The organism is Streptomyces sp. NPDC037100 (assembly GCF_055606225.1).
In genome coordinates, this window is the sequence record NZ_JBVJSX010000008.1 from 344427 (window position 1) to 400187 (window position 55761).

Genomic DNA, 55761 nt, shown 5'->3' on the forward strand with positions numbered 1-55761 from the left:
GCGCTCGAACCGGTGCTGGAGTGGATCGAGGACAATCTCGCGCACGAGGTGACGCTGGGCGCACTGGCGGCGCGAGCGGGAATGAGCGAGCGGACCTTCAGCCGCCGCTTCCGCGAGCAGACCGGCACCACGCCACTGCAGTGGCTGCTGCGGGCGCGGGTCCGGCGCGCCCAGTACCTGCTGGAGAACTCCGACCACTCGGTCGAACGGATCGCGCGCCAGACGGGGTTCGGGTCGCCGACCGCGTTCCGGGAGCGGTTCCGCAAGGTGGCGGGCACCACGCCGCATGCGTACCGCTCGGCGTTCCACGGGCGGACGAACGCCTCGACGGCCCTTTCCCAGGCCGCCGAGGCGTGATGCCCGGTCCGTGCCGGGCCTTTCGTCAACCGACCAGCGTCAGCCCGTTCTCCCCGTCCGCGTCCGCGGCCTCCGGCCGTCCCTCGGTGAGCAGCAGGACATCCGCCTTGGCAATGGCGTCACTGATGTCGGACGTCCCCATCATCACGCACAGCGTGTAGCTGACGTCCTCCAGTTCGCGTGCCGCCGTCGGCACGTGCCTCTCCGACTGAGCGATCCTCAGCGACGCGTACCGCGTCAGCAACTCCCTGACGATCTTCCGGTCCGGTACAAGCACGTAGCGCCCCTCTCTGTGTTTTCGCTGCGTATGCCCGAACCACGCGTAAACATTCACACGATTTTCTCACCTGGGGTGGATTTGACGAGAAATGATCGGTTGCGACCGGTCTTAGGGCGTGTATCGGAAGTAGATCAGGTCGTAGTGGCCAGTTCGACGAGGTGCCGGGCTGTGCCAGCAGGATCGACGATCTGATGGAGGTGTGCGCCGGGCAGGTGTGCCACACGCCAGCCGCGTTCGCGCGCCTCCTCGGCAAGGTCGTCATACGGAGGGCCGAACAGCAAGTAGGAGCAGGGATGATCGTCCCATCCGCCGGGGACCGGGATGTGCTGCTCGTAGTAGGACAGCGGCAGGGTCGGCTGCTCCTCAATGACTGTCTGCCGCATCATCGGATCTGAGAACATGGGTGCGACGTCTGCCTCGTCCCACCAGTCTGTCCAGCGCGGCAGCCTGCCGTTCACGGCCATCGGGCGGAGGAACTTTAGCAACTCGGGTGAGGCGACAGGGGTGGGTCCGGTTCGGGCCGGCAGCGCGGCATCAACGAAGATGGAGCTGGTCACCGGATGGTCGAGGCCCGAGCGAATCGCCGGGAGAAACAGGCCAGCGTTGCTGTGTGCCACCAACGTGAGGGGGCTGTCGGCCGGGACCTGTCGGAGGTCGTCGCGGACGGCGTTGACCATGCGGGGCCAGAAGGGCGGAGCACCGGCGCCTACGTTCAGCAGGGACGGCACCCGTACCTGGTATCCCGCCGCCGTCAGGTGTTCGGCCACAGGGTGCCAGGTCGAGGGACCCACGGACGGACTGTGCACGAGAACGAAGATCGGCTGCATGTGACGATCCTGTCGCCCATGCCATCAAAGCGGCGACTGTCTTGGCTGACAGCAGAACGTGATATTGGATGGCGTCTTGAACCGCCGCTACGTACGGTCTGCCAGATGACGCTCTCTCATGACGTGGCCGGAGACGGCCCTGCGGTTGTGCTGTTGCATTCCGGGGTGTGTGACCGACGGATGTGGGACGCGCAGTGGCCGACCCTGATCGATGCCGGCTACCGGGTGGTGCGCTGTGATCTTCGGGGCTTCGGCGGGACTCCTGCTCCGGACCGGCCCCACAGCGATGCCGAGGACGTGCTGGAACTCCTGAACGGCCTCGGGATAGCGCGGGCGGCACTGGTGGGATCCTCGTACGGCGGGGAGGTCGCCTTGGAGATCGCCGCGCGCTGGCCGGATTGGGTGAGCGCCATGGCGTTGCTCTGTTCTGCTCTTCCCGGCCATGAACGTTCTGCCGAACTCAATGTGCTCGGAGAGCGCGAGGAGGCACTGCTCGATGCGGGGGACATCGCTGGTGCGACGGAACTGATGGTCAGCACCTGGCTGGGCCCGGACGCGGACGAGACCGCCCGCGAAGCGGTACGCCAGATGCAGCAGCACGCCTTTGAGGTGCAACTGGCCGCCGCTGAGGACTTCGAGCCGATCGAGGCCCAAATTGATTTGACAGCGATTGTGGCTCGTTGTCTCGCCGTCTCGGGTGCGCATGATGTGGCGGACTTCCGACACATCGCTGCCCGGCTGCCTGATCTGCTCGCGAATGCCGAACATGTGGAGTTGCCGTGGGCAGGTCACCTTCCCAGTCTGGAGCGGCCGTCTGACATCGCCGATCTACTGATCGATTTCCTGCGGCAGACAATGCCTGTTGGGTGAGCCCGCAGCCGCGACAGTCTTGGCTGATAGCAGAACGCTTCGTCTCGAAGAAGCCATGAACCACAGCATGGCTGTTCACAACCATTCTTGATGGCGGCAACAAGCACGGTGGCTTCGTAGCGGACTGCGAGCTTGTCATACCTCGTGGCCACGGCACGGTGCCGTTTGAGGCGATTGATGCCGCACTCGACCGCGTGCCGAGCCTTGTAGTCCTGCGGGTCGAACTTCGGCGGCCGGCCCCCGCGCGAGCTGCGTTTCTTGCGGTTACGGGCCTGGTCGGCCTTGTCGGGGATGGTGCAGCGGATCCCGCGCCGCCGCAGGTAGGAGCGTTTCTTGCGGGAGGCGTACGCCTTGTCGGCGCGCACACGATCGGGCCGGGTGCGCGGCCTGCCCGGCCCCAGACGGGGCACCCTTATACGGCCCAGGACAACCTCGAACTGCGGGGAGTCGCCGCGTTGCCCGGCCGTGATCACGATGGACATGGGCTTCTGGCCCTGTTCGACGGCCAGGTGCAGCTTGGTGGTCAGGCCGCCGCGCGAGCGCCCGAGCCCATGGTCGTCCGGCTCGACGGTGACGCCGCCGGGCGGCTCCTTCTGCAACTCCCCCTTTTGCGGGCCCCGGCGGCGTGCTGGTGGGCCCGGCATACCGTGGAGTCGACGTTAATGTCCCAGGTGATCAGCTCTTTCGCGTCAGCCTGGGCTTGGAGCTCGGTGAAGATCCGATGCCGGGTGCCGTCCCGCTGCCAGCGGCGGAACAGGTCGTACGCCCGGCCCCACGGTCCATACTCGGCGGGGAGGTCCCGCCACGGGATGCCGGTGCGGACCCGGAACCGTATGCCGTTGATCAGCTGCCGCCTGGCCCACGTCGGCGGCCGTCCGGGCTTCTTGCCTTTCGGCAACAGCGGTTCCAGCACCGCCCATTGCGCATCCGTCAGATCTCCACGTGCCACGAACCAAGATCATCTCACGTTTAAGATCCACTTTCGATACACGCCCTAGGCGAGGCGGCCGCTCAGGCGGCGTCCAGCTCCGCCAGATCCTCGGCCGTCAGGGTGAGGTCGGTGGCGGCGAGCGAGTCGCGGATGGTCTCGGGCCGGCTCGCGCCCGGGATCGGCACGACCACCGGCGACTTGGCGAGCATCCACGCCAGACACACGCGCTGCGGGCTCACCCCGTGCGCTTCGGCGATGCGGGCGAAGGGGGCGTGGCCCGAGCCGAGTTCACCGGCCTTCGAGATCCCGCCGAGGGGACTCCAGGGCAGGAACGCGATCCCGAGCTCGTCGCACAGGCGCAGTTCCGGCTCGCTGGAGCGGAAGGCCAGGGAGAACTGGTTCTGCACGGAGACCAGACGCCCGCCGAGGATCTCACCGGCCTGCCGGATCTGCTCGGGGTTCGCGTTGGAGATGCCGGCCATGCGGATCTTGCCCTCGTCCAGCAGGTCCCGGATCGCGCCGACGGACTCGGCGTAGGGGACGCGCGGGTCGGGGCGGTGGAACTGGTAGAGGCCGATGGCGTCGACGCCGAGCCGGCGCAGCGACTCCTCGCAGGCCGCCTTGAGGTGGCGGGGGCTGCCGTCGAGCGTCCAGCTGCCGTCGCCGGGGCGCAGGTGGCCGCCCTTGGTGGCGACCAGGACGTCGCCGCCGCGGTCGTGGGAGGCGAGGGCTTTGGCGATCAGCGTTTCGTTGTGGCCGACCTCGTCGGCGTCGAGGTGATAGGCGTCCGCGGTGTCGATCAGGGTCACCCCGGCGTCGAGGGCGGCGTGCAGGGTGGCGAGGGAGCGTTCCTCGTCCGGTCGTCCCTCGATGGACATGGGCATCGCGCCCAGGCCGATCGCGCTGACCTCGACGTCACCGATGCGGCGGGTGTGCATGGGTCGTGACCTCTTCCGGCTGTCGGGCGATGGTGCACACCAGCCTGGACGCCGTACGGCCGGGGGTCCAATAGAAGAAGGAGAACGCATTCAGCACTCGGGCCACTGAATCGCGCCCGACCCTCGAAGGCCTCCTTGTCACACCAGGATGAAACCCCGCGCCCGAGGACTCATCTCCCCCACACAGACCGGCGATCCGTAGGGCATTCCTCCGCCTCGCTGCCATATTCGAGGACCACTTCGGAGGTGGTTGTGAGCACAGAGGTGACAGCATCCGGTCCGGGGGAGACGGCGACGCACACGCCCGGGGGCACCGCGGAGCGCGTCGCCGGCCTGGAGCACCGCAGGGAGCGGGCGGTGGCCCCGGGCGGGCCGCGCAGACGCGGGGAGTTCTCGGCCCGGGAACGGATCGAACGGCTCGTGGACAAGGACTCCTTCACCGAGACCGGCCTGTTCGTCCGAGCCCGGCCCGCCGGGCACGACGCCCGCCGTCCCCACGGCGACGGCGTGGTCACCGGGTACGGCATGGTCGACGGCCGCCAGGTGTGCGTCTTCGCCCAGGACTCCACCGTGTTCGGCGGCAGCATGGGCGAGGCCTTCGGTGAGAAGACCGTCGCCCTGATGGAGCTGGCCCTGAAGACCGGCTGCCCGGTGATCGGCCTGAACGACTCCGGCGGGGCACGCATCCAGGAAGGTGTCGCCGCCCTCGCTCTCTACGCCGAACTGGTGCGGCGCAACGTCAAGGCGTCCGGGGTGATCCCGCAGATCTCGGTCGTCCTGGGCCCGTGCGCGGGCGGCGCCGCGTATTCGCCGGCGATCACCGACTTCACAGTGATGGTGGACGGCGCCTCGCACATGTTCGTCACCGGCCCCGACGTCATCGAGACGGTCACGGGCGAGCGCACCACCGCCGAGGAACTGGGTGGCGCCCGCACCAGCAACACCGTCAACGGCAACGCCCACTTCCTGGCCGCCGACGAGGGGGACGCCCTCGACACCGTGCGCGACCTGCTGTCGTACCTGCCCGCCAACAACCTGGAACGGCCCCCGGAGTACGCCCCCGGGCACGCCCCGGCCGGTGACGGGCTCGACGCGATCGTCCCGGACCGGCTCGGCGAGGCCTACGACATGCGGGACATCCTGCACGCGGTCGTCGACGACGGTGAACTGCTCTTGGTGCAGGAGCTGTTCGCGCCGAACATCATCTGTGCCCTGGCCCGGATCGAGGGCCGCTCGGTGGGGGTCGTCGCCAACCAGCCGCTGCACGCCGCCGGGGTCCTCGACATCGACGCGTCCGAGAAGGCCGCGCGGTTCGTGCGGTTCTGCGACGCGTTCGGCATCCCGCTGCTGACCTTCGCCGACGTGCCCGGATATCTCTCCGGGGTACAGCAGGAGCAGGCCGGGATCATCCGGCGCGGCGCGAAGCTCCTGTACGCCTACGCCGAGGCCACCGTCCCCAAGGTCACGGTCGTGGTGCGCAAGGCCTACGGCGGCGGGTACGCGGTGATGGGCTCCAAGCACCTGGGCGCCGACGTCAACCTCGCCTGGCCCACCGCCCGGATCGCCGTCATGGGCGCCGAGGGGGCCGTGGGCGTCCTGCACCGGCGCGAACTCGCCGCGTCCGACGACCCGGAGGCGCTGCGGGCAAGCCTTCTCGCCGCGTACGAGCGCACCCATGGCACCCCGTATCCCGCCGCCGAACGCGGCTATGTCGACGCGGTCATCGCTCCGCGTGAGACCCGGGAGCAGGTCTGCCGCGCCCTGCGCGCGCTGCGCGGCAAACGCGCCCCGATGCCGGAACGCCGGCACGGCAACATCCCCCTCTAGCCCTCCCCCTTCTCCCCCCCTTTGTGACTCTCCCCCTTTGCGACCCGTAGGCCGATCCGCGCCGTGAGGAGCCCGCCCCGATGGACAGCCGCCGCCCCCCGCTCGCGCCCGATTGCCCCACACTGCCGGAGTACGTGCGGCACTGGGCCGAGACCACTCCCGACCGCCGGGCCTTCACCTTCGTCGAACACCCGGCACCGCACTCGCGCGGCGTCCACCGCACCTTGACCTGGCGGCGCCTGGACGCGCGGGCGCGGGCGATCGCCGCACGTCTCGCGGACGAGACGAGCCCAGGGGACCGGGTCGCACTGCTGTGTCCGCAAGGAACGGAGTACGTGACCGCCTTCCTCGCGGCCCTGGCCGCCGGCCTGGTCGCCGTGCCGCTGTACACGCCGGGCCTGCCCGGGCACGCCGACCGGCTCGCGGGCGTCCTGGCCGATGCGCGTCCCTCGGTGGTGGTGACCACGAGCCGGGTCCGTGACGAGGTGCGGGAGTTCCTCGGGGCCGGCGGCCCGCGGATCGTCGTGGCGGACGAGGTGCCCGACGACGACGGCCGGGACCGGCAGCCGGTCGCCCCGGACCCCGGGGCGCCCGCCTACCTCCAGTACACGTCCGGCTCGACCCGCGCCCCGGCCGGCGTGGAGATCAGCCACGGCAACGTCGTCGCCAACGCCCGCCAGGCCCTGGCCGCCTACGGCCTCGGCACCCGTCCGATGACCAGTGTGGGCTGGCTGCCGCTCTACCACGACATGGGGCTGGTGCTCAGCGTCGCGGCCCCGGTGGTGCGCGGGGCGCTGTCGGTGCTGATGGACCCGGCGGCGTTCCTGCACGAGCCGGTGCGCTGGCTGCGCCTGCTCGCCGCGCATCCGAACGCCGTGAGCGCCGCACCCAACTTCGCCTACGACTACTGCGTCGCGACCGTCACCGCCGACCAGAAGGCCGGTCTGCGGCTGGACAAGGTGACGGCCCTGATCAACGGCAGTGAGCCGGTCCGCCCGGGCACGGCCGACCGGTTCCACGCGGCGTTCGCGGGCCAGGGCCTGGCGCCGAGGACGCACTGCCCTTCGTACGGGCTGGCCGAGGCCACGGTGTTCGTGTGCGCGGCCCGGCCGGGTGAGCCGCTGAGCCGGTTCGCGCTCGACCGCGACGCCCTGACGGCCGGAAAGGCCCTGCCCGCCCGGCCCGACGATCCCCGGGCGGTGCTGCTGGCGGGCTGTGGCACTCCGGCGGGTCAGCGGGTCCGGGTCGCCGACCCGGTGTCACGGGCCCTGCTGTCGGAGGGCGAGGTCGGGGAGATCTGGGTGCAGGGGCCGAACGTGGGCCGCGGCTACTGGAACCGGGACTCGCAGGACGTCTTCGGCGCGCAGTTCGCGGACGCCGCGGCCGGTCCGGGACGCTGGCTGCGCACGGGTGATCTGGGAACGGTGCTGGAGGGGCAGCTGGTCGTCACGGGACGGCTGAAGGACCTGATCATCGTCGACGGGCGCAACCACTATCCGCAGGACGTCGAGGCGACGGTGCAGGAGGCACACGAGGCGGTCCGCCGGGACCGGCTCGCCGCCTTCGCCGTGCCGGGGGGTGCCGGTGGCGAGTGCGCGGTCGTCGTGGCGGAGCACACGCGGACCGCACACCTCGCGGAGCTCGACGTGACCGCCCTGGTGCGTGCCGTGCGCGGCGCCGTGTCCGCCCGGCACGGGTTGCGGCTGGCCGATGTCGTCGTGGTACCGCCGGGGACGGTGCCGCGCACCTCCAGCGGCAAGGTGTCGCGGGCACTGACCCGCACCCGGTATCTGGAGGGTGCGTACGGCGGGCAGGCCCGGGCGGCGGGTGCCGCGGAATGAGGCCCGTCGACGAGGCCGCGCTGCGCCGGCTGATCGCCGAGCGGGTGGCCGCCTGGAACGGCACGTCCCCGGACGACGTCCCGATGGGCCGGCCGCTCGCGGATCTCGGCATGGCCTCGCGGGATGCCGTCGCCCTCGCCGGTGAGCTGTCCCGCGCCACCGGCCGGGAGCTGCCGACGACGCTGCTGTGGGAGGCGCCCACCGGCGAGGCCCTGGTGGCGCGGCTGTGCGGCGCGGGGGCCCCGGGGGCCGAGGCGGCGTCGGTGCCGCCTCCCTCGGTGCCGGGAGGGGCGGCCGAGCCGGTCGCGGTCGTCGGGGTCGGCTGCCGCCTGCCCGGCGGCGTGCACGGCCCGGACGACTACTGGCGGCTGCTCAGCGAGGGGGCCGACGCGATCCGGCGCGTCCCGGAGGACCGCTGGCGCGACTTCACCGCGTTCCCGCCCGCCGACGCCCATCCCTACGGCGGCTATCTGGACGACATCGCCGGGTTCGACGCGGACTTCTTCCGCATCACCCCGCGCGAGGCCGCGGTGACGGACCCCCAGCAGCGGATCCTGCTGGAGGTCGTCCACGAGGCGCTCGACCACGCCGCCGTGCCGGCCGGGTCCCTGGCGGGCACGGCCACCGGCGTGTTCGTCGGCGTCTCCGCACCGGAGTACGGGCAGTTGACGGGCGCCGACCCGGCCGCCGTCGACCCCTGGGCGCCGGCCGGGGGCGCGCTCAGCGTCGCCGCGGGACGGCTCGCCTACGTCCTGGACACCCGGGGACCGAGCCTGGCCGTCGACACGGCCTGCTCCTCCTCTCTGGTCGCCGTCCACCACGCCTGCGTCAGCCTGCGCACCGGCGAGAGCGACACGGCGATCGCGGCCGGGGTCAACCTGCTGCTGTCGCCGACCGTCACGGTCGCCTTCCACCGGGCGGGCGCCCTGGCACCGGACGGGCGCTGCAAGCCGTTCTCCGCCGCGGCCGACGGCATCGGGCGCGGTGAGGGCTGCGCGGCCGTGATCCTGAAGCGGCTGTCCGACGCCGAGCGGGACGGCGACCGGGTGCTGGCCGTCATCCGCGCCTCCGCCGTCAACTCCGACGGCCGCTCGAACGGCCTGATGGCGCCCAACCCGGCCGCACAGCAGGCATTGCTGGAGCGGGCCTACGCGCAGGCCGGGCTCGCCGCGGAGCACGTCGACTACGTGGAGGCGCACGGCACGGGCACACCGCTGGGCGACCCGATCGAGGCGGGTGCGCTCGGCGCGGTGCTCGGCGCGGGCCGGGACCCCGACCAGCCTCTGCTGCTGGGGTCCGCCAAGGGCAACCTCGGCCATCTGGAGTCCGCGGCGGGCATCGCGGGCCTGGTGAAGACCGTGCTGGCCCTGCACCACGACGGCATCCCGCCGTCCCTGCACTGCGAGCGGGGCAGTTCCCTCACCGATCCCCGGCTGCGGGTGGTGACCGAGCCGGAGCCCTGGCCCCGTTACGGCGGCACGGCCGTCGCGGGCGTCTCCGGGTTCGGCTTCGGCGGCACCAACGCCCATGTGGTGCTGGAGGAAGGACCGCCCGGCCTGGCCCCGGTACGACCGGCCGAGGAACCGGCCGCCCGCCTGCACCTGCTCTCCGACCTCGACACCGAGCGGCTGCGCGACACGGCGGGCAGGCTCGCCGGCCGGCTGCGGGAGCGCCCCGCGCACCCTGCCGACGTGGCCCGGACCCTGGCCGGACGCACGGGCCGAGGGCCCGTGCGTGCCGCCGTGGTCGCCCGTGAGCAGGGCGAACTGGCCGACGCGCTGGACGCGTTCGCGTCCGGGCGCCCGGATCCACGGGTGACGACCGGCGACCGCGACCGCGTGGGACGCGGCCCCGTGTGGGTGTTCTCCGGATACGGCAGTCAGTGGCCCGGCATGGGGCGCCGGCTGCTGGCCGAGGAACCCGCGTTCGCCGCCGCCGTCGAGAAACTCGACCCGCAGCTCGCCCCCGAGTGCGGCCTGTCCCTGTACGACCACCTGTCCTCGGGAGAGGGTCTCGACCGTCTGGAGGTCGCCCAACCGGTGCTGTTCGGCCTTCAGCTGGCACTCGCCGAGCTGTGGCGGTCCCACGGTGTCGAACCCGCCGGTGTCATCGGCCACTCCATGGGCGAGGTGGCGGCGGCCGTGTGCGCGGGCGCGCTGGACGTGGCGGACGGGGCGCGAGTCATCGCCGTACGGGCCCGGCTGCTGAGCGGGCTGCGGGGCGGCGCGATGGCCGTGGTGGACCTGGACGACGCCGAACTGGACGCGCTGGCACGGGACTTCCCTGAGGTGCATGTCGCCGTGCACTCCTCCCCGCGGCAGAAGGTCGTCACGGGTGAGGAGGCGGCGGTGGCCGGGCTCGTGCGCCGGCTGGAGGGGCAGGGCCGGGCGGCGCGGGCCATGCGGGTCGTCGGCGCCGGGCACTCGCCGCAGGTGGACGGACTGTTGCCGGAGCTGGTGGACGCGCTCTCCGGCGTCCGGGGGCGACGGCCGCGCGTCGCTGTCTACTCCACGGTCCTCGACGACCCGCGCGGAGACTGCCTCTTCGACGCCGCACACTGGGCGGCCAACCTGCGCAGGCCCGTGCGGCTGGACCGGGCGCTCGCGGCGGCAGCCGCCGACGGCCGCACGGCCTTCGTCGAGATCTCCCCCCACCCCGTGCTGACGGGAGCCGTCGCCGACACCGTGCCCGGCGCCCTCGCCCTGGCCACGCTGCGCCGGGACGCCGACGGGTCGGAGGCGTTCGCCGGGCGACTGGGCGCCCTGTACGCGGCGGGGCAGCGACTGCCCGTGCCGCAGGGGCGGGTCATCGACCTGCCGCTGCCGCGGTGGCGGCACGTACGGCACTGGTGGACGGACGGCCGGGCCGCTCGTGTGGAGCCGCTGCCGGAGGAGCCTGCTGCCGCGGTGACCGAGCGGCACGTACGGCACTGGTGGACGGACGGCCGGGCCGCTCGTGTGGAGTCGCTGCCGGAGGAGCCTGCTGCCGCGGTGACCGAGCCCTCCTCGGTCCTGGCCCGGTTGACCCACCACATCGCCGCCGTCACCGGCCACTCCCCCGCCCGGATCACGCCGGGCACCGCGTGGGCCGACCTCGGCCTGGACTCGCTGATGGCGGTCCGGGTGCGCACGGCGGTGGAGCGCGAGTTCGGCATCGAACTGCCCCTGCGCGAGCTGTTCGCCGCCGTCACCGTCGGGGACGCCGCCACCCGGGTCGAACGCACCCTCCCCCGGGACGACACCCCGGTGCGGCCATTGCGCGCCACCGGCTCGCGGCCCCCGCTGTTCCTCGTCCACGCCGCCGGCGGCCCGGTCGGCGTCTACCGGACGCTGACCGAACTCCTCGGCGACGAGCAGCCGGTGTACGGGCTGGAGCGGATCGAGGAAGCCGGGACCGTGCCCGAGAAGGCGCGGCGCTACGCCGAGGCGATCGACGTCGTCCACCCCGACGGCCCGTTGCTGCTGGGCGGTTGGTCCTTCGGCGGCTTCGTCGCCCAGGAGACCGCACGGCAACTGACCGCCGTCGGGCGGGAGGTGCGGCTGGTCGTCCTCATCGACTCCGTACGGCCTCTCCCCCGCCCGGGGTCGACGCGATCCGACCGGATCCGGGCGCACTTCGAGGGCTTCGCCCGCCATGTCGCCGACGCCTACGGCGTGCGGCTGGAGTTGCCGTACGACGAGCTCGTGGCGATGGACGACGACGCGGCCCGTATCGACGCGGTGCTGAGCGCCCTGCGCGAGGCCGCCGACGTGCCGTCGGCGGCACTGGAGCACCAGCGGTCCTCGTACCTGGACATGGGCATCGGCGAGTCGCACAGCCCCGCACCCCACGACGGGCCGGTGGTCCTCTACCGCGCCACCGAACCCGCGCCGCACACCGTGCGCGACCCCGCCTACGAGCGGGACGACCCGGCGCTGGGCTGGGAGGAGGTGTGCCCACGTCTGCAGGTGGTGCCGGTGGCCGGTCACCATCTGTCGCTGCTCGATCCGCCGCACGTCGGCGAGATCGCCGCCCATCTGAGCCGGACACTCGCCGAGCCGGCCCCCTGACATGGAACCCGAGGAGCCGTCATGTCCCACCTGCCGCAGCAGCCCGCCGCCGGAGCGTCCCGGCGCACCGTTGCCAGAGCGACAGCCGCCGCCGGTCTCGCCGCCCTGTTCGGGGCCGCGGCCGGCACGGCGCCGGCCCGGGCGGCCACCCGGCTGGGGCCGCGCACGCTGGACGTGTCCGTGCCCTCCGCGGCGCTCGGCCGCAGCGCGCCGGTCCGGCTGATCCTGCCGTCGGACTTCGCTGCGCGCCCGGACAAGAAGTACCCGGTGCTGTACCTGCTGCACGGCGCGCACGACGACTACACCTCGTGGACCCGTGAGACGGACATCGAGGCGTTCACCGCCGGCCGCGACCTGATCGTGGCGATGCCGGACGCGGGCCCCACCGGCATCCCGAGCGTCTGGCGCGGCGGCCCCGATTACGAGACGTTCCAGGTGAAGGAGGTGCCGGCGCTGCTCGCCCGGGACTACCGGGCCTCCGGCACACGGGCGGTCGCGGGGGTGTCGACCGGCGGTTACGGGGCCATGGCCCACGCGGCCCGCCAGCCCGGGGCGTTCACCGCGGCGGCCTCCTACAGCGGCGTCCTCGACACCACGGCCCCCGGTGTTCCCGCCATCATGGACGCCATCGTGGCCCGCGAGAACCTGCCGGCCGCGTCCCTCTGGGGAAATCCCGTGTTCAACCTCCTGACCTGGCGGGACTTCAACCCGCGTGCCCGCGCCACCGGGCTGCGCGGCACGGCCCTGTACGTGTCGCAGGGCAGCGGGGTGGGCGGCGGCGGGGATCCGCTGCCCGGGATCCTGGAGAGCGCCCTGTGGCCCTCTGCCCAGGGCTTCGCCCGCACGCTGGCCCTGATGGGGATTCCGGCCACCACCCACTTCTACGGGGGCGGCGGGCACGACTGGGCCCACTGGAAGCCGGAGTTCACAGCCTCGTGGCCTGTCCTCGCCCGTGGGCTGGGAGTGCCCGAGTGACGGGGGTTCCGTCGGGGCACGGAACGGAGCGGAGGGGTCGTCCGTCCAACACAGGACTTCCCACTCGTCTCACGGGCGACAGCCCGCGGGTGAGCCGCTTCCGGCCGAAAGGAGTGTCCGTGATGGCTGTGCCCACCCCGCACGGCGTGCCGGACCGTCACACCGCGCCGCAGGTCCCGCCCGAGCTGGCGGAGCTGCTGCGGGCCAACCTGGCGGCCGTCGCCGACGAGGTGGAGGAGGAGGTCCGCCGCCAGGTACCCGAGTACGCCCGGCCCTCCGACGGCACGTACCGCCAGAACCTGCGGTCCGGGGTGGTGCAGGCGCTGACCCTGTTCGTCGACCACATCGCCGACCCGCGGGACGACGGGGGCGCGATCGCGGCGACGTACTACGAACTCGGGCGGGGTGAGGCCCTGGAGGGCCGCAGTCTGGACGCCCTGCAGTCCGCGTTGCGGGTCGGCGGTATGCGCGCCTGGCGGCTGATGGGCCGCACCGCGGAGGAACTCGGGCTGGACTCCACGGTCGTGGCCGGGCTCGGGGAGCTGGCGTTCCGGACCGTGCACGAGGTCGCGCAGGCGGCCGCGTCCGGGTACGCCGAGGCCCAGCTGCGCAGCTCCGACGAGCTGGAGCGGCGCCGCAAGCGCCTGCTGGACCTGCTCCTGGAGGACGGGCCGGTGGCGCTGGAGGCCGTGCAGGATCTGGCGCACAGCGCTCGCTGGCCCGTGCCGCGGACGGTTGCCGTCGTGGCGCTCGCGGCGGCGCCGGACCGGCGGGAGGAGGACCGGCCGCTGGCCACGGCGGGTGCGCTGGTGGACATGGGGTCCCGGCCACCGCGCATGCTGCTGCCCGACCCGGACGGCTCCGGCGGCATCGGCGGCCGGGCGTTCACCCTCGCGCTGCGCGGCCGGCCCGCCGCGATCGGCCCGACGGTCGCGGTCACCGGGGCCGCGCAGTCGCTGCGCCTGGCCACCCGGGCGCTCGGGCTGATGGGCCGTGGGGTGCTGCCCCGGCAGGGCGTGGTGCGCTGCTCCGAACATCTGTCGACGCTGCTGCTGCACGGAGACGAGCCGCTGCTGGAGCGGCTCCAGGCCCTGGTCCTGGCGCCCCTCGACACGGTCTCGGCGGGGCAGCGCGACCGGCTCGCCGAGACGCTGCTGGCCTGGCTGCTCAGCGGCAGCAACGTGCCGGACGTGGCCGTGCGGCTGCACGTCCACCCCCAGACGGTCCGCTACCGCCTGCGTCAGCTGGAGAAGCTCTTCGGGGACGCCCTGCACGACCCGGAGACCCGTCTCGACCTCATTCTCGCGTTGCGCGCGGAATCCTTGCACACACGAGAGAAATGACGTCCGCATTCAGGCGCCCACTCAATCGGCGACAAAAATCTGCGGGGTTTCCATAATCCCGTCCATAACAACAGACGAGAGAAAGCCCATACGTTCGGGGCGTCCTTTTTCGCAGGCGCTTCACGCGCCTTTCCACGCGGAGGATCCCCCATGCGCATCCGTATGTGTCTCGCGGCGCTCTCACTGGCCGGCGGGGCCGGACTCGCCACCCTCTCGGCTCCCCCGGCCATGGCCGCGGCCTGCTCGGACGTCGAGGTCGTCGCGGCCCGCGGCACCTTCGAGCCGGGCACGCTCGGCTTCATCGTCGGCGACCCGGTGTATTCCGCCCTGCAGAAGAAAGCGGTGGGCAAGAACCTGACCAGCTACAAGGTGAACTACCCCGCCGACCTCTCCCCCACGTCCGCGGCACAGGGAAATCTGGATCTGGTGAACCACGTGAAGAGCCAGGCCGCCGCCTGCCCGGGCCAGAAGTTCGTTCTCGTCGGCTATTCGCAGGGTGCGAACGTCGTCGACAACTCGATCGGCATCAGCAGCGCCGGTGCGGTGGTCGGCAGCCCCATCGTGGCCACCCTGCCCGCCGCGGTCGAGCCGAAGGTCGCCGCGGTGCTGCTGTTCGGCAACCCGATCCGGGCGCTCGGCAAGAGCGTCACCGGCACCTACCAGAGCCGCACGCTCGACCTCTGCGCCAAGGGCGACCCCGTCTGCGAGAACGGCGGGGGCGACGTCGGGGCGCACCTGAGCTACCGGGACGACGCCGATCAGGCGGCCACGTTCGCCGCGGGCCGGCTCTGATCCCTTCCTGCACGAAAGGGGCCCGGGAGGATGTCCTCCCGGGCCCCGGGCGTGCGCACCGGCCGGGACTAGCGCGGTGTCCGCGCGAAGCCGGCGAGGCTGGTGGAGACGGGCTCGGGCCGTCCGTTGTTCTGTACGGGCGCTGCGGTCAGGACGTCGAGGTGCTGGTAGCCGTCGGCGACGACCGGGTGCAGGTCGGCCGGGACCCGGCCGGCCAGCAGGCCCTCACCGGCGAGCACGGTGAGCACCGGGTTGGCCTTGAGCCCCTCGGGGTGGACGACGAGCTTCTTCACCTGCGGTGAGGTGGCCAGCTCGATGTCCGTGACCAGCTTGGTCGGGAAGTACTGCTCGGTGAAGTCCAGCGGCTGCTCGGCCAGGCTGCGGGCCAGTTGCCGCACGTCGGTGACCTCTTCGCCGGCGCCGGTGAACGGGGTGCCGTCGGCCGACCGGTAGCCGGGGTCGTCCGCTTCGCCGACCCGGTCGTAGTTGCGCCAGGTGTACAGCGGACCCTCCGGCCGGTCCGGGATGGCCTTGTACGCGGTGCCGTACAGCCCCGGTCGGGCGTCGCCGCCGTTGGCGGCGGGGAAGCTCTTGTCGGCGATCGGTCCGCCGTCGAAGAAGCCGACACTGGTCTGCAGGAACGCCAGCGGGACGGAGTTGTCGTCCAGGAGCGCCCCGAGCACCGCGCCGTTGGTGAGCCGGAAGTCCTTCACCGCTGGTGAGCCGCTGAGGAAGGCGGCGGTGTCCTTGGCGAACAGGAAGCGGTTGGTGGCCTTGATGTTGAGGTTGCGGGGCAGATGGCTCAGCAGGTCCGCCTCACCGTCCAGGTCCGTCAGGGCGCCCAGGCCCGCGATGCCGAGGAGGGTCATGGTCTCGGGGTTGAGCAGCACCGGCGCGGACAGGGTGCGCGGCAGCACCCCGCTGTCCAGCCCGGCCTGCACGACGCCGTAACCGAGTCCGATGTCGGGCAGGTTGGTGTCGCCGGGGATGCTGCCGCTGAGGTCGCCCAGCGTGGTGGAGACGGTTGTGTCGAGGGCGAAGTAGCCGGCGCACTGGTTGTACCCGGCGTCCGCCGTGGTGGCGCGGTTGCCGTCGAAGTCGGCGGTGGCGAAGTAGCCGGTGATGACACCGCCCAGCGAGTGCCCGCCGCACAGCACCTTCCGCTTGCGCAGCGCCTGGGAGGGCAACTCGGCGGTGAGCAGGTCGTACTGGTCGCGTACGGTCTGCTCGACCCCCAGCTTCGCCATCCAGCCCAGCTGTGCGTTGCCGGCGTAGCCGCCGAAGGTCCGGCCGCCGACCTGCTTGCCGCGGTAGTAGTAGTCGACGGCGGTGTGCTGGTCGCCGGAGGCGATGCCGGTGCGGTCCTCCAGGCAGTTGGAGCGCCGGTCCAGCGCCCAGAACTCGATGTGCTGCCCCTGGTCGGCGGCCCGCGTGACCGTGTTGCGGGCGACGCTGTCGAACGCCCCCGCCCCTTCCAGGATGCCGGGCTGGGCGATGAGGATCCGGTCCGCGTCGGTGGACGCGGCCGGACCGCCGGCGGAGCGGTAGCGCAGATACGACAGCCAGTCGCAGGCCGCCGGACGGGGCCCGGCCGATTCCGGCAGCGGCACCTTCACCCGCACCATCGACTCCGTCACCCCGGTCACCGGCGAGGTCGACGTCACCGGCGTCTCGGTGCGCGCTCCCTCGGCGCGGGCGCCCGGGGCGGCGGCCGTGAGTGTCCCGGCGGTCAGCAGTACCGCGAGTACGGCACTGCGCCACTTCCCTCTGTGCGTACGGTTCATGTCCATGCCACGGACGCTAGGGCGGTGGCACGACCGCTCTCAGGGAGTGCTGATGACAACTCAGCTTCCGGATGGCGGCTTGTCACAGGCGAACAGCGCGCCCGGGCCCCGGCGCGAGAGGAGGTCCGTAGCGCTTCTGGACGTCACCGAGCTGCGGACCGGCCGTTTCGGGAGCATGGTGGGGTTATGGACGGTCAACCCCCTGTGGTCGTGCAGCCGCCCGCGACGGACGGCGGACGGCTGGTGACCATCCACGGCGAGCGCATGGGCGTCGCGTACAGCCTCTTCGACGTACTGGATCTGCTGCACCGCGAGGGCCTGCCCACCACCGACACGGCCGTCGACGACACCGAGCTGATCGAGTGGCAGGGCGGCGGCCCGTACGACTGGAACAACGGGGCGTCCGACGAGGCGTGAGCCGGCTTACGCCCACCCCGGATCCTTGTCCGATCCGGTCTCGGCCGATCCGTCGAGGCGGTCGCGATGCGCGGGCGTCGGCCTCAGGTCGGCCGCGGCGAGGTTCTCCTCCAGGTGCTCGATCCGGGCCGTGCCCGGGATCGGCAGGACGACCGGGGCGCGGCCCTGGAGCCAGGCGAGCGCGACCTGCGTGGACGTGGCGCCGAGCTCGGCCGCGACGGCGGCGGTTCCGGCATCGGCCCCCGTCTTCCCCCAGGCCACCGCCTCGCCACGGCAGGAAGGCGATCCCGGCCGCAGCGCACGCGTCCAGCACCGCCTCGTGCTCCCGGTCGAGCAGGTTGTAGCGGCTCTGCCCCGGCGGCGCCCCACCCGGCCCGGGGCGCGGCACGCTCGACGAGCCGTTGTCGGCGCCTGGCGATACGCTGCGCGAAAACGGACCTTTGTCCCTTTCTGGGAGGTTCCTATGGCCTCACGTCTCAACCCGTATCTCACCTTCAACGGCGACGCCCGGCAGGCGATGGAGTTCTACAAGGAGGTCTTCGGCGGCACTCTCGACCTCAACAGCTACGGAGAGTTCGGGCAGGCGGACGCCCCGAACGCCGACAAGATCATGCACGGCATGCTGGAGACGGCCGGCGGCTTCACCCTGATGGGCGCCGACAACCCGCCGGGCACGCAGTCCGAGCAGGGCAGCCCCATCTCCGTGAGCCTGAGCGGCGACGACGAAGCCGAGTTGCGCGGTTACTGGGAGAAGCTGTCCGAGGGCGGTTCGGTGTCGGTGCCGCTGGAGAAGCAGATGTGGGGCGACGTGTTCGGCATGTGCACGGACCGCTTCGGCGTCCCGTGGATGGTCAACATCAGCACGGAGAGCTGAGCGGCCCGCGGGGTCACCCACGTCGGGCCGGCCCCGGCTCCTTCGGCGAGCGCGGGGGGACACGTCCGCTTCGGCGGCGACGGCCTCGGCGAGCACGGCCGCGGCCTTTCCTCGTGGGTCGCTGCCTGCCTGGATCGCGTTCGGTGAGACCGCGCAGCGCGGGGTAGGCGAGTCGCACCCGCCGGGGTGCCGCTGCAAAGTGCGGTCGGTACCCGAGCGCACCCGGCCGGCGCGGTCGGCCGGGGCCCGGCGGGCCGGACTTCGACCGACAAGGAGCGGCCATGGACGTCAGGGTCGAGACGACACCGACCCCCACCCCCGCCGGCGGCGTCGCGGACCGGACGCCGCCGGCGGTCTCGCGGCGGCTGCGGGTCATCACGATCATCGCCACGTTCGGCGGTCTGCTCTTCGGCTACGACACGGGCGTCATCAACGGCGCCCTGCCCTATATGACCGAGGACCTCGGCCTGACCCCGGTCACCGAGGGCATGGTCACCGGCTCGCTCCTGCTGGGGGCCGCGCTGGGCGCGGTGACCGGCGGCCGGCTGTCGGACGCGCGCGGCAGGCGGCGCGCCGTCCTGCTGCTGGCCGTGCTGTTCTTCTTCGGCGCCCTGGGCTGCACGCTCGCCCCGACGACCGCCGTGATGGTCGTGGCCCGGTTCGTGCTCGGTCTCGCGGTCGGCGGTGCCTCGGTGACCGTGCCGGTGTACCTCGCCGAGGTGTCACCCGCCGAGCGGCGCGGCGCCCTCGTCACCCGCAACGAGCTGATGATCGTCACCGGTCAGCTGCTGGCGTTCACGTTCAACGCGATCATCGCCCGGCTGGGTGGCGAGTCCGGCGGTGTGTGGCGCTGGATGCTGGTCGTGGCCACACTGCCGGCCGTGGTGCTGTGGTTGGGCATGCTGGTGATGCCGGAGAGTCCGCGCTGGCTGGCCTCGCAGAGCCGTTTCGCCGAGGCTCTCGAAGTCCTCGGGCAGGTGCGCTCCCGGGCCCGGGCCGAGGCCGAGCTGAAGGAGGTCTCGGCGCTCGCCGTCAAGGACGAACAGGCGAAGCCCGGCGGCTGGCAGGACATCAAGAGCACACCGTGGGTGCGCAAGCTGATGTTCGTCGGCTTCGGCATCGCCGTCGTGCAGCAGATCACCGGCGTGAACACGATCATGTACTACGGCACGCAGATCCTCACCGACGCCGGTTTCGCCGCCGACAGCGCGCTCACGGCGAACATCGCCAACGGCGTGATCTCGGTGCTGGCCACCTTCGTCGGCATCTGGCTGCTGGGCCGGGTCCCGCGCCGCCCGATGCTGATGACCGGTCAGGCGGGAACGACCACCGCGCTGTTGCTGATCGGCGTCTTCTCGCTGGTGCTGCCCTCCGGTGACCTGCGGGCGTTCGCGGTGCTCGCGATGACGGTCACCTTCCTCGCCTTCCAGCAGGGCGCGATCTCGCCAGTGACCTGGCTGATGCTGTCGGAGATCTTCCCGATGCGGATGCGCGGCTTCGGGATGGGGGCGGCGGCCGTGGTGCTGTGGCTGACCAACTTCGTGATCGGGTCGGTCTTCCCGTCCCTGGTCTCGGGGATCGGGATCTCCCCCACCTTCTTCCTGTTCGTGGCGGCGGGCGTGCTGTCCCTCCTCTTCGTGAAGCGATACGTCCCCGAGACCCAGGGCCGCACACTGGAAACCCTCGAGGCCGAGCTCCGGGCACGCTTTTCCTGACCGCCTTTCGAGAAGGGTGCCCCGGCCGGGCGGAGCGTCAGGAGCTTGTGAGGATCACGAGTTCCCGCGTCGCCCTGGTCATCGCCACATAGTGGTCGACGGCGCCCTCGACGCCGTCGCCGAAGTCCTCCGGGTCGACCAGGACCACCAGGTCGAACTCCAGTCCCTTCGACAGCTCCGGGGTCAGCGACCGGACGCGGGACGAGGACGGCCGGAACGCCAGATCGCCGATCACGCAGGCGATCCCGTCGGCGTGCCCGGCCAGCCACGTGTCGAGGATCGACGTCAGCTCCGCGGCGGACCCGTGGCGGACGGGGATGCCCACGCTGCGGATCGATGTCGGCACGTTGGCGTCCGGCAGCACCGCCCGGATGACCGGCTCGGCCTCCGCCATGATCTCCTCCGGAGTCCGGTAGTTGATGCTGAGGGAGGTCATCTCGACCCGGTCCAGCCCGACCCGCTCCAGGCGTTCCTGCCACGACTCCGTGAACCCGTGCCGGGCCTGGGCGCGGTCGCCGACGACGGTGAAGCTCCGGGACGGGCAGCGCTGCAGCAGCATCTGCCATTGCGCGTCGGTGAGTTCCTGCGCCTCGTCCACCACGATGTGCACGAACGGCCCGGCGAGCCGGTCCGGGTCGGCGGTGGGCAGGGCGCTGTCGTCGACCAGGGAGTTGCGCATGTCCTGCCCGTGCAGCATGACCAGCACGCCTTCGCCGTCGTCGAAGCCGTGGGCCTCCAGCAGGTTGTCGATGACGTCGGCCATGCCCTCCTGCTGGGCGGCGAGAGCGGCCTCCTGCCGGCGCCTGCGCCGTGCGGCGTCCGGGTCGCCGAGCCGATGGCGTGCCGCGTCCAGCAGCGGCAGGTCGGAATCGGTCCAGGCGTGCGGCTGCGCGCGTTGCAGGGTGCGCACCTCGTCGCGGTCGAGCCAGGGCGCGCACATGCGCAGGTAGGCGGGCACGGACCAGAGGTCCCCGACGAGGTCGGTCGCCTCCAGCAGCGGCCAGGCGCGGTTGAAGACCGTGAGCAGCTCCCGGTCCCGCGCCAGCGCCTTGCGGAGCAGTTCCTCCGGGGCGTCGCCCTCGTGCCTGTCCACGAGGATCGTGAGCAGTTCCTCCCAGACCTGGTCGCGTGCCTCGTTGTGCGGTGTGCCGGGTTCGGCCGCGTCGAAGGCCGCCGCCCAGTCGTGGGCGCCCAGGCGGATGTCGGACCAGTGGGTCGTGACCGTCATCGCCTCGGTGGGCGGCTGCTCGTAGAACCGGACGGCCTTCTCGATCGCCCGCACCATGTCAGCGGACGACTTCAGGCGGGCCACCTCCGGGTCGGTCTCGGCCGCCGCGGTGGCTCCCTCGTCGACGAGGTCCGCCAGGACGCAGGTCTGCACGCCCTCTTCGCCGAGGCTGGGCAGGACGTCGGACACGTAGGACAGGTAGGGCCGGTGCGGGCCGACGAACAGCACCCCACCCCGGCGGTGCTGCCCGAGGCGCGGGTCGGAGTGGAGGAGGTAGGCGGAGCGGTGCAGGGCGACGACGGTCTTGCCGGTGCCCGGGCCGCCGTCGACGACCAGGGCGCCGCGGGAACCGGCGCGGACGATGGCGTCCTGGTCGGCCTGGATGGTGCCGAGCACGTCCCGCATGCGGGGCGAGCGGTGGGTGCCGAGGCCGGCGATGAAGGCGGACTGGTCGTCGAGCGCGGTGTGCCCGGCGAACCCGTCGGCGGTGAACACCTCGTCCCAGTAGTCGCTGACCCTGCCGTCGGTCCAGCGGTAGCGGCGGCGGCTGGTCAGACCCATCGGGTTGCCATGGGTGGCTCCGAAGAACGGCTCTGCGGCCGGGGAACGCCAGTCGACCAGGAGCCGGCGCCCCTCGCTGTCCGTGAGGCCGAGCCGTCCCACGTACACGGGCTCGGAGCCGTCCGCGGCGACCATGTGCCCGAGGCACAGGTCCAGTCCGAAGCGGCGCAGGGCGCGCAGGCGCGTGGTCAGCCGGTGGATCTCGGCGTCGCGGTCCATGGCCTGCCTGCCCTTGCCGCCGGGGGCCCTGCGCTCGGCCTCCAGACGGTCGGACAGTTCCGCGATGGACTGCTCCAGGCAGTCGGCGACGGCGGCGAAGTGCCGCTCGTCCCCGGCGATCGACGCCGGGGCGGCCTTGTGCGCGAGGCGGCCGGGAAGATCGAACGCGCTCGTTGTCGCAGGGATCACGTCATGCTCCCGTTTCCGCAGGTCCTGGGCCTAGGCCGGATATCTTGCGGCAGACGGGGGGCCTTGCCGCAAGGCCCCCCGTGGGCTATAACTTGAGACAGGCAAGGAGAGCACTCCTTGCCTTTCTTGTTGCCCGCCCTTGTCGTCCACGGGCCGTTTCCGTGTGGCACGCTCTTCGTCCTGGCAGCGTGGAGAGGCGGCGGCATGCGCATAGGACTGCTCGGCACCGGGCCCTGGGCACGGATGGCCCACGCCCCCGCGTTGAGCGGGCACGAGGAGCTGGACTTCACGGGTGTGTGGGGCCGTCGGCCCGAGGCCGCGAAGGAACTGGCGGAGCGGCACGGCGTCCGCGCCTACGACGATGTCGAGGAACTGTTCGCCGATGTGGACGCGGTGGCCGTGGCGCTGCCGCCGCAGGTGCAGGCCACGCTCGCCGCGCGGGCGGCGCGGGCCGGGTGCCATCTGCTGCTCGACAAGCCGCTCGCGCCGACGCCGGCGCAGGGGCAGGCCGTGGTCGAGGCCGCCGCGGAGGCCGGTGTCGCCTCGGTCGTGTTCTTCACGACCCGTTTCCAGCCCGAGCCGGCGGCGTGGATCGCCGAACAGGCCGCGGTACCGGGCTGGTTCACGGCCCGGGCCGAGTGGCTCGGGGCGGTGTTCACCAGCGAGAGCCCCTTCGCGACGCCGTGGCGGCGGGAGAAGGGCGCCCTGTGGGACGTCGGCCCGCATGCCCTGTCCGTCCTGCTGCCGGTCCTCGGCGACGTGCGGCGCGTGACCGCGGCGGCGTACGGTCCCGGCGACACGGCGCACGTCGTCCTCGACCACACCGGTGGCGCTTCGAGCACCCTCACCCTGAGCCTGACGGCACCGCCCGCCGCGGCCGGTGCCGTCGTGGAGCTGCGCGGTGAGGCGGGGGTCGCGGCGCTGCCGGACGGCTCCGGCGGAGCGGTGCCCGCGCTGATGCGGGCCGCGGACGCGCTGCTCGACGCCGCACGGACCGGCCGCCCGCACGCCTGCGACGCGGCGTTCGGCCTGAGGGTGACGGAAATCCTCACGGCGGCCCAGGAGTTGCTGACCCCCTGAGTGCGCGGGCGGCCCTGCTTCCTACGCCGGTTCGAAGTTGAGCCGCTCCTTCACCACGGGGTAGCCGGCCTTGGCGAAGGTCGCCGCCATGGGGAAGTTGCCCTGGTCCGTGGCGGCGGCGACGAACTCCGCCCCCTGCTCGGCGAGGAAGTGCGTGCACTCGGCCAGCAGGTCGTAGGCGTAGCCGTGGCCGCGGTGCTCCGGAAGGACGCCGATGAACCCGATGCAGGGCCCCGCCGGGTTGTGGGCCGGGATGTGGATGCCGGCCAGGCCGCCCTGCGGCGTGTACGCCGCCTGCCACCACTCGCGCGGTGACGGGCACCAGTGGAAGAAGTCGAGTTCCTCCTGGGCCGCTTGGTCGAGCCCGCCCTGCTCGATGGCCTTGAGCGCGTGCGCGTCAAGAGTGGCGGAATGGATGCGGTGCAGTGCGTCGAAGAACACGGCGTCGTCGGGTTCGGCGCGGAACTCCAGGCGCCCGGGTCGCTCGGGCAGGCCGCGGTCGGGGGTCCAGCGGTACAGCAGGCGTTCGACCAGGAGGTCGTAGCCGGCGGTCCGGGCGGCGGTGAAGCGGGTCTCGGCGGCAGCGCGCAGGGCCGGGTCGTCCCGCCAGCCGGTGGGCAGGTTCAGTTCCAGTTCGACCTGCCAGGGGGCGGAACGCAGGAGGGCGGCGCCCGCCTCCTCCTCGCCCTCGGCCACGTCGAACCAGTTGAGGTTGACGGGCTCGCTGTCGTCGGGGCCGCCCCACCAGGCGCCGCGGGCGACCACACGGCCCTCGCGCAGGGCCACGCGCTTCCAGTCGGGGCGGTGCCGGGTCAGCCGGTGGCCCTCACGGGCTCCCAGCGGGTCGGGCAGGGTGTCGAAGAGTTCGGCGTCGCTCGTGTCGAGCGCGCGGATGACCACGTCGGCCATGGGATGTCCTCCGGGACGCATACTGCTCGGAGCGCTCCCGGTCGGTCAGTCGCAGCACGCCGGGACTACGGGGAGGGAGCGCGGGAACGGTGTGAACTGCACGGCTCCGCCCTCCTTTCCGCGGGTCTCGGGGCGTGGCGCGGCACACGCTACGGGATCTTCGGGCGGGTCGTCCATCGATTTCCGGAACGGTTCAACAGCCCCTCGAGAGGCGGTCGGGCGTCGCCTGTCACCCCCGGTGGCCGGCATCCCAGCGGCCCGCGGCGGTGCGGGCCCGGGTGCGGCGGCCGGCCGACCGTAGCAGCGTGGTGGTGTGAGCAGTGTGCGCAGCCGGCCGGCACGCCGGGACTCCGACCGGCGTGGCTGGCTGCGTGGCGCACCCCCGCCCGGCTGGGCCCGGGTGCGGCGGGCGGCCGACCGTAGCAGCGTGGTGGTGTGAGCAGTGTGCGCGGCCGGCCGGCAGGCCGGGACTCCGACCGGCGTGGCTGGCTGCGTGGCGCACCCCCGCCCGGCTGGGCCCGGGTGCTGCCGTCTGCGCTGCTGGCGGGCGTCTGCCTGGCGGAGCTGATCGCCCCGGAGCCGCTCGACATCGGTTTTCTGCTCGGCGCCATCCCGCCGCTGGCCGTATTGGCGCACGGTCCGGTGGCGACGGCGGTGCTCGGCGCGCTGGTGGTGGTCGTGCTGACCGTGCCCGTCTTCCGGCTCAACGATCCCGGCAGTACCGACCTGCTGACCGTGTGCTTCGTCTCGGTGCTGAGCGTGCTGCTGTCGTACGTCCGCTCCCGGCGGGACGCGCAGCTGGTCACCGAGCGGGCCGTCGCCGAGGTCGCGCAGCGGGCCGTGGTGCCGCCGCTGCCGGATCGGGTCGGACCGGTGCGGTGCGCGGGTCTGTACCGGACCGCGCAGCGCGGGACCCTGGTCGGCGGCGACTTCTTCGACGTACGGGCGGGCCCCTACGGCGTACGGGCCGTCATGGGCGATGTGCAGGGGCACGGGCTGTCGGCCGTGGCCACGGTCGCGTCGCTGCTCGGCGCGTTCCGGGAGGCGGTGCTGGACCAGCCGGACCCGGAGGCGGTGGCGGCCCGGCTCGACCGGAGGCTGGCGGTGGACTCCGCGGACGACCCGCACGCCGAGCTGTTCGCGACGGCGGTGCTGCTCGACTTCTCCGCCGACGCCCGGGTGGTGCGGATCGTGGCGTGCGGGCAGGCCGGACCGCTGCTGCTGCGGGACGGCCGGGCCGTCGAGCTGGACGTCGAGCCGTGCACACCGCTGGGTCTCGGTCTGGCCGAGGCGGCCCCGCCCCGGGTCGTCTCGGTGCCGCTGAGGGCCGGTGACCGGCTCTTCCTCGCCTCCGACGGGGTGACCGAGGCCAGGGACACGCACGGGGTCTTCTACCCCCTGGCCGAACGGCTGCCGGGCCTCGCCGCCGAGGATCCGGTCGCGCTGGCGGAGCGGGTCTGGACCGACCTCGTCCGGCACTGTCCGGATGTGCGGGACGACGTCACGATGCTGGTGCTCGCGCCGCGTCCGCGGGACGGGGCCGACGGCTCACGCGGGGCCTGACATCGGTGGCCGGCGGCGGCCCGCGGTGCATCGCGGGCCGCCGCCGGCGGGGACGTCACGACCGGTACGTCAGTCCTTGATCGTGCACTTGTTGCCGATCGCCGGGTTGAACAGCCCGATCACGTTGACCGAGTTGCCGCAGACGTTGGCGTTGATGTCGATCGGGATCTGGACGACGTTTCCGGAGAGAACGCCGGGGCTGCCGGTGGCTATACCGACGGGGCCGTCCTTCGCGCTCGCCGTACCGGCGAAGGCGAGCAGGGCGGCGCAGGCCAGACCGGCTGCGGCGGTCACACGCGTACGCATGGAAAAGCTCCTGTCAGTCGCAGGGACATGTGATTCCACCGTCACCCGGAGGAAGACCCCGCGACATCCATGGTCGTCCGAACGGGGTGCCCGGGCCGGGACCGCGCTCTCCGGATGCACGCCGCGCTCCCGCGGGGAATGGTGATAGCGGACCGGTTTTTCAGCACCGGGGCCGCCCCAGCGATCCGGACCCTAGGAGCAGAGAACATGTCGACGTCAGAGCCTGCCGCATCCCGGCCGCCCGAGGACCGCGCCACCCCGGACCGCCTGCTCCACGCCCGCACCGGCACCGACGTGTCGCCGGAGGACCTCGTCCTCGCCTCGGGCAAGGACCTCAACCCGCACACCCTCGAGTGGGCCAAGCGCAAGCTGGCGGCGGAGGGACCTGCCGCCCTGGAGAAGCTGCTGCCCTAGCCGTCCCCCCAACGGCACCCTCGGCACGTGTGAGGCCACCGGGCCCGTGCGGTTGCGCACGGGCCCGGTGGCCTCACACGTGCCGGCGCGACCGCACGCCGGCGGACGGGTCACACTCTGCCGTCGTCCTCCGGCAGTGCGCTGTCGTCCTCCACCACGTGCACGGCGGCCTCCTCCGCGCCGGCCGCTCCGCCGTCGATGCCGACGTCGGAGGCGACGGTCTCCTTCGTGGTGTCGGCGTGGGCGCCCTCGTCGGGGGCGACCAGGCGGCCGGCGCGGGTCGTGCCCGCCTCGGGGTCCACCGGTTCGCCGTCGCTGTCGGGGGTGTCCCCCACGCCGTCCCCGACGGGCTCGGCGGACACGTCGGGGACCTCCTGGGCCAGCCGTTCGTCGAGGCTCTCGCCCTCGTGCTGCTCGGCCGCGGTGGTGCCGCGCTTGGTGACGCCCAAGGGCTTTTCCGGCGGGGAGTAGCCCTCGTCGAGCGTGTCGTCGTACGTGCGTTCGTCGACGGCGTCCTGCAGGTCCAGCGGCGCGGCGTCCTCCTGCTCCTCGTTGGTACCGGTGGGCTGGTACGCGTCGTCCGCCATCGGTTCGGGGCGCATCGGTTCCGTGCCCATCACTCCTGCCTTCCTGGCCGCTGCTCGGCTCGTTGGTCTCGCCTGTCCGTTCCGCGTTTCCCGTTACGCGGGCTCTAACCTCGGCGGACGTCCCCCGAAACCGGGAAGGTGCATGAACGTCGGGTGGGCCAACAGGAGTTAAAACCCTGGGCCGGCCCGGACATTACTTACCGGTCAATCTTGAAAGCTCAACCAGTAGGACTATCATCACTCGCACACACGGTGTGACCGGCTGTCGACGCGGCGGCAGCACGGTATCCACCACCCCTTCTCACGCCACCGAGACCGAGGCCACCCTTTCCTCCGTCCGGCGGTGAGCTCCACCCCCACCCCCCAGCGCCACCGGGACGGCCTGCCCGCCTCCGATCGCGCACAAGTGAAAGCAGCGCATCCATGAGCTACAGCAGGGGCAGAGGGCTGCAGGCCAATGTCCTCAGCACGTTCGACACCGTGGTGATGGCGGTCGCGGGCAGCGCCCCGGGGTATTCGCTGGCGGCGACCAGCGCCGTGCTGGTCGGCGCGGTGGGGCTGGCGAGCCCGGCGGCCCTGCTGTACTGCGCGATACCCATGCTGGGCATCGCGCTGGCGTTCAGCTACCTCGGCCGGATCGACGTCAACGCGGGTGCCAGCTACTCGTGGGTGGGGCGCACGCTCCACCCCTTCCTCGGCTTCATCAGCGGCTGGGCGCTGGTGATCTCGGCGACGATCTTCATGGTGGCCGGGTCGCTGCCCGCCGGTTCGATGACGCTGGCGCTCTTCGACGACGGCCTCGCGGACAACACCGCGCTGTCCACGGTGGTCGGCGCGGCCTGGTTCCTCGTCATGCTGGGCGTGGTCCTCGGCGGCGCCCGGCTCACGGTGCGGGCCCAGCTGATCATGTCCGGTGTGGAGCTGGTCATCCTGGCGCTGTTCGCGGTGCTCGCCTTCTTCCACACGGACAACGCCCGCGCCTTCGACTGGTCCTGGCTCGGCTTCTCCCACTTCGACGGCATGGCCGGCTTCGCCTCGGGCGCGCTCATCGCCGCGTTCTACTACTGGGGCTGGGACGTCACCAGCAACCTCAGCGAGGAGACCCGCAACAGCCGCCGCACGACAGGCCTCGCGGGACTGATCGGGGTGGGCATCGTCTTCCTGCTGTTCGAGGTGTTCACCATCGCGGTGAACGTGATCCTTTCCTCGAAGCAGATCGAGGAGAACGACGCGAACGTGCTGGCGGTGCTCGGCGAGGAGGTCTGGCCGGGCTGGGGCGGCAAGCTGCTCATCGTGGCCGTGATGCTGTCCACCATCGCCACCCTGGAGACGACACTGATCCAGGTCACGCGCTCGCTGTTCGCGATGGGCCGGGACCGTACGATGCCGTCGGCGCTGGGCCGGGTGCACCGCCGGTGGAACACGCCCTGGGTGGCGATCGTGGTCGTCGGCTCGGTGGCGCTGGTGATGTTCATCGCCTCCAACGCCCTGGGCTCCGTGGGCGACATCCTCTCCGACGCCATCTCGGCGATCGGCCTGCAGATCGCCGTCTACTACGGCCTCGCGGGACTCGCGGTGGTCGTCGCGTACCGGAAGATGCTGCTCAGGTCCCCGGCCAACTTCCTCTTCGGCGGCCTGTGGCCGCTGTGCGGCGCCCTGTTCATGTTCTGGGTGTTCGTGGAGTCGCTGGGCGAGCTGAGCAACGCCGCGATCTCGATCGGTATCGGCGGGCTCGCGGTCGGGCTCATCCCGATGCTCTGGTACTGGAGGCAGGGCAGCGACTACTACCGGCCCGCCAAGCTGGACGCCTCGCGCGCGGTCGAGACGGACTACGTTCCCGACGAACAGAACGTGCACGCCCGGGTCCACGAGGGTCTGTCCACCGACTTCTGAGGGGGCCCCGATGGCACGCGGTCTGAGACGCGGTTTCACTCCCGACTTCGACCCCGACTGCGGGGACACCGACCTCACCTCCGCCCGCCAGGACGTCGTGATCGGCCGCTGGCAGGGGCTGCGGGACCTGCTGGGCGCCACCGGCCGGGACTGGACTGCCCGGGGGCACCGGATCCGGCAGCTCGCGCAGGTGTGCGCGGGCAGTTCGGCGGTGGAGTCCTGGCTCTCGGCCGACCCCCACAGCGCCGACGCGCTGGTACTGCGGGCGGCGACGGAGACCGCCCGCACCTTCAACGTGGCCATCGCGGCGGGGCGGGGCGTGCCGATCGACCAGCACCGCGTGGACGCGGCGGTGCTGGCCTGCCTGACGGCGGCTGAGGCGCACCCGGAGGACCCGACGCCGTGGGTGTCGCTGATCTCGGTGGCCCGCCTGTACCCGACGGGCGTGCGCCGACAGGAACTGGGGCGTTGGTGGGACGAGTTGCACGGCCGGGATCCCTACAGCGTCGAGGGGCACCTTCAGGTGCTCCACTACTACTCGGCGCGCTGGCACGGCACGCACGGCCTGATGTACGACTTCGCCCGGGACGCGGCCGGAGTGGCCCCGCCCGGGTGTCCGCTGCCGGTGCTGGTGCAGTACGCCCGGGTCGAGGAGTACCGCTTCGCCCTGGACGCGGCACAGGGCAGGCACTCCGCCGTGGGCCTCTCGCAGCACTGGAACCACGACGGTGCGGCGAGCGACCTGCGCCGCACCTGGCAGCGCTGGGTCATGGGCCGGACGCAGAGCGGCGTCGCGCCCGGTGAACTGCGCGACTTCAACTACCTGGCCCACGCGGCCTGCTCCGCAGGCGCCACGGACATCGCGGGCGTCCTGCTGGGCATGCTGGGTCCCCGGGCGACGCGCACGCCTTGGTCGTACACGGGTGATGCGGAGAAACAGATCACGAAGTGGCGCAAGGAGCTGCGGCTGGGGGCGTGAGCGGCCGGCTGTAGTCTCCCCTCCGGGAGGGTGTGATGACTGAAGACGGCTGGTACGAGGACGGCGACGTGGTCCGGGAGGCCGCACGCGCACGTCGGGTCGCCCGGATCGGGGTGTCCGTGGTGGCGGGGCTGTTCGGGACGGTCGTGATCGCGGGGGCCGTCCTCGTCATCGTCCTCGTGATGGCTCTCGCCCTCGCCCACGCCATGGCGGTCATGGGCTGACGCCGCGCCGCGGCCCTGCCGGGTCCCCCGACCACTTCTGCTCGATGCGTCCGACCCTCCACACCACCAGCGCCACCAGCCAGGTGGCGAAGAACAGGGCGACGACGACATAGCCGAGGATGTTGAGGTCGAGGCCGGAGATCCGATCCCAGAAGGGACCGTGCAGGCCGAGCCGTTCGGCGATGAGGCCGAGGAGTTCGACCGTCCCGATGAGGAGGGCCACGGCGACGGAAAGGCCGGTGACGGTGAGGTTGTAGTAGACCTTGCGGACCGGGTTGGAGAAGGCCCAGCCGTAGGCGAAGTTCATGAACGAGCCGTCGATGGTGTCGAGGAGGCACATCCCCGCGGCGAACAGGACGGGCAGGCAGAGAATCGCGTACCAGGGCAGTCCGGAGGCGGCGCCGGAGCCGGCCAGGACGAGCAGGGCGATCTCGGTGGCGGTGTCGAAGCCGAGGCCGAACAGCAGGCCCAGCGGGTACATGTGCCAGGGCTTGGACACCGACTTCATGACGCGGCCCAGCAGACGGTTCATGAACCCGCGGTTGTTCAGCTGCTCCTCCAGGGCGGCCTCGTCGTAGCGGCCCGAGCGCATGGCGCGGAACACCTTCCAGATGCCGCCCAGGACGACGAGGTTGACGGCCGCGATGAGGTAGAGGAACGCGCCGGAGACGGTCGTGCCGATCAGGCCGGTGAGGTCGTGCAGGGCGGAGCCGTCGTCACGGACCGGCCCGGCCAGGGTCTTCACGCCGAGGGTGAGCAGGAAGGCCAGGGCGAAGACGACGCTGGAGTGGCCGAGGGAGAACCAGAAGCCCACGGACAGCGGCCGCTGCCCCTCCCCCATCAGCTTGCGGGTGGTGTTGTCGATGGCGGCGATGTGGTCGGCGTCGAAGGCGTGTCGCATGCCGAGCGTGTACGCGGTGACGCCGATACCGATGCCGAAGGTCTGCGCGCCGATGGCGTGGTGCTCCGGGGCGACGATCGCGACGAGGGTGAACCAGCCGATCACGTGCAGGGCCAGGATGAAGGCGGCCATCCCCCCGACCCTGGTCCACTCCCGCCGCGTCATGGAGGTGCGGACGCGGTGCCAGGCCGTGCGCTGGGCGGGGGCCGGGGCGGGGAGGGGCGGAGTGGACTCAGGGGCGGCCGTCATCGGGGGAAGGTCTTTCTGTCGGACGGACGGCTGCGGTGAACAGCCTCGTGCCATCCTGCGGCACCTGCAAGTGATGTGCAGTAAAGCCCGTGACAGGTCTTGCCCATGGAACCGAAAACTCCGCCGGGCCGGCGTCGGGCCGTGGGGCCGGCCGGATGTCAGACCTCGGCGTTCGGTCCGTCCGGCCGGCTGTGACGCTGCTCGACCATCTCTCGGCTCAGCCCCTCCGTCTCCGTCTCGGCCAGCCGCTCGAAGCCGTCCTCGGTGATGACCGAGAGGATCGGGTAGATGCGGCGGGTGAGGTCGGGGCCGCCGGTCGCCGAATCGTCGTCCGCCGCGTCGTACAGCGCCTGCAGGGCCGCCAGAGCCGCCTCGCGGCGGGACATGCCCGGGCGGTACAGCTTCTTCAACGCGCCCCGGGCGTACGGCGATCCGGAACCCTCGGCGTGGAAGCCGGACTTCTCGTAGCGACCGCCGACGACGTCGAAGGAGAAGATGCGGCCCTGCTCCCCCTCGGGAGCCGTGGGGTCGTAGCCGGCGAGCAGCGGAACGACTGCGAGGCCCTGCATGGCCTGACCCAGGTTGTCGCGGATCATGGTGGCGAGCCGGGTCGCCTTCGCGGCGAGGGTCATCGGGATTCCCTCGATCTTCTCGAAGTGCGCCAGCTCGACCTGGTAGAGCTTCACCATGTCCACCGCGAGCCCGACGGTGCCCGCGAAGGCGACCGCGCAGTGGTCGTCCGCGGGGTGGACCTTCTCCAGGTCGCGCTGGGCGATCAGGTTGCCCATCGTCGCCCGCCGGTCGCCCGCGATCAGGACGCCGTCCCGGTAGGTGAGGGCCAGCACGGTGGTGCCGTGCGGGGCGCCCTCGGCGCGGACGCCTTCCGGCAGGACGCGACGGGTGCTCAGCAGCTCGGGGCGGTGGGCCGCCAGGAAGTCGGTGAAGGACGGAGAGCCCGGGGTGAAGAACTCCTCGCCCAGCCTGCCCTCGTGGTCGCTCGCCACCATGCCGTTCCCCCTCGATCGTGACCGTCAACCCGACTCCTACCTGAGCCGGACGGGTGGGAAACGCGATCGGAGGTGTCAGCGGCCCGGTGCCACGCGGACGTCCAGGTCCGAGATCCGGTGGAGGGGCCAGGACCGCGCGTAGCGGGGCGGCGTGCCGCCGGCCGGTGCCAGGTGGGCGACCGGGTGACGCGCCGCGGTGCGCAGGATGTCCGCCGCGGTGGTGTTCTCGTTGTTTCCGGAGGTCGCCCCCGAGGCGCAGCCGGTGTAGTAGCCGATCGGGATGGCCTCGTGACCGGTGAGCAGACAAGGGGTGCGGACACCGAGCCGGTGCAGCGCGTCGGCGGTGCGGCTCCAGTCACGGCGGCTCTCGGTGTTGCGGGAGACGGCACCGTTCAGCACGGCGAGCTGCGCCGCGAGATGCCCGGCCAGGGCGAGCGCGACGAGCGGGGCGGCCACCCGGCGCCATGCCCCACCAGGGGTCCTGACCAGGTGCCACAGGGCGTCGGCGACCGGGATCGCGAGCAGCGCGTAGGCGGGCTGGAGGAAGCGCGGCGCCGCGTAGCCGATCATGAAGAGGTACGGCAGGGCGGCCGTGGTGGCGCAGGCCAGGGGGACCGCGGTCCGTACCGCGCGCCGGGCCCGGGCCGCGACGACCAGCCCGATGCCGGCCAGGAGGGGCAGGGCGAACCACCAGAGGGTGACCAGGTGGTTGGGCATCGACCCGGTGCACGGCCGGCACAGGGCCCGTCCGCCCAGGCTGCGCAGTTGGTCGTCGACGGCGATCTGCCAGCCCAGTCCGCCCTGGATGCGGGAGGCCTCCGCCAGCCGCTCACCCAGGCCGCCGTACGCGGTGTACGCCTCGATCACCCAGGGCACGGCGCCCGCCGCGAGCCCCGCCACGAGCACGAGGAGGAGTCGCCAGTGGCGGCGCGCCAGGGCGAGGACGAGCAACGGCAGGGCCACGTGGGCCGCGTCGGTGGGACGCATCCACGCCATGAGCGCGGCGCCGGCCGCGAGACCCCACAGGGCCACGGGGGCGGAAGGCTGCTCCCGGGCCCGCAGGAAGCAGCCGACGCCGGTCAGGGCGCCGATCGCGACCCAGTAGTTGGGCATGGCCTGCGGGCCGTAGAAGAGGGTCAGCCACAGCGAGGCGAAGAGGGCACCGCCGACGACAAGGACGCGGGTCGGGAACAGACCCCGCCAGGCACGCAGGGCCAGGTAGAGGGCGAGGCCGGACAGCAGGGCGAGATAGACGCGCAGCAGCGGGACGGACGACGACCAGGACGCGACGGGCGCGACCAGCAGCGAGACGCCGCGGGAGCGGGGGGCGCTGAAGAAGGCCGCGGGGTGGTGGGAGGTGACCTGGCTGACGTAGACGATCTCGTCCCAGCCGAGGCCCAGGACGGGCCGGACGAGGCCGAGCTGCGCGAGGACGAAGACGGCGGCCAGGACGGTGAGCGGCCGGTTGCCGCGCGCCCCGAAGGCGGCGCGCGGCCCGGCCGCCTGTTCGCGTCTTCGCCTGCGGACGAGGACGGCGTTCGGGCCATCAGGCATGTTCCGCCCCTTACCCCGATGATCGGAAAACACGATCAAGCTAACCCGCGGGGCGGGGAGGTGCAGGGCGGAAATGGGCCAAGTGCCTGACCCGTGGCCAGGGTCAGCGGGCGTGCGGGGCGCGGTGCGGGGGCTGACTCGGGGCCGGGCGGTGGGTCAGCTCGGGAATCGGCCGGGAGACGGGGGCGTCCTCGCTCACCGTGAGCTCGGTGCCGTGGTGCCGGATGGTCAGGGGCAGGCCGGATTTCAGGGTGTAGGTGGCCTGGTCGGCGGTCAGTTCCACGCGCAGGCACCGGTCGAGGAAGCCCACCGTGAAGGCGAGCCGGCTGTACCGCTCGGGCAGGCGGGGCGCGAACCGCAGGGCGCCGTCGCTGCACCGCATGCCGCCGAACCCGGCGACCAGCGCCATCCAGGTGCCGGCCAGCGAGGCGATGTGCAGTCCGTCGCGCGTGTTGTGCTCCAGGTTGCCGAGGTCCATCAGCGCGGCCTCGGCCGTGTAGTGGCTCGCCAGGTCGAGGTGGCCGGACCGGGCGGCCATGACGGCCTGGACGCACGCGGACAGGGAGGAGTCGCGGACGGTCAGCGGCTCGTAGTAGGCGAAGTTGCGGGCGATCTGCTCCTCGTCGAAGTACTCCTCGAAGAACGCGCCGCAGGTGTACATCGCCAGCACCAGGTCGGCCTGCTTGATGACCTGCTTGCGGTACAGGTCGAAGTAGGGGAAGTGCAGCATCAGGGGGTACTGGTCCGGGCCGGTGCGCTCGAAGTCCCAGCGCTGGTAGCGGGTGAAGCCGGAGTGCTGCTCGTGCACGCCGAGTTCGTCGTTGTAGGGGACGTTCATGGCCTCGGCGGCGTCCCGCCAGGCGGCCCGCTCCTCCTCGTCGGCGCCGAGCCGCGCGGCCTCCTCGGGATGGCGCTTGCACGCGTCGGCGGCGGCCAGCAGGTTCGCCCGGGCCATGAGGTTGGTGTACGTGTTGTCGTCGGCGATGGCGCTGTACTCGTCCGGTCCGGTGACGCCGTCGATGTGGAAGACGCCCCGGTCGTCGTGGTGGCCGAGGGAGCGCCACAGGCGGGCGGTCTCCACCAGCAGCTCCACGCCGACCTCGCGTTCGAACGTCTCGTCGCCGGTGACGGCCACGTACCGCACCACGGCATCGGCGATGTCGGCGCCCACGTGGAAGGCCGCCGTGCCGGCCGGCCAGTACGCGGAGCCCTCCGAACCGTCGATGGTGCGCCAGGGGAACGCGGCACCGTGCAGGCCGAGTTGGGCGGCGCGTTCCCGGGCGGCGGGCAGCGTGTCGAGGCGCCAGCGCAGGGCCTCGGCGGCGGACTTCGGCGCGGTGTAGGTCAGCAGCGGGAGCACGAACGCCTCGGTGTCCCAGAAGGCGTGGCCGTCGTAGCCGGAGCCGGTGAGTCCCTTGGCGGGGATGGCCCGCTGTTCGGCCCGGGCACCTGCCTGGAGGACGTGGAAGAGGGCGAAGCGGACGGCCTGCTGGATCTCCTCGTCGCCGTCGATCTCGACGTCGGCACGCGCCCAGAAGTCGTCGAGGTAGGCCCGCTGCTCCTCCAGCAGCCCCTGCCAGCCGCTGTGCCCGGCGGCTGCCAGAGCCGCCTCCACCTGGTCGCTCATCGCCGGCCGGGAGCGGACGCCGGACCAGCCGTGCGCGACCAGCTTCTCCACGCGCAGCCGTTCCCCCGGCTCCAGCACGGAGGTGACGGTCAGCCGGGCCACGTCCACGTTGCTCTCGCTGCTCGTGGTGGTCTGTTCGGGTCCGGTGACGGTGTGGTCGGCGGCCACGGCGACCCTCAGGCCGCTGCGGCGGGTGCGGTGGACCAGCCGCAGCCTGCTGCCCTCGGCGAGGTCCTCCTCCGGCTCCAGCGGCGACTTCAGCGCCTTGGCCGCACGCGGGTCGCCGTCCGGCTCGGGCAGGCTCTCGTTGGCGACGAGTTCCGACTGGACGACCACGCGGGTCCGGCTGTCGACGGGCTCCACCTCGTACGCCACGGCGGCTATCGCCCGTTGGGTGAGGGACACCAGGCGGGTGGAGCGCACCCGGACGGTCGAGCCGGCCGGTGAGGTCCATTCGCAGACCCGCTCCAGGACGCCCCGCCGCAGGTCGAGGGTCCGCTCGTGGGTGACGAGCCGCCCGTAGCGCAGGTCGAACGGCTCGTCGTCGACGAGAAGCCGCAGCACCTTGCCGTTGGTGACGTTGATGGACGTCTGACCGGACTCGGGGTAGCCGTAACCGGCCTCGGCGTACGGCAGCGGGTGCAGTTCGTGGACGCCGTTGAGATAGGAGCCGGGCAGTCCGTGGGGTTCGCCCTCGTCGAGGTTGCCGCGCCAGCCGATGTGCCCGTTGGACAGGGCGAAGACGGACTCGCTCTGCGCCAGGACGTCGAGGTCGAGGTCCGTCTCGCGTACGGTCCAGGGCTCGACGTTGTACGCCCGCTGTGTGATCACTCGGTCTCCCCCAGTTCGGCGAGGTCCGTCACCACGATGTCGGCGCCGTGGCGGTACAGCGCGTCGGTCTGCCCGACCCGGTCGACTCCGACGACGTACCCGAAGCGGCCCGCTCGGCCCGCGTCCATGCCGGCCAGGGCGTCCTCGAAGACGGCCGCTTCGGAGGGCTGGACGCCGAGGTCCTCGGCGGCGGCCAGGAACGTGTCGGGGTGCGGCTTGCCGGGCAGCTTGCGCTCGGCGGCGACGACGCCGTCGATGCGGACGTCGAAGAAGTGCTCGGCGCCGATCGAGCGCAGCACGTCACGGCAGTTCGCGCTGGAGGAGACGATCGCGGTGCCGAGCCCGTGGGCGCGGACGGCCTCCAGATAGCGCAGGGTGCCGTCGTAGGCCTCGACGCCGTCGGTGCGGATCTTCTCGAGGACCAGCTCGTTCTTGCGGTTGCCGAGTCCGTGCACGGTCTCGGCTCCGGGTGGGTCGTCGGGGCCGCCGTCGGGCAGGTCGATGCCGCGTGAGGCGAGGAAGGTGCGCACCCCGTCGGCGCGTGGTCGCCCGTCGACGTACTCGTCGTAGTCCGCCGCGTCGAACGGCCGGAAGTCCGCGCCGTCGCGCTCGCGCAGGAAGGCGTCGAACATCTCCTTCCAGGCGGCCGCGTGCACGACGGCCGTCTTGGTGACGACGCCGTCGAGGTCGAACAGACAGGCATGGATGCTTTCGGGAAGTCCGAGCTGCGTCATACAGGACCGGTTCCCCCTGCGGAGTCGTTCCAGTGAGTGGCGCACGCCACACGCCGGGGGCGGCAGGAGTGCGCAGCTGTGGGCGCCGAGCCGGACTCGGATGCCGGGTCCCGACCCGGGGTGACACACTTTCCCGCGTGCCCCTCACCTTCGACGACCTCGTCCACCGCGCCCGTGCCCTCCCCCGGGGCGGCCGGCGCGCGCTCCTCGGCATCGCGGGCAGCCCCGGCGCGGGCAAGTCGACGCTCGCCGAGCACCTGGTGCGGGAGTTGAACGGCACCGGTGACCCCTGGGTCGCGCACGTCCCCATGGACGGCTTCCACCTCGCCGACGCCGAACTGGAGCGACTCGGCCGCCGGGACCGCAAGGGAGCGCCCGACACGTTCGACGCGGCCGGGTACGCGGCCCTGCTGCGGCGGCTGCGCGACGAGCCCGACGACGACGTCGTCTACGCGCCCGGCTTCGAACGCGTCCTGGAACAGCCGGTCGCGGGCGCGATCCCGGTTCCCCCGACGGCCCGGCTCGTCGTCACCGAGGGCAACTACCTGCTCCTGAACACCGGTTCCTGGCCCCGGGTGCGCCCGCTCCTCGACGAGGTGTGGTTCTGCGAGCTGCCCGAGCGGGAGCGCCTCCGCCGGTTGGTGGCTCGCCACGAGCGGTTCGGCAAGACGCACGAGGAGGCGGTGGCCTGGGTGGCATGCTCGGACGAGCGCAACGCCGAGCTGGTCGCGACGACCCGGGGGCGGGCGGACCTGGTGGTGCCGCAGTCGGCACTGCCGCGTGCGCAGGCCTGAACACGCTTCAGGCGTCCAGGCGTCGGCTCGGGTCCGCTTGGGCGTCGCCCGCCCCGGCCGAGGGGATGCGCGCGAGGATGCGCCGACGTCCTCGCCCATGACATGCACGGCGGGGTCGGCGGCCATGGCGCAGCGCGCGCGTGACGGCCGACGGCGCCGACGTCCCCCGCCGGCCCTCCGAGCGACGCCACCGCCCCACCGGGGGTACGGCGGACACGCGTCGCGGACGCGGTGGTCCGGGTATCCGGGGTTGTCCTCCGTGTACACCCGCCCGCCCGGGGACGGCCCTGGCGTGGGTCACCGGAGTCACCCGGCGGGTGCGGTCCGACGGGCGCGCAGTGCGACGGTCAGTGTGTGCGGGCCGAGTCCACCGATGTAGACACGGTTCCCGGTCGTCGCGTCGGTGCCGCCCACCACGGTGTAATCCTGCCCCGGGTCGTATTGGAGTACCTCGCTCCGGTCCGGCCCGGCCAGCGGTTCACCTGCCTGGACGTCGGCCTGGATCCGGATCTCGTCGGCACCGGCCCGGTAGGTCATCGGCCCGGTCGTCAGACACCAGCGGCTGTCGCCGATCGGTACGGCGCCCTCCGGCACGCCACCCGGCCGGAAGGTCAGTTCGAGGGCCCAGGGCACCCGTGGTCCGCTGATGTCGATGAGCAGATCGGCACCGTCCTCCCGCAGGTCGACCTCGACGCGGGTCGTGTGGGAGACCTCGTCCCGAGGCCGGTCGGGGAAGGCCATCGCGGCCGAGAAGCGTCCCTCGTCCGCCATCCGGTAGGCACCGTCGTCCCGGCGCCGGTCCGGCGGCAGCGGCCGGTAGTAGGCGGCCGTGAGGGTTTCGGTGAGCCGGTACCGGTGGTCGGCGGGCTGGTGCATGTCGGCGGCGCGGAACGGGCCCAGGTCGAAGAAGCCCCGCGAGAGGCGGACCGCGTCCAGGACCGCGTCACCGGCGAACAGGCGCAGGAAGGTGGGGTTGCAGGCGAGGCCCGAGCGGATACGCCGGTGCTCGGGCACGTCGGAGCCGCCGTACAGCACCGTGTGCGCGGTGGCCGAGGCGCGTGCGGCCAGGCGCGCGGTGGTGAGGTACCGGCCGCGTGGCAGGGTCTCCGCGGCCGGTGCCGGCAGCACGCGGCACAGGTCCGGGGTGAGGAGGGTCTGGGCGAGCAGGTCGGGGTCTTCGATGCCGCCGGCGGCCGCCAGCGTCGCCGCCCGGCTGAAGTCGCCCCGGCCGGTGCGGATCGCGAGCAGCCGGTAGTGCGGCAGGTAGGGCGCCAGCGGGAACGGGTGCTTCTGGTCCTGGCGACGCGAGTGGACCGTCTCCACCGTGCCGTCCGGCCTGATGAGGTCCAGGGTGGTGGTGAGATTGCGTTCGACGGCGTCCAGCAGGTCGGCGCGGCCGAGCACGTCGGCCAGCAGGAGCAGCGAAGGGTTGGAGACGTGAGCCGCGTAGTTGGCGCTCCGCTCCGAGTACAGGCCCTCCGCGTCGATGTCGACGCCCTCGGAGAGCCACTCCTCGACGCGGTCGAGGAGCCGGTCGTCGGGGAACGACCGGTGCAGCCGGGCCAGCGCGGCGCACAGCTCCCAGCGGTGGTTCGGGGTGTGCACCCCACCGGTCAGGAGACTGCCGGAGGCGGCGCGGGCGATCTCGGCGAGCGCGGCCGTGACGTCGCGCAGTTCCGGCCCTCCGTCGGCGGCCAGCACGTGCGCGTCGCAGACGTCGTTGACCGTGAACGCGGAGTCCGGCGGGGACTGCACGTTGTCGCCGCCGGCGAAGAGGCCGGTGGCCGTCTGCGCGGCCCGCAGTGAGCGGAGGTGGGTGGTCGCGGCGGCGATGGCCTGCCCGCTGCCGTGCAGTGCCGAGTCCGGGGACCGGTAGGCCGCGATCAGCGTTTTCACCCGGCGTGCCAGAGCGCGGTGGGCCACGCCGGCGGGTTCCTCGTCGGGGGCGGCCGCCAGCGGGGCGGCCGGCCGGTCGGCGGCGCCGGCCACCGCACGGACGAACTCGTGGTCGAGCGGCGTGGGCAAGGTCAGTCCTTCAGTCCGGCGTTGATGTCGGCGCCCATGACGTAGCGCTGGAAGACCAGGAAGATGGCGATCAGGGGGATCATGGAGATGACCGATGCGCCGAGCAGGACCGACCAGTTGATGTTCTGCGCGCCGACGATGCTCTGGATGCCGATCTGCACGGTGAACTTGTCGGGGTCGTTGAGCATCAGCAGCGGCCAGATGTAGTCGTTCCACCGCCACTGGAAGGACAGGATGGCGAGGGTCAGCATGATGGGCCGGGAGATCGGCACCATGATCCGCAGGAAGATCGACAGCTCGCGGGCGCCGTCGATGCGGGCGGCCTCCACGAGTTCGTCGGGAACCGTCAGGAAGAACTGACGGAACATGAAGCATCCGGTCGCGGTGAGCACGGCCGGGAGGATGATGCCGGCGAACGAGTTGTAGAGGCCGAGGTTGCGCACCACCAGGAACTCCGGGGCGAGCATGACCTCGGACGGCAGCATCGTGGTGGCCAGGATGCAGAGGAAGAAGACCTTGAGCCACTTGTTGTCGTACTTGGCCAGCGCGTACCCGGTGCAGCAGCTGACTCCCACCGTGAGGATCGTCGTGATCACGCACACGATGGCCGTGTTGATGAAGTACTGGGAGAAGTTGGCGCTGTCCCACGCCGCCTTGAATCCCGACAGGGTGGGGTTGTGCGGGACCAGCGTCAGCGGATAGGAGAACAGGTCACTGGACGGCTTGAGGGAACTGAGGATGAACCACAGCACCGGCAGACCGTACAGGCACGCCAGGATCCACAGCAGTGTCGTCGCGGGCACCGCCCGCCGGAGCCCGCCGCCGACCGCGTTGCGGGGCCGCTTCCTGGACACCGGCTGTTTGGCATCGGCATCGAGCGGGCGTGGCATGTCTGTGGTTGTCATCGGTTCTCCACCCGCCGGTTGACGATCAGCTGGACGATCGCGACGGCCATCAGGATGAGCATGAGCACGAACGACGCGGCGCTCGCGTAGCCGATCTGGCCCCGTTTGAAGCCGGTCTCGTAGATGTACTGGACCAGCAGGTTGTTCGAGGTTCCGGGTCCGCCGTTGTTGAGGGCGACGAACACCGGGTATTCCTTCATCGCGTTGATCGTGTTGAGCAGGATGACGATGAAGGAGGTGGGCGCGATGCTCGGCAGCGTGATGCTGACGAACTTGCGCCACGAACCGGCGCCGTCGAGCTCGGCCGCCTCGTAGTACGACACCGGGACGTTCTTGATCGCCGCGATGAACAGCAGCATCGTGAAACCCGTCCACGCCCAGGCTGCCGCCATCACCACCACCAGCAGCGACAGGTCCGCGTTCGACTGCCACGGAACGGCGTCGCCGCCGAGCTTCTCGATGACGTAGTTGACCAGTCCGAAGTTCTCACCGAACAGCCACCGCCACAGGACGCCGACGACGATGGGCGACAGCAGCCACGGGATGAAGAAGATGACGCGGGCGACCGACGAGCCCTTGGCGTGTTTGTTCACCACCAGGTGGGCGGCGAGCAGCGAGAGCGCGAAGTTCAGCGGGACGAAGAGGACGGTGTACAGCAGCGTCCGGGTGAGCGCGTCGTAGAACGTGGAGTCCCCGAACAGGTTGGAGTAGTTGTCCAGTCCGATGAACTGGAACACTCCCACTCCGGTGTAGTTCGTGAAGGAGTAGAGGAGCCCGATCACCGCCGGCCAGACGAAGAACAGCGCGAAGAGCACGACGTTGGCCGCGATGAGGACGAGCGGCGCAAGGGTGTACTTACTGCGTCTCCTGGGCGGGCTCGCGGACACGTCCGAGGCGCGTTTTGTCATCTTCCTGACTCCGTGCTGGTGGAAGGGATAGCAGGTGGGCTCACGCCATGAGCCCGGCAACAAGGGGCGCGTCCAGGGCCGGGCGGCGGTGTCTCACCCCACGCCGCCCGGCCCCCCAGGCCTACGATCCGCCGCCGACCTGCTGGTTGTAGCCGGCCACGATGTTCTCGAGAGCCTTGTCGGACGACTGCTGGCCGTTGATCGCCTTGCCGAGCTCCGTCTTGGTCGGGTCCTCGGTGAGGCTCTTGCCCTTCAGCACCCACTGCGTCTGCGCGTTGTTGAAGTAGCCGGAGATCGGGGCGTAGAGCGGGATCGACTCGTTGTACAGCTTGAACGCCGCCTGCGCCGCCTCGGAGGAGAAGGGGTACTTCGGGTTCAGACCGTTCTCGACCGGCAGGAATCCGGAGGACTCGCACAGCACGCGGTAGTGGTCCGGCTCGTAGACCCAGGACAGGAACTTCTGCGCGGCGGTGGCCGCGTCACCGTTGTTGTTGAAGCCGACCATCATGCCGCCGCTGTTGACGTCGCTGGCCTGCACCGGCTGGGCGGGAGTCGGGACGCTGGCCCAGTCGAACTTCTTGATGCTCTCGGAGAAGGCGGCGACCTGCCACACGCCGGACCAGTAGGCGACCACGTCACCGCTCTGGAACATGGCGGACGGGTCGGCGCCGCTGGTCCACACCGACTTCGGCATGGTCTTGTTGTCGTTCCACCCGACGAAGGTGTTCACGGCCTTCTTGGTCGCCGCGTCCACCGAGAACTTGCCGGAGGAGTCCGCGTGGACGTACTTCCCGCCCATCTCGTACACCATGGCGCGCAGCCGGGACGGCGACTGGTCGAAGGTCAGGGAGTACTTGGCGCCGGTCTTCTCGCGGACCTTGTTCGCCGCGGCGATGAATTCGGTCCAGCTCCAGGTCTTCTGGGGCGAGGTCGGGAAGGAGACGCCGGCCTTCTTGAACAGCGACTTGTTGATGAACAGCCCGGACGCGGTGACGTCCGAGGGGATGGACAGCACCTTCCCGGAGGAGTCCTTCGCCAGGAAGTTGGCGTTGATCTTGTTGCTCTTCTTGTTGGCGATGGAGCTGAGGTCGATCAGCTTGCTCGACCAGATCGGGTCCAGCGCCGGCACGGCCGCCACGTCGGGCAGGGAGTTCGCCTGGGCGGCGTTGTGCAGCTTCGTCGTGTAGCCGTCGTAGGGGATGTTGACGAGCTTGACGGTGACGCCGGTGTCCTTCTTGTACTGCGACACCATCTTCTTCCAGCCCGCGTCCTGCCCCGGAACCGTGGAGACCCAGAACGTCAGCGACTTGGACGTCCCGCCCGAGCCGGAATCCGACCCGCAGGCGGAGAGCAGAAGAGCACCTGCCGTGGCCACGGCAGCGAGGGGAACCACGCGGCGTATGCCGCCGCGGCCGAGTCGGCGGGAGCGCCGCACACCCACACTGATCATCTTCGATCCCTTTTCTTCGTAGCGGAAGAAGCACGGCGCCAGCCGAGGCGGCACGGGTGCATTTGCAGGAAATTTTCGCTTTCCGGGGGCACGGCCTCGCCCGGCCGCGTCGCCTTGACGGGTGGGGTCCCCGGCCATGACGGCCGGCGTCGCACAAGCACGCCCTCGTGCGGCTGCCGTACTTCGCGTACGGGCGGGAGGCTCACCCGGAGTCGGCGTCCCGGCCGACTCAGAAAGCGCTTGTCCGGACATTGGCACGACGAGTCGGAAGCCGTCAATCCTTCGCCCCGGCGACCTCGGTCACGGTTTGGACTCCTCGGGAAACCGCGAGCCTGGCGGCACCCACGACGGTACCGAGATCGCCGACCGTGCTGCTGACGACTTCGGTGGGCCAGCTCAGCCGGGCGAGTTCGGCCCGGACACCGTGCAGGAGCTGCGGGTACGCGCCGGTGCTGCCCCCCAGTACGACCAGCCCCGGGTCCAGCACCGCGGTCACGGCGGCGGCCAGCCGGCCCACGTCCACGGCATGGCGGTCGACCACGGCGCGGGCGGCGGCGCGGCCCTGTCCGGCGAGGGCGAAGAGCTCCTCGGCGGTGCGGGGGCACGGTCCGTCGCTGTCCGGCCAGGCCTCGGCAGCGCGCCGCAGCAGCGAGCGCGAACCGATGTACTCCTCCAGGGCTTCGTGGCGGGGCTCGCGGCCGTCGTCCCACGGGTAGGGAATCCGGGCCAGCTCACCGGCGGCGCCGTTCGCCCCGCGCAGCACCTGGCCGCCGATGACGACGCCGAGGCCGATACCGACGCCGATCCGCAGGTAGCCGAAGATGTTCCGGCCCCGGGCGGCGCCTTCGTGCAGCTCGGCGAGGGCGGCGCAGTTGACGTTGTTCTCCAGGTGGACGGGGACGCCCGGCGGCAGCGCGACGGCCACGGCGTCGAAGAGGGGACCGGCCTTGGCGGTCGCCGGACGCATACCGGTGCCCTCCTTGCGCGGCGCGGTGACGTCACCGACGGCGACGACGATGGTCCTCAGCGGGGCGTCGGCGGGCAGCGCGTCGAGCGCCTCGCGCACGACGCCGGCGGCGCCCTCCCGGGGCCCGGTGGCCTCGGCGAGCAGTGTGCCGTCCAGGGCGCAGCCGCGGACCCTGGTGAGGGCGGGGCCGAGGTCGATGGCGAGCACGGCCCCCGCGGCCGGCCCGAGACGGTAGACGGCGGCGTTGCGCCCGGTGCCGCTGGAGGCGGTGCCGGAGTGGGCGGCGAGCCGGACGCTCTCCAGTTCCGCGACGGCGGAGGACACCGTCGGTTTGGACAGGCCCGCGAGGCTCGCGAGCTGGGGCCGGGTCGCACGGCCGGCCCCGGCCAGCACGGCGAACACCGCGCCCGCGCTCTCGGTCAGGCGGGGGGCTCTTGCCAGGTCTTGTTCCAACAGTTACCCCACACAGGTCATGGGCCGCTCTCCCCGGGGCGGTCGGCTTCGCGAACGGCTCCCTGGATGCGGCGATGGGATTCCTCTTGACGCACTGTACTTCGTTAGTTAACTTCCTAACGAACGTCACGGTACTCGCCTGCCATGACTCCGCCAGAGGCCCGTCCCGGGGCTTCCAGAGTTCTCGACTGCCCTTCTCTCAGGCACGGTTCGCCCGCCGTCGCAGCACTGCGCACCGACGAAAGAGGATCCGTGCAGGACTCCGACCTCGCCAGCTCTCTCGTGCTCGGCATCGACGTGGGCGGCACCAAGACGCACCTCCGAGCCCTAGCGGGGGGCCACCGCGTCGTCGATCACGTCCGTTCGAGCGCCGGCTGGCGGCCGCACGACCCCGCGGCCGCGGCCGGCTGGCTGACCGGCCTGGTCCGCGAGACCCTGCCGGCCGACGCCCGGCCCTCGGCTCTCGCCGTGGGCGCGCACGCCTGCGAGACGCCCCGCCAGTGCGCGCGGATCCGCGCCGCTCTGGAGCGTGCCTTCGGCGTGCCGGCGCTGGTCGTGGGCGACGCGGAGCTCCTCGTCCCCGCCGCCGGTCTGGACAAGGGTGTCGGCTTGGTCGCCGGCACCGGGTCCGTCGCCGTCGGGCGGCTGCCCGACGGCACCACGGTGCAGGTGGGCGGCTGGGGCGCCGTGCTCGGCGACGAGGGCGGCGCCGCCGGTCTCGTCCGGGAGGCAGCCCGTGCCGCCTGGGCGGCGCACGACCGGGGCGAGGAACCCGACGAGCTGGCGCTGGGCCTCGTGGCCTCGCTGGGCGTGCCGGAGGTACCGGCGCTGGGCGCGGCCCTGGAGAGTGCCACCGACGTGTCCGCCGAGTGGGGCCGGCACGCTCCCGTCGTCTTCACGGCCGCCGAGGCGGGCTCGACGCTCGCCCGTGCCGTGATCGCCGAGGCGGGCCGCTCCCTCGCCGCACTCGTCGCCCGTCTCGCCGCGCGCGGGGCCGTCGTCGACGACGTGGTGGTCGCGGGCGGCACCGTGCTGTCCCAGCCCGCGCTCTACGACGCCTTCACCGTGGCCCTCGCCGACACCGTGCCGGCGGCCCGTACCAGGCCGCTGCGAGAGCCGCCGGTCGAGGGCGCGGTGGCACTGGCACGCTCGCTGCTGTGACGCGCCGGGGCACGGGGCCCCCTCGTTCACCCGCGGGACATGTCCCGGCCGCAGCACCCTCGCCGACGGGACACGACCCGGCCGTAGTTCTTCGCTCGTAGCACCACCTGACGCACGGGGCACTCAACTCCCCGTCGCATCAGGCACGTCCGCACGACCGCACCCGGCCGCAGGGCCGCAGAACTGAAGAGAGGCACCCCCATGCCGTCATCCGCCGGGCACCACTCCCCCACCCTGAACCGGAGGGGTTTCCTCAGAACCTCCCTGGGCGGCTCGGCCGCGCTGGTCGCCGCGCCGGCCTTCGTCGGGTGGCTGGGCGCCGCGGACGCCAAGGCAGCCACCGCTCCCGCCGCGTTCGTCGACGACTACAAGACCAACGTCCTGGCGAACCAGACCCCCGAGACCAACGCGGTCGTCCGGGCCCTGGGGGGCTTCGCCCAGGTATGGAAGACCGGCGGCGCCTGGAACACCGGCACCCCCCTCATGCCGGACGTCCTGCGCGCCAACGTGCGCTACTGCGAGCGGATCACCACCGAACGCACCGACGCGGAGGCGAAGCAGGCCTTCGTCGTCGACCGCCAGCACCAGAGCTACGCCATGATCGACGGACTCGGCCCGCTCGCCCCGCTCTACAAGACGGGGGCCAAGGCGGTCACGTCGATCACCAGCGCCCCGGACGGCACACCACCGGCCAAGATCGACGACGCCGTGCCCGCCGGCGCCCCGGCGGGCTCCGCGCTGGGCGCCGGCTCGTACGACTCCGAACTGGGCCAGGTGGCCCGGCTGGTGGACACCCTGCGTGGCAACTGGGCTTCCGGCAACCCCGCCAAGTTCGCCTATCTGTACCCGCGGCCGTGGCGGATGAACGAGGACAGCGAGGTCGTCGACACCGGCAGGAAGGACGAGTTCGGCTTCCCGGTGTACGAGTCGAAGGTCGTGGTCGCCCCGCAGCTGCTGCGCCAGCGCAGCGACAAGCCGGCCGAGGACGGCGGTTTCCCCAGCGGCCACACCAACGCCCTGCACCTGGCCTCGTTGGCCTACGCGTACGCGGTTCCCGAGCGTTTCCAGGAGCTGGTGACGCGCGCCCTGGAACTCGCCCACACCCGGATCGTCGCCGGCATGCACTCCCCCGTCGATGTGCTCGGCGGCCGGATCATGGCCACCGCGCTGGCCGCCGCCACCCTGGCGGACCCGGCCAACTCCGGGCTCAAGGCGGCGGCCCGCGCCCAGGCCCTGGCCTACTTCACGGAGAAGACCGGTACGACGGCCGACACCCTGTACACGTACGCGCACTCCGCGGACACCGGCACCGACCCCTACGCCGACCGGGAGGCCAACTCCCGTGCGGTCCGGCCCCGGCTGACGTACATCCTGCCCCGCCGGGGCCGTAAGGACCCGCTCGCGGTACCGAAGGGTGCGGAGGTGCTGCTGGAGACGCGGCTGCCGTACCTGACCGCGGCCCAGCGGCGCGAGGTGCTGCGGACGACCGCGCTGCCGTCGGGGTACGTCCTGCTGGACGGCTTCGAACAGTGGGGCCGGCTCAACCTGTTCGCCGCGGCGGACGGTTACGGCGCCTTCGAGCGGGACGTCATCGTGACGCTGGACGCGACGGCCGGGGGCTTCCACGCGGCCGACAGCTGGCGCAACGACATCGAGGGCGACGGCGGTCTGACCAAGCGGGGTTCGGGCACGCTCACCCTCACGGGCCACAACTGCTACCACGGCGGAACCACCGTCGAGGCCGGCACCCTGGTCGCCGCCTCGCCGGGCGCCCTCGGCGAGGGCGACGTGCACGTCACCGGCGGCACGCTCCGCGCGGACAAGGTCGCGCGGGTACGCGGCTCGTACGTCCAGGAGGGCGAGTCGACGCTGGAGCTGCCGCTGCGCGGGAGCCACGGCCCGGCCCTGACCGTGAGCCGACGGGTTCTGCTGGGCCGCGGCAGCGTGCTGTCCCTGCGGCTCGACGCCGAGCGGCCGCCGGTCGCCGGGACGACCGTTCCCGTCCTGACGGCTTCGCAGCTGCGCGGCCGGTTCGACCGTGTCGAGCTGGACTCGACGTCCCTGCGGGCCGTGCCGGTGTACACGGCTGACGGCCTGTCGGTGCGACTCGTGAGGCGGTAGCGCTTTCTTCGGCGGGGGCCGATGCACAGTGGGTCCATGAGGGACCTCCGGATCGCTCCCGCCGTTCGCGGCCCGTGTCGCTGTCGCCCCCGGCCGGCACCACGCCAGGGCCGGGCAGACGGTGGCCGGTGCCCCTCCTCGTGGCCGTGCTGCTCGCCCAGATGGCCTTCGCGATGGTCACGACCGCCGTACAGCAGACCCCGACCATCGACGAACCGGTGTACGTCGGCACGGCCGCCGAGTACGTGCACGAGCACCGGCTGCGGCACAACCCCGAGCATCCGCCGCTCGGCAAGCTGGTCATCGGAGCGGGGGTCGCCCTCGCGGATCCGCACGTCGATGCCGCCTTCGCCGGGGACCAGGGGCGGTCCGGCCGCGATCTGCTGTACGGGTCGGGCAACGACCCCTGGCGTTTGATGCTGTGGGCGCGCCTTCCGATGATCGCGCTGACCCTGTCGTTCGGGCTGGTGGTGTTCGCCTTCGCCCGTGAACTGGCCGGTCCCGTCGCGGGATCGGCCGCTCTAGCGCTGTACTGCTTCTCCCCCGACGTCATCGCCCACGGCTCGCTCGCCACCCTCGACGTGCCGGCCGCCGGGTTCGCGCTGACCTCGGCGTGGCTGGTGTGGCGGGCGCGCCGGAAACCGCGGCTGTACGTGCCGCTCGCGGGGATCGCCCTCGGCGCGGCACTGGCCACGAAGATGAGCACGTTGCCCGCCGTGCCGGTGGTGATGGTGCTGGCCGCGGTGTCCGTGCGGCGGGCGTCCGGGGGCAGCCGGCGCCGGGCCGTGGTGGCGGCGTCAGGTGTGGCCCTGATCGCGGTCGCCGTCGTGTGGGTCACCTATCTGATGGTCGATCCGCGGCTGCGCTGGGTTCCCGAGCAGCATGTGCCGGTGGTGCACGGGCTGCGGGGGCTGCTGGTGGAGCTGATGCCGTTCCCGGAGGCCTACCGGGACGGGATGCGCGTGCAGTTCGGACTGGAGAACCGGCCCTGGCAGGGGTTCCTGTTCGGGCGGCTCTACGACGGCTCGCTCTGGTACTACCTGCCGGCCGCGCTGCTGGTGAAGACGCCGCTGGGGATGCTCGCGCTGTGGGCCGGGGGTGCCGCGGCCGTCGTGGGAGTCCGGCGGCTGCGGCCTGCCGCACCCTATGTGCTGGCCGTTCCCCTGGTGCTGCTGGCGGCTGCCATGCAGGGGGCGCGGGACTTCGGGACCCGGTACGCCGTGTTCCTGCCGCTGTTCTTCGCGGTGGCGGCGGGGTGTGTGCTGGAGGTACGGCGGCGGTGGGTTTCCGTCGGGGTGGCGGTACTGGTCGCGTTCGTCGCGGTGAGTTCGGTGCGGGCGTACCCCTGCTATCTGCCGTACTCCAACGAGGCGTTCGGCGGGCCGGGCCGGACCCGGGAGTGGTTGCACGACTCGAACGTGGACTGGGGGCAGGACCTCGGGCGGCTCGCGGACCGGCTGCGGGAGCGGTATCCGGGTGAGCGGGTGTGGCTCGTGTACAAGGGCGGTGGAGTGCCGTCCGCCTACGGCATCGAGGCGTCGGATCCCCGACGGGTGCCGGTCCGTGACGTGCGGGGACTGCTGGCCGTGTCGGACTCGGCGGCCGCGAAGGCCACGGGGCGGCTGGCCGAGTTGATCGGCGGCAGCCGCCCCGTCGACGACGTCGGGCACTCGATCACGCTGTATCGCCGCTGAGTGCCGTGGCACGCACGGGTCAGTGGGTCGCGTAGAAGAACCCGTCCGCGCTCACGTGCTGCATGACCCTGCTGGCCACCCGGTAGCGGCCGTTGGGCACTTCGGGGCACCTCGCCACGTGGACCGCCAGCGGGCCGGCGAACTCGTAGCCGCGGCCTTCCGCGTGGCGGGCCAGGCTGTCGGTGAGGGCCTGGCCCACGTCGGTGCCGGTGCGGGTCAGATGGTCGTGCACGTCGTCGGGGAGTTCCACGTCGTAGGCGTTGGGGACCATGACGCGGCCCTCACGGCACACGACGGCGTTGTCGTCGCACTCGCGCCGCAGGGCGTCGAGGACCTCGACCGGTTCCTTGTCGAGGAGCCGCGCCCACAGCGCGTCCCAGCGGTTCTCCAGGGTCTGTTCCAGCGCACTCAGCGCGCCCATGCCGTCTCTCCTGCCGGAAGCGTCGTCGGTTGGTCGGGGGGTGCCGGGGGGTCGCCCCTAGCGGTCGTCGAAGTCGTCGGGGCGCACCTCGGCCTCCTCCAGGGCCTCGCGCATCGTGCGGCCGGTGGCGCCCGGCGGGCGCGTGCGGTCGTCGTGCTGTTCCAGCAGTTCGTCGGTGGTCTCCGTCTTGGGCCGGTTCTCCTCGGGGACGGTCATGACGTCGGCTCCTCTCTTCGGTCGCGTGCGGCGGCGGGTTCCCGCCCGGCGTACGGGTAACCCCCTGCCGGGCAGCTCATGCTGTCCGGAGAAGCCCTGGTCACCATGTGCGTGAGCTATGTTGAACGTCCGTGGGAGACGAAGGAGGCGCACCGGTGCCATCGCCGCAGCAGGCACGCGCACAGGCATCCGCGATCACCTCGGGGAAGGCCGCCCCCGAAGCGGAGGTCTCCCCGTCCGCCCAGCTCAGGGCGCTCTTCGACCGTCCCCGGCTGTCCCCGGGGCAGCGGCGCATCGCGCAGTACCTGATCGAGCACATCACCGAGGCGGCGTTCCTTTCGATCACGGATCTCGCGGACAGGGTCGGCGTCAGCCAGCCCTCGGTGACGCGGTTCGCCTCGGCGGTCGGCTTCAGCGGATATCCCGCGCTGCGGGAGAAGCTGCAGTCGATCGCGCTGGGCACCCTCGCGGTCGGCCCGGCCGAGGAGATACGGGGCAACGAACTGCAGGCGGCGGTCGACGCCGAGATCGAGAACCTGGAGAACCTGCGGCGGGACCTGGCCGACCCCGACGTGGTCATCGACGTCGGCCGCAAGTTCTCGTCGTCGGCCCCCCTGACGGTCCTCGGGCTGCGCATCTCCGTCTCGCTCGCCGAGTACTTCGCCTACGCCGCCCGCCGGATCCACCCGGACGTACGCCTCGTGACGCGGGGCGGCAGCGTCGCCTACGACGCGCTGCTGCAGTCGCGTGAGGCAGGTGGGACATGGGTGCTGGCCTTCTCCATGCCCCGGCATGCCCAGGAGACCCTGACGGCCGTGCGGGTCGCGCGGGGCGCCGGGCTCAAGGTCGCCCTGATCACCGATCTGGCGCTCGGGCCGCTCGCGGACGAGGCCGACGTCGTCTTCGCCATCGGGACGGGGTCTCGGCTGGTGTTCGACTCCTACGCGGCCCCTGGTGTGATGTGCTCGGCACTGCTGCAGGCCATGACGGACGCGGATCCGGAGCGGACGCAGGCGCGGCTGGAGGAGTACGAGCAGGTCGCCGACCAGCACCAGTTCTTCCTCAGGGACTGAGCGGGCGCCCGGCGGATCCCACGAGGACACCGATCCGCAACAAAGCACGCATGAATGTTTTCATGCTCCTTGCAAACCGGATGGCATATATAAATACTGCTCACGGATCGCGACCCGGCCGGTTCCGGATCCGTTCCGCACCCGTGGAGCCGGGTCCTACCCACTCCGGGTCCCGGGTGTTCGTGGCAGCCCCGGTCATCCCCTAGGCCGGGGCCGCCACGACCCGTCGTCCACCCTTACGACGCCGCACACCCGGAAGCGATGATCATGCAACTGACGACCACGCGCATCAGCCCCGACTGGCCCTGCCAGGTCAAGACGCCGGGGAGCCACGACTGGGAGCGCTCGGCGGCCAAGTGGCTGCGCGAACTGGTACCCACGCGTTACGCCGGCTACCCCGTGTTCATCCGCCACCCCGTCCTCCTCGCCCGGCACGCCCACATCCAGGTCCAGAACGAGATCCGGGTCGCCCGAACCGCCCTGCAGACCGCCCGGGCCGACCTGCCCGGGCTGGGCCTGCACGAGGGGGTCATCGAGCACACGATCAAGCTGTACGCGGCCGAGGTCATGCAGCTGCAGCACATCGCGCGCAGCGTCCGGGCGGTCACCCAGGCCCTGGTGGAGGCGAACCGCCAGCCGTGAGCCGGGCATGACCGGCGGCTCACGTGGCACACGTAGGGGAATGAGCACCACGAAAGCCCGGCGCGGTGAGCCGGTGACCACGGTCCTGACCTGGCAGGTGCGCCCTGGCCGGGAGCGGCGGTTCGAGGAGTGGACGCACGGCATCACCCGCTGCGCGCGACAGTTCCCCGGCAACGAGGGCGTCTCCTGGCTGACCCCCGAGGACGGCCACCGCTACCACGCGGTGCTGCGCTGGTCCGATCAGCACCGGCTCGCCGCCTGGCTGGAGTCCGAGGAGCGTGCGCGCTGGCACCGGCGGATCGACGACGTCGCCACCGAGGTCAGCAGCGAACGCCAGTCGACGAGCGGGATGGAGACCTGGTTCAGCCTGCCGGGCACCACCGTGCAGGCTCCGCCCCGCTGGAAGATGGTCCTCACCACCTTCCTCGGCGCCTACCCCTTCACCCTGCTCATCCAGTGGCTGGTGACACCGCACACGACCGGCTGGCCGCTGCCCCTTCGGGCCGCCGTCTTCCCGCTGGTGCTGCTGCCCCTTCTGACGTACCTGGTGATGCCGCGGCTCAGCCGGCTGCTACGGCTGTGGCTGTATCCGCACGACGGCAATTGATCTGTTCTCCGCGGGGCTGATGTGGCCCATGAGGCCATGGGGGCCGACGAGTAGTTCGTGCGCACGAGGCGGTCTGCGAATCGGGCCAGATGTGCGATGCTCGACGCGTGACGAGCGAGCCCGTGACGCCGGCGCAGCCCGGTGCCGCACCGGACCTGGTCGAACTGGCCAAGATCGTCGCCCGGCAGCGAGCCGAGCTGGACCGGTTGCGCGACCAGGCGGCCACCTCGGCTGTCGTGGAACGGGCCAAGGGCGCCGTGATGGCGCTGACCGGCTGTTCCGCGGACGCGGCGGGCGAGCAGCTGCTCCAGCGGGCCAAGTCCGCCCGTCACACCCTGCTGGAGGAGTGCTGGATCACCCTCGGCACGCTCGCGCCGATGCCCCGCGGAGCGGGCACGGACGGCGAGTCCTACGACAGCGAGGCTCCCGGCCGGTCAGGTGCCCTGGAGGACTCGGGCGCGCCGGACGACGTCGCCGCCGCCCTGGCCCGCCTCGGCCAGGCCCTCGTTCGGGTGACGACACCGCACGACCTCGCCCGGTGTCTGCTGGAGCATCTGGGCCCCGACATGGCGGCGGACGCCGTCCTGATCTACGCCCGCAGGCCCGACGGCGGCCTGGGGCTGATCGGGCACGCGGGGATCGACGACAAACTGGCGGCCCAGTGGTGCCAGGTGCCGCCGCTGAGCGGAATGGCGGCGCTGGACGCGCTGCGGGCGGGCGAGCCGCGCTGGCTGGAGGACTTCGCCGCGGACGAGCGGCGCTACCTGCTCATCGGGGACCCTCCCGACCGGTGGCGCTCGCGGGCCTGGCTGCCCGTGCTCGCCGCGGGCTCCGCCGAGGTCTGCATCGGTGTGCTGCGCGGCCGTGCCGGGGCGTTCACCCCACGCGACCGCGCCCATCTGCGGGGCGTCACCCGGCTGTGTGCCGGCCGGCTGCGCGCCTTCGAGATCCCGCCCGAGCGCGACGCCGACGCCGCCATGGACGCGGTGCAGGCGCTGTTCGAGGCGCTGCCGGTGGCGGCCATGCTGCTCACGCCGCTGCGGACCGCGACGGGCGAGACCGAGGACTTCCGGGTGGAGGCCGCGACCGCCCAGGTGGGTGACCTGCTGGGCCGGGCCGGTGAGGAACCGGCCGGGCGGCGGCTGCTGGAGCTGCGGCCGGCCCTGGTGACGGAGCCGCTGTGGCGGGGCTGTCTGCAGGTGCTGGCCACCGGGACGGCGTACGAGGGCGAGCCGTTCGCGCACGAGGAGGTCGTGGCGGGCGTCGCCGAGCTGTCCGTGTACGCGGCACGGGTGGCGCCGCTGGGCGACGCCCTCGTCGTCTCGTGGATCCGGCACGGCTCCTCCGACCGGCAGGAACAGCGGCTGGCGGACCTGCAGCGGCTGGGCAATCTCGGCTGGGCGAACTGGAACCTGGCCACGCAGGAGGCGTCCTGGTCGACGCAAGTGTTCTCCCTCGTCGGCCGGGACCCGGCGCACGGTCCGGTGCGTCTGGCCGAGGTGCCGGAACTCGCGCTGCCCGAGGACACGCCCGCGCTGACGCGCGCGGTCGATGAACTCGTCCATGACGGGCGGCCGTTCGATGTGCCGTTCCGGATCCGGACGAGCGGCGGCATCCGGCATCTGCGGCTGGTGGCGGAAGCGGTGCCCGACCGGCACGGCACACCCGTGGAGGTGCATGGCTTCGTACAGGACATGACCGCCCGGCGGCGGGCGGAGCTGGCCCTGGTCGAGAGCGAGCGGGCGATCCTGACGCAGCACGACGTCCTGCAGGCCGAGCGGACCCTGGCCACCCGGCTCCAGCACGCGCTGCTGCCGATGTCCAACCGGCCCGTGCATCTGGCCGGATTGCGCGTCGAGGTCGCCTATCTGCCGGCCCAGTCGGGTGTGCACGTGGGCGGTGACTGGTTCAGTGCCATCGAACTGCCCGACGGGGACGCACTGCTGGTGGTCGGCGATGTCGCCGGGCACGGGGTCGACGCCGTGGCCACGATGGCCCAGCTCCGGTTCACCGCGAAGGGCATGGTCATCACGGGCTCGTCCCTGACCGGTGCGCTCGCCCGGCTGAACACGCTGCTGCTGCACTCACGCGACTCCCGCACGACAGCCACGATGGTGCTGGCCCGCTACGAGCCGCGTCGCCGGCGCCTGGTCTGGGCCCAGGCGGGGCATCCCCCGCCGCTGCTGCTGCGTGACGGCGAGGCGCAGTACCTGCGCCGCCCCGGCGGCATGCTGCTCGGGGCGGCCACCAGGCCGGTGTACCAGGAGGCGGAGTGCCGTCTCGATCCGGGCGACCGGCTCATCCTGTACACCGACGGTCTGGTCGAGCACCCTCCGGACAGCATCGACCGAGGGCTGGAGCAGCTCGCCGAGGCGGTGGCGGGGCCGCACGGCGACGGGCCCGGATCGCTGGGTCCGTTGCTCGCGCGGATGCTGCCCGACGTGCGGCGGGACGACGTGTGCGTGGTGGACGTCCGGGTCCCTGGCGTCCAGGACCGGTAGGGCACGCCCGCCTCACGAGTCCCCGCGGTGGCGCCAGTACCACCACAGGCCCACGAGCAGGGCCAGCAGGAACAGGGCGGGCAGCACCAGGCCGGGGATGCGGGAGCCGTTCATGGGCGTGGCCTTCGGTTCGCGGCGGTTCGGGCGTCTCGTGCGTCGCCCAGGCCCATGGTGCAGCCGCATGGTCGTGCAGTTCCGCTGCTTTTCCCAGCCGTTGCCCGGCGTTCGACGAAACAGGGAGCGTCGTCAGTCGACCGGGTGGCCCGGGTCGATGGTGACGGCGTCGGACAGGCGCAGCAGCGGCCCGTCGTCCTCCTGGTCGCCGCCCCACTCGACCGGGTCGAGGACGAAGCCGATGTGGTCGCCGCCGCCCGCGCGCGTCACGATCCGGCCGACGAACCAGGCCGGCGCGTCCTGCAGGACCAGGGCCCCGCCGTACGCCTCCCGCAGGGGGACGTCCTGGAACTTGTCGGTCCGGTCGCCGGTGTGCCCGCCGAACAGCTCGGCGAGGGCGTGCTGTTCGCGGTCGAGCAGGTGCACGGCGAGGACCTCCGCGTTCCGGGCCACCCGGAAGGTGTGGTTGAGCTCGGACAGCCACACCACGAACCGCACGGGCCGCAGCGAGCACTGTGAGGCGAACCCGACCAGGCAGCCCGCCCGTTCACCCCCCGCGGCGGCCGTGACCACGTACATCTCGGGGTTCAGCCGGTCGATGAACTCGTCCATGCCGGCCATGGTCACACATCAGCCCGTGCCCGCCGGGGTGCGGGACTCCAGGGCCGCCCGGGTGTCGTTGCCGTAGACGCCGGTCTCGTCGCCGCGGATGCCGTACCAGAGCTGGAAGCGGGCGACCGCCGCGGTGAGGGTGGGGTCGTATCGACCGCTGGTGGAGCCGTCCCGGTAGACGTCCGGGATGCGCAGGAGGCGTTGCTGGAGTTCGGTCACCTC

The 55761-nt window shown here is 72.0% G+C and carries 48 protein-coding genes and 2 pseudogenes (2 of these 50 running past the window's edge); 26 read left to right on the top strand and 24 right to left on the bottom strand.

What is annotated here, in order from left to right:
* Nucleotides 1-357, top strand: partial view of a GlxA family transcriptional regulator gene (locus ACZ7EG_RS26590; protein ID WP_471083759.1) — the 3' portion only. The gene continues 630 nt to the left of window position 1, outside the view; 357 of the gene's 987 nt are visible here — the last part of the coding sequence; its start codon lies off the left edge, out of view; its stop codon occupies nucleotides 355-357.
* Nucleotides 358-382: 25 nt separating this feature from the next.
* Here ACZ7EG_RS26590 and ACZ7EG_RS26595 read toward each other — a convergent pair whose 3' ends face one another.
* Both ACZ7EG_RS26595 and ACZ7EG_RS26600 read right to left on the bottom strand, forming a co-directional pair.
* Nucleotides 383-634, bottom strand: coding sequence for a DUF5133 domain-containing protein (locus tag ACZ7EG_RS26595; protein WP_471083762.1), 252 nt, complete (start codon nucleotides 632-634; stop codon nucleotides 383-385).
* A 134-nt stretch (nucleotides 635-768) separates the two neighbouring features.
* Complete coding sequence (locus ACZ7EG_RS26600; protein ID WP_471083765.1) at nucleotides 769-1464, bottom strand: alpha/beta fold hydrolase; 696 nt, start codon at nucleotides 1462-1464, stop codon at nucleotides 769-771.
* A gap of 105 nt (nucleotides 1465-1569) precedes the next feature.
* Here ACZ7EG_RS26600 and ACZ7EG_RS26605 point away from each other — a divergent pair, with 105 nt between their 5' ends.
* Complete coding sequence (locus ACZ7EG_RS26605) at nucleotides 1570-2334, top strand: alpha/beta fold hydrolase (RefSeq protein WP_471083768.1); 765 nt, start codon at nucleotides 1570-1572, stop codon at nucleotides 2332-2334.
* An 86-nt stretch (nucleotides 2335-2420) separates the two neighbouring features.
* Here ACZ7EG_RS26605 and ACZ7EG_RS26610 read toward each other — a convergent pair.
* Together ACZ7EG_RS26610 and ACZ7EG_RS26615 are read right to left on the bottom strand one after the other, a co-directional pair.
* Nucleotides 2421-3283, bottom strand: a pseudogene (locus ACZ7EG_RS26610) (IS5 family transposase); the annotation flags it as partial.
* Between the two features lie 62 nt (nucleotides 3284-3345).
* Nucleotides 3346-4203 (bottom strand): aldo/keto reductase, encoded by an 858-nt coding sequence (locus ACZ7EG_RS26615; RefSeq protein WP_471083771.1) that lies wholly within the window; start codon nucleotides 4201-4203, stop codon nucleotides 3346-3348.
* A gap of 246 nt (nucleotides 4204-4449) precedes the next feature.
* Between ACZ7EG_RS26615 and ACZ7EG_RS26620 the strand changes: the two genes are divergently transcribed.
* The 6 genes from ACZ7EG_RS26620 (at nucleotide 4450) to ACZ7EG_RS26645 (ending at nucleotide 15030) form a co-directional block, all read left to right on the top strand.
* Nucleotides 4450-6030: an acyl-CoA carboxylase subunit beta gene (locus tag ACZ7EG_RS26620; RefSeq protein WP_471083774.1), complete on the top strand. Its 1581-nt coding sequence runs from the start codon at nucleotides 4450-4452 to the stop codon at nucleotides 6028-6030.
* Nucleotides 6031-6110: 80 nt separating this feature from the next.
* Nucleotides 6111-7871, top strand: coding sequence for a fatty acyl-AMP ligase (locus ACZ7EG_RS26625; protein WP_471083777.1), 1761 nt, complete (start codon nucleotides 6111-6113; stop codon nucleotides 7869-7871).
* Entirely contained in the window at nucleotides 7868-11920 is a 4053-nt protein-coding gene (locus tag ACZ7EG_RS26630; protein ID WP_471083780.1) for a beta-ketoacyl synthase N-terminal-like domain-containing protein, read from the top strand. Before ACZ7EG_RS26625 ends, ACZ7EG_RS26630 begins: the two co-directional genes overlap by 4 nt.
* Before the next feature lie 21 nt (nucleotides 11921-11941).
* Entirely contained in the window at nucleotides 11942-12895 is a 954-nt protein-coding gene (locus ACZ7EG_RS26635) for an alpha/beta hydrolase (protein WP_471083783.1), read from the top strand.
* 122 nt (nucleotides 12896-13017) lie between these two features.
* A complete protein-coding gene (locus ACZ7EG_RS26640) occupies nucleotides 13018-14238 on the top strand; it encodes a PucR family transcriptional regulator (protein ID WP_471083786.1) in 1221 nt (406 codons plus the stop codon).
* A gap of 150 nt (nucleotides 14239-14388) precedes the next feature.
* On the top strand, nucleotides 14389-15030 hold the full coding sequence (locus ACZ7EG_RS26645) for a cutinase family protein (protein ID WP_471083789.1): 642 nt from the start codon (nucleotides 14389-14391) through the stop codon (nucleotides 15028-15030).
* Nucleotides 15031-15098: 68 nt separating this feature from the next.
* Here ACZ7EG_RS26645 and ACZ7EG_RS26650 read toward each other — a convergent pair whose 3' ends face one another.
* The gene (locus ACZ7EG_RS26650) at nucleotides 15099-16820 is read right to left on the bottom strand and encodes a hypothetical protein (protein WP_471083792.1); all 1722 of its coding nucleotides are present in this window, start codon (nucleotides 16818-16820) and stop codon (nucleotides 15099-15101) included.
* Nucleotides 16821-17000: 180 nt separating this feature from the next.
* Here ACZ7EG_RS26650 and ACZ7EG_RS26655 point away from each other — a divergent pair, with 180 nt between their 5' ends.
* Nucleotides 17001-17231: a hypothetical protein gene (locus ACZ7EG_RS26655; protein WP_031143787.1), complete on the top strand. Its 231-nt coding sequence runs from the start codon at nucleotides 17001-17003 to the stop codon at nucleotides 17229-17231.
* A gap of 6 nt (nucleotides 17232-17237) precedes the next feature.
* Here the strand turns inward: ACZ7EG_RS26655 and ACZ7EG_RS26660 are convergent.
* A pseudogene (locus ACZ7EG_RS26660) lies at nucleotides 17238-17583 on the bottom strand (aldo/keto reductase); the annotation flags it as partial.
* 111 nt (nucleotides 17584-17694) lie between these two features.
* On the opposite strand from ACZ7EG_RS26660, the gene ACZ7EG_RS26665 reads away from it, so the two are divergent.
* Both ACZ7EG_RS26665 and ACZ7EG_RS26670 read left to right on the top strand, forming a co-directional pair.
* Nucleotides 17695-18105, top strand: coding sequence for a VOC family protein (locus tag ACZ7EG_RS26665; RefSeq protein WP_471083796.1), 411 nt, complete (start codon nucleotides 17695-17697; stop codon nucleotides 18103-18105).
* 281 nt (nucleotides 18106-18386) lie between these two features.
* On the top strand, nucleotides 18387-19820 hold the full coding sequence (locus ACZ7EG_RS26670; protein WP_471083799.1) for a sugar porter family MFS transporter: 1434 nt from the start codon (nucleotides 18387-18389) through the stop codon (nucleotides 19818-19820).
* A gap of 37 nt (nucleotides 19821-19857) precedes the next feature.
* On the opposite strand, the gene helR is transcribed toward ACZ7EG_RS26670, so the two are convergent.
* On the bottom strand, nucleotides 19858-22017 hold the full coding sequence (helR, locus tag ACZ7EG_RS26675) for an RNA polymerase recycling motor ATPase HelR (RefSeq protein WP_471083802.1): 2160 nt from the start codon (nucleotides 22015-22017) through the stop codon (nucleotides 19858-19860).
* A 204-nt stretch (nucleotides 22018-22221) separates the two neighbouring features.
* On the opposite strand from helR, the gene ACZ7EG_RS26680 reads away from it, so the two are divergent.
* Nucleotides 22222-23097, top strand: coding sequence for a Gfo/Idh/MocA family protein (locus tag ACZ7EG_RS26680; RefSeq protein ID WP_471083805.1), 876 nt, complete (start codon nucleotides 22222-22224; stop codon nucleotides 23095-23097).
* 21 nt (nucleotides 23098-23118) lie between these two features.
* Here the strand turns inward: ACZ7EG_RS26680 and ACZ7EG_RS26685 are convergent, their stop codons facing one another.
* A complete protein-coding gene (locus tag ACZ7EG_RS26685; protein WP_471083808.1) occupies nucleotides 23119-24006 on the bottom strand; it encodes a GNAT family N-acetyltransferase in 888 nt (295 codons plus the stop codon).
* 313 nt (nucleotides 24007-24319) lie between these two features.
* On the opposite strand from ACZ7EG_RS26685, the gene ACZ7EG_RS26690 reads away from it, so the two are divergent.
* Nucleotides 24320-24445: a hypothetical protein gene (locus tag ACZ7EG_RS26690; RefSeq protein WP_471083811.1), complete on the top strand. Its 126-nt coding sequence runs from the start codon at nucleotides 24320-24322 to the stop codon at nucleotides 24443-24445.
* Complete coding sequence (locus ACZ7EG_RS26695) at nucleotides 24442-25569, top strand: PP2C family protein-serine/threonine phosphatase (protein WP_471083814.1); 1128 nt, start codon at nucleotides 24442-24444, stop codon at nucleotides 25567-25569. Before ACZ7EG_RS26690 ends, ACZ7EG_RS26695 begins: the two co-directional genes overlap by 4 nt.
* Before the next feature lie 69 nt (nucleotides 25570-25638).
* On the opposite strand, the gene ACZ7EG_RS26700 is transcribed toward ACZ7EG_RS26695, so the two are convergent.
* The gene (locus ACZ7EG_RS26700; protein WP_471083817.1) at nucleotides 25639-25875 is read right to left on the bottom strand and encodes a chaplin; all 237 of its coding nucleotides are present in this window, start codon (nucleotides 25873-25875) and stop codon (nucleotides 25639-25641) included.
* A gap of 207 nt (nucleotides 25876-26082) precedes the next feature.
* Here ACZ7EG_RS26700 and ACZ7EG_RS26705 point away from each other — a divergent pair, with 207 nt between their 5' ends.
* Complete coding sequence (locus tag ACZ7EG_RS26705; RefSeq protein WP_389972119.1) at nucleotides 26083-26289, top strand: hypothetical protein; 207 nt, start codon at nucleotides 26083-26085, stop codon at nucleotides 26287-26289.
* Nucleotides 26290-26399: 110 nt separating this feature from the next.
* On the opposite strand, the gene ACZ7EG_RS26710 is transcribed toward ACZ7EG_RS26705, so the two are convergent.
* Complete coding sequence (locus tag ACZ7EG_RS26710; RefSeq protein WP_471083975.1) at nucleotides 26400-26891, bottom strand: DUF5709 domain-containing protein; 492 nt, start codon at nucleotides 26889-26891, stop codon at nucleotides 26400-26402.
* Nucleotides 26892-27299: 408 nt separating this feature from the next.
* On the opposite strand from ACZ7EG_RS26710, the gene ACZ7EG_RS26715 reads away from it, so the two are divergent.
* Genes ACZ7EG_RS26715 through ACZ7EG_RS26725 form a run of 3 tightly spaced genes read left to right on the top strand, consistent with a single transcriptional unit; the run spans nucleotide 27300 to nucleotide 29972 of the window.
* The gene (locus tag ACZ7EG_RS26715; RefSeq protein WP_471083820.1) at nucleotides 27300-28769 is read left to right on the top strand and encodes an APC family permease; all 1470 of its coding nucleotides are present in this window, start codon (nucleotides 27300-27302) and stop codon (nucleotides 28767-28769) included.
* Nucleotides 28770-28779: 10 nt separating this feature from the next.
* Nucleotides 28780-29748 (top strand): hypothetical protein, encoded by a 969-nt coding sequence (locus tag ACZ7EG_RS26720; protein WP_471083823.1) that lies wholly within the window; start codon nucleotides 28780-28782, stop codon nucleotides 29746-29748.
* A 35-nt stretch (nucleotides 29749-29783) separates the two neighbouring features.
* Nucleotides 29784-29972, top strand: a complete 189-nt coding sequence (locus tag ACZ7EG_RS26725) for a hypothetical protein (RefSeq protein WP_471083826.1) — start codon at nucleotides 29784-29786, stop codon at nucleotides 29970-29972.
* Here the strand turns inward: ACZ7EG_RS26725 and nicT are convergent.
* From nicT to ACZ7EG_RS26750, 5 genes are all read right to left on the bottom strand, one after another.
* A complete protein-coding gene (gene nicT / locus ACZ7EG_RS26730) occupies nucleotides 29962-31122 on the bottom strand; it encodes a Nickel transporter NicT (RefSeq protein ID WP_471083829.1) in 1161 nt (386 codons plus the stop codon). The two genes, ACZ7EG_RS26725 and nicT, sit on opposite strands and share 11 nt — an antisense overlap.
* 158 nt (nucleotides 31123-31280) lie before the next feature.
* The gene (prcB, locus tag ACZ7EG_RS26735; protein ID WP_471083832.1) at nucleotides 31281-32129 is read right to left on the bottom strand and encodes a proteasome subunit beta; all 849 of its coding nucleotides are present in this window, start codon (nucleotides 32127-32129) and stop codon (nucleotides 31281-31283) included.
* A 75-nt stretch (nucleotides 32130-32204) separates the two neighbouring features.
* Nucleotides 32205-33683, bottom strand: a complete 1479-nt coding sequence (locus ACZ7EG_RS26740) for a hypothetical protein (RefSeq protein ID WP_471083835.1) — start codon at nucleotides 33681-33683, stop codon at nucleotides 32205-32207.
* Between the two features lie 103 nt (nucleotides 33684-33786).
* Nucleotides 33787-36141: a glycoside hydrolase family 65 protein gene (locus ACZ7EG_RS26745; protein ID WP_471083838.1), complete on the bottom strand. Its 2355-nt coding sequence runs from the start codon at nucleotides 36139-36141 to the stop codon at nucleotides 33787-33789.
* Nucleotides 36138-36875 (bottom strand): beta-phosphoglucomutase family hydrolase, encoded by a 738-nt coding sequence (locus ACZ7EG_RS26750; protein WP_471083841.1) that lies wholly within the window; start codon nucleotides 36873-36875, stop codon nucleotides 36138-36140. The genes ACZ7EG_RS26745 and ACZ7EG_RS26750 overlap by 4 nt, the downstream gene beginning before the upstream one ends.
* A gap of 137 nt (nucleotides 36876-37012) precedes the next feature.
* Here ACZ7EG_RS26750 and ACZ7EG_RS26755 point away from each other — a divergent pair, with 137 nt between their 5' ends.
* Nucleotides 37013-37669 carry a nucleoside/nucleotide kinase family protein gene (locus tag ACZ7EG_RS26755; RefSeq protein ID WP_471083844.1) on the top strand — a complete coding sequence of 219 codons (657 nt, stop codon included), beginning with the start codon at nucleotides 37013-37015 and terminating at the stop codon, nucleotides 37667-37669.
* Between the two features lie 306 nt (nucleotides 37670-37975).
* Here the strand turns inward: ACZ7EG_RS26755 and ACZ7EG_RS26760 are convergent, their stop codons facing one another.
* From ACZ7EG_RS26760 to ACZ7EG_RS26780, 5 genes are all read right to left on the bottom strand, one after another.
* The gene (locus ACZ7EG_RS26760) at nucleotides 37976-39694 is read right to left on the bottom strand and encodes a hypothetical protein (RefSeq protein WP_471083847.1); all 1719 of its coding nucleotides are present in this window, start codon (nucleotides 39692-39694) and stop codon (nucleotides 37976-37978) included.
* 2 nt (nucleotides 39695-39696) lie between these two features.
* Nucleotides 39697-40599: a carbohydrate ABC transporter permease gene (locus tag ACZ7EG_RS26765; RefSeq protein ID WP_471083850.1), complete on the bottom strand. Its 903-nt coding sequence runs from the start codon at nucleotides 40597-40599 to the stop codon at nucleotides 39697-39699.
* The gene (locus tag ACZ7EG_RS26770) at nucleotides 40596-41507 is read right to left on the bottom strand and encodes a carbohydrate ABC transporter permease (RefSeq protein WP_471083852.1); all 912 of its coding nucleotides are present in this window, start codon (nucleotides 41505-41507) and stop codon (nucleotides 40596-40598) included. The genes ACZ7EG_RS26765 and ACZ7EG_RS26770 overlap by 4 nt, the downstream gene beginning before the upstream one ends.
* Nucleotides 41508-41628: 121 nt before the next feature.
* Nucleotides 41629-42957, bottom strand: coding sequence for an extracellular solute-binding protein (locus ACZ7EG_RS26775; protein ID WP_471083855.1), 1329 nt, complete (start codon nucleotides 42955-42957; stop codon nucleotides 41629-41631).
* Between the two features lie 274 nt (nucleotides 42958-43231).
* On the bottom strand, nucleotides 43232-44377 hold the full coding sequence (locus ACZ7EG_RS26780) for an ROK family protein (protein WP_471083858.1): 1146 nt from the start codon (nucleotides 44375-44377) through the stop codon (nucleotides 43232-43234).
* Between the two features lie 252 nt (nucleotides 44378-44629).
* Between ACZ7EG_RS26780 and ACZ7EG_RS26785 the strand changes: the two genes are divergently transcribed.
* The 3 genes from ACZ7EG_RS26785 (at nucleotide 44630) to ACZ7EG_RS26795 (ending at nucleotide 49353) form a co-directional block, all read left to right on the top strand.
* Nucleotides 44630-45538, top strand: a complete 909-nt coding sequence (locus ACZ7EG_RS26785) for an N-acetylglucosamine kinase (RefSeq protein ID WP_471083861.1) — start codon at nucleotides 44630-44632, stop codon at nucleotides 45536-45538.
* Between the two features lie 201 nt (nucleotides 45539-45739).
* Complete coding sequence (locus tag ACZ7EG_RS26790) at nucleotides 45740-47659, top strand: phosphatase PAP2 family protein (protein WP_471083864.1); 1920 nt, start codon at nucleotides 45740-45742, stop codon at nucleotides 47657-47659.
* Between the two features lie 161 nt (nucleotides 47660-47820).
* On the top strand, nucleotides 47821-49353 hold the full coding sequence (locus tag ACZ7EG_RS26795) for an ArnT family glycosyltransferase (protein WP_471083977.1): 1533 nt from the start codon (nucleotides 47821-47823) through the stop codon (nucleotides 49351-49353).
* Nucleotides 49354-49372: 19 nt separating this feature from the next.
* On the opposite strand, the gene ACZ7EG_RS26800 is transcribed toward ACZ7EG_RS26795, so the two are convergent.
* On the bottom strand, nucleotides 49373-49774 hold the full coding sequence (locus ACZ7EG_RS26800; RefSeq protein ID WP_471083867.1) for a DUF3662 domain-containing protein: 402 nt from the start codon (nucleotides 49772-49774) through the stop codon (nucleotides 49373-49375).
* A gap of 57 nt (nucleotides 49775-49831) precedes the next feature.
* Entirely contained in the window at nucleotides 49832-49990 is a 159-nt protein-coding gene (locus tag ACZ7EG_RS26805) for a hypothetical protein (protein ID WP_471083870.1), read from the bottom strand.
* A gap of 155 nt (nucleotides 49991-50145) precedes the next feature.
* Here ACZ7EG_RS26805 and ACZ7EG_RS26810 point away from each other — a divergent pair, with 155 nt between their 5' ends.
* From ACZ7EG_RS26810 to ACZ7EG_RS26825, 4 genes are all read left to right on the top strand, one after another.
* Nucleotides 50146-51063: a MurR/RpiR family transcriptional regulator gene (locus tag ACZ7EG_RS26810; protein ID WP_471083873.1), complete on the top strand. Its 918-nt coding sequence runs from the start codon at nucleotides 50146-50148 to the stop codon at nucleotides 51061-51063.
* Nucleotides 51064-51324: 261 nt separating this feature from the next.
* On the top strand, nucleotides 51325-51705 hold the full coding sequence (locus ACZ7EG_RS26815; protein WP_471083876.1) for a hypothetical protein: 381 nt from the start codon (nucleotides 51325-51327) through the stop codon (nucleotides 51703-51705).
* Between the two features lie 40 nt (nucleotides 51706-51745).
* Nucleotides 51746-52312, top strand: coding sequence for an antibiotic biosynthesis monooxygenase (locus ACZ7EG_RS26820; RefSeq protein ID WP_471083879.1), 567 nt, complete (start codon nucleotides 51746-51748; stop codon nucleotides 52310-52312).
* Nucleotides 52313-52401: 89 nt separating this feature from the next.
* Nucleotides 52402-54813 (top strand): SpoIIE family protein phosphatase, encoded by a 2412-nt coding sequence (locus ACZ7EG_RS26825; protein ID WP_471083882.1) that lies wholly within the window; start codon nucleotides 52402-52404, stop codon nucleotides 54811-54813.
* A 246-nt stretch (nucleotides 54814-55059) separates the two neighbouring features.
* Here ACZ7EG_RS26825 and ACZ7EG_RS26830 read toward each other — a convergent pair whose 3' ends face one another.
* Nucleotides 55060-55548: a flavin reductase family protein gene (locus ACZ7EG_RS26830; protein WP_471083885.1), complete on the bottom strand. Its 489-nt coding sequence runs from the start codon at nucleotides 55546-55548 to the stop codon at nucleotides 55060-55062.
* A 9-nt stretch (nucleotides 55549-55557) separates the two neighbouring features.
* Nucleotides 55558-55761, bottom strand: the end of a protein-coding gene (locus tag ACZ7EG_RS26835) for a peptidoglycan-binding domain-containing protein (protein WP_471083888.1). 522 nt of this gene lie beyond the right edge of the window; 204 of the gene's 726 nt are visible here — the last part of the coding sequence; its start codon lies off the right edge, out of view; its stop codon occupies nucleotides 55558-55560.

What these genes read in the sequence shown, in the direction of transcription:
- ACZ7EG_RS26600 (WP_471083765.1), bottom strand. Translation starts at nt 1,464, where the DNA reads ATGCAGCCGATCTTCGTTCTCGTGCACAGTCCGTCCGTGGGTCCCTCG.
- ACZ7EG_RS26605 (WP_471083768.1), top strand. Translation starts at nt 1,570, where the DNA reads ATGACGCTCTCTCATGACGTGGCCGGAGACGGCCCTGCGGTTGTGCTG.
- ACZ7EG_RS26615 (WP_471083771.1), bottom strand. Translation starts at nt 4,203, where the DNA reads ATGCACACCCGCCGCATCGGTGACGTCGAGGTCAGCGCGATCGGCCTG.
- ACZ7EG_RS26625 (WP_471083777.1), top strand. Translation starts at nt 6,111, where the DNA reads ATGGACAGCCGCCGCCCCCCGCTCGCGCCCGATTGCCCCACACTGCCG.
- ACZ7EG_RS26630 (WP_471083780.1), top strand. Translation starts at nt 7,868, where the DNA reads ATGAGGCCCGTCGACGAGGCCGCGCTGCGCCGGCTGATCGCCGAGCGG.
- ACZ7EG_RS26635 (WP_471083783.1), top strand. Translation starts at nt 11,942, where the DNA reads ATGTCCCACCTGCCGCAGCAGCCCGCCGCCGGAGCGTCCCGGCGCACC.
- ACZ7EG_RS26640 (WP_471083786.1), top strand. Translation starts at nt 13,018, where the DNA reads ATGGCTGTGCCCACCCCGCACGGCGTGCCGGACCGTCACACCGCGCCG.
- ACZ7EG_RS26645 (WP_471083789.1), top strand. Translation starts at nt 14,389, where the DNA reads ATGCGCATCCGTATGTGTCTCGCGGCGCTCTCACTGGCCGGCGGGGCC.
- ACZ7EG_RS26650 (WP_471083792.1), bottom strand. Translation starts at nt 16,820, where the DNA reads ATGGACATGAACCGTACGCACAGAGGGAAGTGGCGCAGTGCCGTACTC.
- ACZ7EG_RS26655 (WP_031143787.1), top strand. Translation starts at nt 17,001, where the DNA reads ATGGACGGTCAACCCCCTGTGGTCGTGCAGCCGCCCGCGACGGACGGC.
- ACZ7EG_RS26665 (WP_471083796.1), top strand. Translation starts at nt 17,695, where the DNA reads ATGGCCTCACGTCTCAACCCGTATCTCACCTTCAACGGCGACGCCCGG.
- ACZ7EG_RS26670 (WP_471083799.1), top strand. Translation starts at nt 18,387, where the DNA reads ATGGACGTCAGGGTCGAGACGACACCGACCCCCACCCCCGCCGGCGGC.
- ACZ7EG_RS26680 (WP_471083805.1), top strand. Translation starts at nt 22,222, where the DNA reads ATGCGCATAGGACTGCTCGGCACCGGGCCCTGGGCACGGATGGCCCAC.
- ACZ7EG_RS26685 (WP_471083808.1), bottom strand. Translation starts at nt 24,006, where the DNA reads ATGGCCGACGTGGTCATCCGCGCGCTCGACACGAGCGACGCCGAACTC.
- ACZ7EG_RS26700 (WP_471083817.1), bottom strand. Translation starts at nt 25,875, where the DNA reads ATGCGTACGCGTGTGACCGCCGCAGCCGGTCTGGCCTGCGCCGCCCTG.
- ACZ7EG_RS26705 (WP_389972119.1), top strand. Translation starts at nt 26,083, where the DNA reads ATGTCGACGTCAGAGCCTGCCGCATCCCGGCCGCCCGAGGACCGCGCC.
- ACZ7EG_RS26710 (WP_471083975.1), bottom strand. Translation starts at nt 26,891, where the DNA reads ATGCGCCCCGAACCGATGGCGGACGACGCGTACCAGCCCACCGGTACC.
- ACZ7EG_RS26715 (WP_471083820.1), top strand. Translation starts at nt 27,300, where the DNA reads ATGAGCTACAGCAGGGGCAGAGGGCTGCAGGCCAATGTCCTCAGCACG.
- ACZ7EG_RS26720 (WP_471083823.1), top strand. Translation starts at nt 28,780, where the DNA reads ATGGCACGCGGTCTGAGACGCGGTTTCACTCCCGACTTCGACCCCGAC.
- ACZ7EG_RS26725 (WP_471083826.1), top strand. Translation starts at nt 29,784, where the DNA reads ATGACTGAAGACGGCTGGTACGAGGACGGCGACGTGGTCCGGGAGGCC.
- nicT (WP_471083829.1), bottom strand. Translation starts at nt 31,122, where the DNA reads ATGACGGCCGCCCCTGAGTCCACTCCGCCCCTCCCCGCCCCGGCCCCC.
- prcB (WP_471083832.1), bottom strand. Translation starts at nt 32,129, where the DNA reads ATGGTGGCGAGCGACCACGAGGGCAGGCTGGGCGAGGAGTTCTTCACC.
- ACZ7EG_RS26740 (WP_471083835.1), bottom strand. Translation starts at nt 33,683, where the DNA reads ATGCCTGATGGCCCGAACGCCGTCCTCGTCCGCAGGCGAAGACGCGAA.
- ACZ7EG_RS26750 (WP_471083841.1), bottom strand. Translation starts at nt 36,875, where the DNA reads ATGACGCAGCTCGGACTTCCCGAAAGCATCCATGCCTGTCTGTTCGAC.
- ACZ7EG_RS26765 (WP_471083850.1), bottom strand. Translation starts at nt 40,599, where the DNA reads ATGACAACCACAGACATGCCACGCCCGCTCGATGCCGATGCCAAACAG.
- ACZ7EG_RS26770 (WP_471083852.1), bottom strand. Translation starts at nt 41,507, where the DNA reads ATGACAAAACGCGCCTCGGACGTGTCCGCGAGCCCGCCCAGGAGACGC.
- ACZ7EG_RS26775 (WP_471083855.1), bottom strand. Translation starts at nt 42,957, where the DNA reads ATGATCAGTGTGGGTGTGCGGCGCTCCCGCCGACTCGGCCGCGGCGGC.
- ACZ7EG_RS26790 (WP_471083864.1), top strand. Translation starts at nt 45,740, where the DNA reads ATGCCGTCATCCGCCGGGCACCACTCCCCCACCCTGAACCGGAGGGGT.
- ACZ7EG_RS26795 (WP_471083977.1), top strand. Translation starts at nt 47,821, where the DNA reads ATGGCCTTCGCGATGGTCACGACCGCCGTACAGCAGACCCCGACCATC.
- ACZ7EG_RS26800 (WP_471083867.1), bottom strand. Translation starts at nt 49,774, where the DNA reads ATGGGCGCGCTGAGTGCGCTGGAACAGACCCTGGAGAACCGCTGGGAC.
- ACZ7EG_RS26805 (WP_471083870.1), bottom strand. Translation starts at nt 49,990, where the DNA reads ATGACCGTCCCCGAGGAGAACCGGCCCAAGACGGAGACCACCGACGAA.
- ACZ7EG_RS26815 (WP_471083876.1), top strand. Translation starts at nt 51,325, where the DNA reads ATGATCATGCAACTGACGACCACGCGCATCAGCCCCGACTGGCCCTGC.
- ACZ7EG_RS26820 (WP_471083879.1), top strand. Translation starts at nt 51,746, where the DNA reads ATGAGCACCACGAAAGCCCGGCGCGGTGAGCCGGTGACCACGGTCCTG.
- ACZ7EG_RS26825 (WP_471083882.1), top strand. Translation starts at nt 52,402, where the DNA reads ATGTGCGATGCTCGACGCGTGACGAGCGAGCCCGTGACGCCGGCGCAG.
- ACZ7EG_RS26830 (WP_471083885.1), bottom strand. Translation starts at nt 55,548, where the DNA reads ATGGCCGGCATGGACGAGTTCATCGACCGGCTGAACCCCGAGATGTAC.